A 56,722-nucleotide genomic window follows, 5' to 3' on the forward strand; every position below is an offset into this window, starting at 1 on the left:
CTAATTAGGGGGCTTAATAGCAATACCGAAAAATTCGGTATTCAGAGCCCGAAGATGCGCCGCGAGTCGTCCCAATACCGAAAAATTCGGTATTCAGAGCCCGAAGACGCGCCGCGAGTCGTCCCAATACCGAAAAATTCGGCATTCAGAGCCCGAAGACGCGCCGCGAGTCGTCCCAATACCGAAAAATTCGGTATTCAGAGCCCCAAGACGCGCCGCGAGTCATCCCAATACCGAAAAATTCGGTATTCAGAGCCTGAAGACTCGCCGCGAGTCCTCCCAATACCGAAAAATTCGGCATTCAGAGCCCGAAGACGCGCCGCGACGCACCCCAATGGCGAAAAATTCGCCATTCAGAGCCCGAAGACGCGCCGCGACGCCCCCAATAGCGAAAATTCGCCATTCGCCAAACCGGCGGGCAGCCATGCCCGCGCTTTTTTTTATATTTCTCTTACATTTTTCTACCATTCTCGTAAAAGTCCGGTGATAGACTGAAGAGGAAGTCGCAGCATTCATGAAATTAAAGGAGGAACATGATGAAGACTGCTAGATTCCCGAAAGTCAGAGACGTCTCGTTGAAGCTGGCGCTCGCGCTCTCCATCCTGATTCCGGCTCAGGTCGGAATCGGAGGGCTCGGAGGGCTCGCGCCGGCGGCGAGGGCGGAAGGGCCGACCGACCCGGCTCCGTTCATCGAAGCCAAGGTGACGAACGAGAACGCCGGCAAGAAGGTGCTGTTCGACAACACGCACGCGCAGACGGCGGGAGCGGCCGACTGGGTCATCGACGGCGGCTTCTCCGACTTCGGCAACGCGCTGGCCAACGACGGCTACTACGTGAAGGAGCTGCGCAAGACGACGCCGTTCACGTTCGCCGATCTGGAGCCGTACGACGTCTTCGTCGTCGCGGAGCCGAACATTCCGTTTAAGCAGAGCGAGCAAGCCGCGATGGAGCAATACGTAGAAGAAGGCGGCAGCATCTTCTTCATCGGTGACCACTACAACGCGGACCGCAACAAGAACCGTTGGGACGGCTCCGAGAGCATCAACGGCTTCCGCCGCGGCGCGTGGGACAACCCGGCGAAGGGGATGGACGCCGAAGAAGCGGCTTCCGCCGCCATGCAGGACGTGGCCAGCTCCGACTGGCTCGCGACGAACTTCGGCATCCGCTTCCGCTACAACGCGCTCGGCGACATTACGGCGAACAACATCGTCGAGCCGAGCCAAGCGTTCGGCATCACGGAAGGCGTGGACGGCGTCGCGATGCACGCGGGCTCGACGCTGGCGATCGTCGATCCGACGAAGGCCAAGGGCATCGTCTACTTGCCGCAGACGAGCGATGCGTGGGCGAACGCGGTGGATCAGGGCGTCTACAACGGCGGGGGCGTCGCGGAAGGGCCGTACGTCGCCGTCTCCAAGCTGGGCCTCGGCAAGGCGGCGTTCATCGGGGATTCTTCCCCCGTCGAGGACGCCAGCCCCAAGTATCTTCGCGAAGACACGGGCGCCAAGAAGACGACCTACGACGGCTTCAAGGAACAGGACGACGGCGTTCTGCTCGTGAACCTCATCGAATGGCTGTCGACTCCCGAGAGCTATACGAGCTTCGACCAAGTGCCGGGACTTGCGCTCGACCAGCCGACGGCGCTGCATGCGTTCGAACAGCCGGCGGCTTCGACCGAGCCGAAGCCGGAGCCTTGGGCTCCGCCGAACGCCGGCTACAAGTGGTACGACCGCTCGACGTTCCGGGCCGGCTCCTTCGGCGGCCCCACGATCGAGTACGATCCCGAGTACGGGTTCGTCCACCAGAGCCAGCTGCCGAACGCCGCCGAGTTCCAGATTCGCGTCGAAGCGCGCAACCTGCAGCCGAATTCGACCTTGTCCGGCTTCAGCACGGGCATCTACCTGACGGGCGGCACGCAGGTCGCCAAGTTCCGGAACGCCGACGGAACCTGGCCGGCCTCGTACGGCTACAGCACGGCGTACAGCCTGACCGCGGACGCCAACGGCTACGCGTACAAGGACCTCACCGTGCAGATCAAGCCGGGAACGAGCGGAAGCGCCAACCTGCGGCTTCGCCAGAACGGCAGCAACCTGCTGACGCAGACGGTTACCCTCGCGAACGTGCCCGCGGAGCCGCTTCCGGAGCCGGGAGATCCGAAGCCGGCGCTCGTCCCGATCGCGGAAGCCCGCGCCAAGGCGGAAGGAACGAAGGTAACGGTCGAAGGCGTCGTCACGACGGAGCCGGGGATCTTCGGAGGACAGTCGTTTTATCTCCAGGACGACAGCGGCGGCATTTACGTTTTTCAGAGCCAATCCGGCTTCCATCAAGGGGATAAGGTGAAGATCACCGCGTCCCTGGCCGTCTATAACGCCGAGCTGGAATTGGCCGAAGTCGCCTCCATCGAGAAAACGGGAACGTCCCCGCTCCCGGCCGCCGAGCCGGTCGCCGCCGTGGACGACTCGAATCAAGGACGCCTCGTCGGCATCTCGGGTGCCAAGATCGCGAACATCGTGACGGCGAGCCCGAGCGGCTCGTTCGAATTCGACGCGATCTCGGGATCCGTCTCGAACCATATCCGCGTCGACGGCCGCACCGGAGTGACTCTGTCGAACTTCCCGTACGAGGAAGGGGACGTCGTCGATATCCAAGGCGTGGCGGCGATTTTCAAGGGCGTCTACCAATTGAAGCCGAGAGGGCTCGGCGACTTCCAGCTCGTCTCCGGCGGCGAAGTGCTGTCGGAAGCTTCCCTGTCCGCCGATTCGACGACGCTGAAGGTCGGCGGCGAGACGAAGCTGCGCGTCGAGGCGAAGCTGAGCGACGGAACGCCGGCCGATCTGAGCGGGGCGGCCGTGCAGTTCGCGAGCTCCGATCCGGCCGTAGCGGAGATCGGCGCCGACGGGACGCTGCGCGCTCTGAAGGAAGGCGGCGCTCAAGCGACCGCGACCGTGACGCTGAACGGAACGACGGTCACCTCCGCTCCGCTCGCGATCGAGGTCGTTCGTCCGCTGGCTGCCGGAGCGCCGGGCAAGCCGGTCCTGTCGGACGATAACGGTTGGGACACGGGGCTGCGCGACGGGAGCTATACCGTCACGATGAACCTGTGGTGGGGGAACAACGGAACGGAGGTCAAGCTGTACGAGAACGGCGTCCTGGTCGGAACGAAGCCGCTGAAGGACGCTTCTCCGGCCGCCCAGAAGGCTTCCTTCGAGATTGCGGGCAAGGCTAACGGAACGTACGTCTACACGTGCGAGCTGTCCAACGTATACGGTACGACGGCGTGCAGCCCGCTTACGGTTACCGTCGCCGACGCCAACCCCGGCAAGCCGGTCCTGGCGCACGACAATTGGGACGGAGACGGCAGCTACAAGGTGTCGATGAACCTGTGGTGGGGAACGAACGCCACGGAATACCGCCTGTACGAGAACGACAAGCTGATCGACACGCAGACGCTCACCGCCGCCACGCCGGCGGCCCAACGCGCCGAGACGGCGATCTCGGGCCGGGCTCCGGGCGAATACCGGTATCGGTGCGAGCTGGTCAACGAAGCGGGCGCAACGGCCAGCGAGACGATCGCGGTTCAAGTTCGGGCGTAGGAAAAGGTACCGATACGAGACAACCCGGCATTGGCCATGGCCAATGCCGGGTTGTTCGCCGTTCCAGCCTCGTCCGCCGTTCAACTCTCGACTGCCGTTACCGGCCCAGAGCCTTCGCCGCAATCGGATCGAGAGTCGCCTCCGCGAACCAGTTCGGATACAGCGGCGCCGGTCTCGTCAAGGCGTCCAACCGGGCCAGATCCTCCGCGTCCAGCTTCAGCTCCGCCGCCGCCAGGTTGTCATCCAACTGCGACAGACGGCTGGAGCCGATCAGAACGCTGGAGACGACGGGCTTCGCGAGCAGCCAGGCGAGCGACACTTGCGCGGGGGAGGCGCCGTATCGGCCCGCGATATCCCGAACGGTCTCGAGCGCCGAGAATCCCCATTCCTTGTCGTGCGGCAGGAAGTCGAAGCCGCTGAGCCGATTGTTCGGGTCGCTTAGATTGTCGCGGGTGTACTTCCCGCTCAGGAAGCCGCCGGCGAGAGGACTCCAGACCGTCAGCCCCACTCCGTTCGCTTCCATGAACGGAATCGTCTCGTGCTCCAGGTCCCGGCCGATAAGCGAGTAGTACATCTGCCCGTTGACGAAGGCCGCCCATCCGCGTTCGCGCTGCAGCTGGACCGCCTGGGCGGCCATCCACGCCGGCCAGTTGGAATAGCCGATGTAGCGGACTTTGCCCGAGCGGACGAGATCGTTCAGCGCTTCGAGCGTCTCCTCGAGCGGAGTGAACGGATCCGTCTTGTGCACGATGTAGAGATCGATGTAATCGGTGTTCAGCCGGGCCAGGCTGGCTTCGCACGCGTCGAACAGATGCTTGCGGGACAGACCCGCCTGCGTGACGCCGGGCCCCATCCGGTTGCCGGCTTTGGTCGCGACGATCGTCTCCTTCCGGCGGGCGCCGAGCAGCCGTCCGAGCATCTCCTCGCTCTGCCCGTCGGCGTAAGCGTCCGCCGTGTCGAAGAAGTTGACCCCGGCGTCGAGGGCCCGGTCGACCAGCTGCTGCGCTTCGTCCCGGCCGACCTTGTAGACGGTCGGGAAGTTGCCCGAGCCGAAGGTCATGGCTCCGAAAGCCAGCTTCGATACGATTAATCCGGAATGGCCCAATCGGGAATAGATCATGTTTTGCTCATCCTCCTTCTCTCTTATGGTTCAAGTATAGACGCGGTGGGCGCGGGCAATCTTGTACGATCGAATCGCGAATTTGGACGTTCCGATCATTCGGGAACCCGTGGAATTGGTCCGATGCGCCGGAGTGAGATACAATAGGGGAATATGGATAGAGCGAAAAACGAGCCGAGGAGGGAGAAGGGATGCCGGATACTCCGATCGCGACCAGCGAGTCGATGGGATGGACGGACTTGAAGCTGTCCGGTTGGGAAGGCGTATCTCCGCAGGAGGCGTTCGAGCCGGAGCTGAACCGCCATCTGCTTGTCCTTCACCGGACGCCGGGGCCGGTCCGCGTCTTCGAGCGGGCGGACGGCTACCGGGGGGACGGAGTGGCGCGGCCGGGCGACATCAACCTGTTCTCGGCGGGGGATCTGTCGTTCTGCCGCTGGGAAGAGAACCTCAGCTTCATCCGCCTGGACCTGTCTCCCGCCTTGACGGACCGGGTCGCCGCCGAGCTGGAGCTTCCGCAGGCCGGAGGCGGGGCCGTCGACTTAAGCCGGCGCATCCGGCTGCGCGACGACCGCGTCTCCCAGATCGTGCAGTGGCTGTACGAGGATCTGAATCAAGGCGGCCTAGGCGGGAAGCTGTATGCCGATTCGCTCGCGAGAATGCTCGCCGTCCACCTGCTGCACCGATACGGCGTCGCCTCCGAGCGTCCCGAGCGCCGGAAGGCGGGCCCGTCCCGACTCGCGCGCCGTCAGCTGGACGGAGCCCTTCAATACGTGCACGCGCATCTCGGCCAGGATATCTCCCTGGAGAAGCTGGCGGCGGCCGCGCACGTCAGCGCCTCTCACCTCGTTCGCTTGTTCCGGGAGGCGACGGGGCTCGCCCCTCATCAATACGTGATCCGCGAGCGGATTCGCCGGGCGCAAGCGCATCTGGAGGCGGGGCTGCCTATTCAGGAAGTCGCGGCGGCTCTCGGCTTCAGCGACCAGAGTCATCTGCATCGCCACTTCAAGCGGATCGTCGGCGTCACCCCGCGCGAATACGCCCGCGGCCTTCGCTAACCGGAGAAGCTAGATTCGAAGCCGGATTCGCGGTATGCTAGAAGCATGAAGACTCTTCTCGTGACGGGCTACCGCGCCCATGAACTCGGCATTTTTGACCGGAAGCACAAGGGCATCGAATATATCAAGAGAGCGATCGCGGCCAAGCTGGTCCCCTTGATCGAGGAAGGACTCGAATGGGTGATCACCCCCGGCCAGTTCGGGGTCGATCTGTGGGCGTGCGAGACGGCGATCGAGCTCAAGACGACGTACCCCCATCTGAAGCTCTCGATCCTGACCGCTTACAGCAATCCGGAGGAGAAGTGGAAGGACGACCGGAAGGAATACTACCACGACCTGTTGAAAAAAGTGGATTACTACGGAGCCGTCAGCAAGCAGCCCTACAGCGGGCCTTGGCAGTTCAAGGCCCGCGACGAGCTGCTCTTCCGCAAGACCGACGGCATCCTGCTCGTCTACGACGAGGATTCCGGAGAAGGAAGCCCGAAGTTCTTCAAGGAGACCGCCCTTCGCAAGAACGCGTCCGAAGGGTATCGGTACATCTCCATCGGGCAAGACGACATCCAGAGCATCGCGGAAGAGAGCAGCTATCGCTACGAATGAGCTGGCCTAAGCAATGAGCTGACCTAACCAATGAGCTGGTCTAACGAATGAGCCGGCCTTACGAAGTCCTAACGCCTTCCGCGGTCAGCATGTACATCGTCATGGACCGGGCATCGCGCCGGATCCATTCCCGGTACTCGTTCTCGGCCTGCTCGCATCGCGCCTTCGAGATATAGCCGTCCTGCGCCATCCGGGCTCCCCGGCTGGAAGCCGTGTCCGCCCACAGCGCGATTCGCGCCTCGAAGCCGGGTTCGCTGCGTACGGCCGTCTCGTGCCGGGGCGTCGTCCGGACGCGCTCGAGGCCGGCTTGGCGAAGCAGCTCCGGCAGGCGATCCGCGATCGCGTTGTCGAAGCCCGCGTCGGCGCGCCAGGCGAGGTAGGCGGAATAAAATTCCCGCATGCTGGCGGGCGGCTCCGGCTCCCAGCGGATCTTCTCGTGATTGTAGTCCGTTACGACGACGAGGCCCCCGACACGCACGGCCGCTCTCATGCGCAGAAGCGCCCGCAGCGGATCGGCCAGCCAGACGAACAGTCGCGAGCCGGCCGCGATATCGAACCTCTCCTCGTAAGGCAACGAATAGACGTCCCCGACCTCGAACGCCAAGCCGGGAACGCCGTCGTGCGCCGAACGGGCTCGCGCGATCAAGGCGGGATCGTTGTCGAAGCCGACCGCGCTTCCTTGCGTTCCGACCGCCTCCGCGATGCCTCTGGTGATCGCTCCCGTTCCGCAGCCGACGTCCAGCACCGCCATTCCGGCCCGCACGACCTCCGCAAGGCCCGGATTCGAAGACGCCAGCGTCCTCGCGTCGAGAGCATTCGTTAATTTGCCCGACAGCTTCGCCCTGCTCGCCGCCTGATGGTTTTCCATGCCGCAGTCCCCCTTTGAGCTCATTATAGAGCGGAAGTTTTTATAGCTGAAATACATAGACTAAATAAATGATATAGTTTCGGTCTATAAGTCGAGTTCTGGACAGACCCTCTCTAAGACAACCTCAAGCTGGAAAAAAATAGACCGGCTTCCCCATCCCTCCTCCTTTTCCGAAGGGTGATAGAAGTCCCGATTCCGCGAGAGTACAAAGTCCTAATAAAATCAAAAAATATCGGCGTTTCTCTTAAAATAGTGGTGATAATTACCTGGACTCGTGATATTATCGGTTCATAGGAACTATGGATCGGGGGAGTTCATATGTCGTTAGGACTAAGGGTGGCTCAATGCCCGGGCTGCGGAAGCTTGTATCAGGAGAATAGCCGGAAGCAGTGCCCCGATTGCTCGGCCGTCGAGGACGCGCAGATCGAAGCGATCGAGCGGCAATTGCGGCGCAACCGGTTCCTGAACAACGAGCAGGTCGCCGAGATCACGTCCATTCCGGCCGAGAGGATTCGCGGCTGGATCCGGAAGGGCAAGATCAAGCTGTACGATTATCCGAATCTCGCGGATTCGTGCGATCTGTGCGGAGAGCCGACCCGCTCGGGCAAGCTGTGCGTGAAGTGCTCCTCCAGAATTCAATCCGATATCGTCCGCGTGTTCGAGCAAGAGAGATTGATGAAGGAACGGAATCGGGCCACTCACAGTTATATTTCCAAAAGATAGAGACACGGACGCCGGCGCGCGACAGCGCCGGCGTTGTTCGTTCCTCCGGTACCGCGACCTTATCGCCTTCTTGAACGTATTCAGAGCAGGCGCGTCAGAGGCGGGAAGGAATGCGGCCCGCGGATCTCGCGGGAACGAAGGGGGAGCTACCGACGATGACTATGCTTCAACAAGAGACGAATGCCGGCGCTTCACTGGAGCTGGAAGAAACGATCGAGAGGCTCGCGAAGCCTTATCTGGAACCGAGGCGGCATGCCGTCGTCGCCATCGGAATCCTGCGCGGCGACGAGAAGCGGGTGTTCGGCTTCGGCGACTTGTCCCCTTACGGCGGAGCCGGTTACGGGGAGCTGATCTACGAGATCGGCTCGATCACGAAGGTGTTCACGACGACGCTGCTCGCCGGTCTGCTGGCGGAGGGGAAGGTTCGGCTGGACGACCCGGTCGGCCGATACGAGTCCGCCCTGCCGGCCGATCATCCCGTCAAACTCCGGCATCTGGCGACGCACACGTCGGGATTGCCGACCGCGAGCTTGGCGAAGAGGCTGCTCAACCGCTTCGACCGGAAGACGTACCGCGATCCGTTCTGCCTGTTCAGCGTGGAGGAGGCGCTGGCCTATCTCCGCCGGAAGGGACCGGAGCGGGCGGGGAAGAAGTTCCGCTATTCGAACGCGGGGATGGGATTGCTGGGGCGAATAGCGGCGCGTCAGCTCGGGACGGATTACGAGGGCGCCGTCCGGGAACGGATCGCCGGGCCGTACGGAATGAAGGACACGGGGATCGCTCTCGCTTCGGAGCAGCGCGGAAGGGCGGTGCCCGGCTATTCGGGGCTGTTGGGCAACGAGACGCGGCAGCCGGACCTCGTCATGAAGGACTTCGAAGGGGCGGGGGCGCTGCGTTCGACCGTGAACGACTTGTTCCGCTTCCTCTCGGTCCATATGGCCGCTAGCCGAGATCCCGCCGATCCCCTCGCGCTCTGCCACCGGGTCCATCACGAGATGAACGACAGGGCCGGCGTCGGGCTCGGCTGGATCGTCCACCGGACCGGGAAGTTCGTCTGGCATAACGGAGGAACGCACGGCTTCAGCAGCTTCATGGGCTTCCGTCAGGACCGGCCGCACGGCGTCGTCGTTCTCTCGAATTACCGTCCGGGAGTGGGCAGGGTAACGACGGACCTTATCGGAGCCGAACTGCTGAAGTTGCCGTAACTGGACGGTTTGGGTACAATAGGCTCTATTAAAGTCGACCGGTACCCCGGCAGAGGAGAACGAGCGCAGATGGCATTGGAGATCGAACGGAAGTTTCTATTAAGCGAACCGCTGGATTCGGTGATCGGCTCGGGCAAGCTGAAGATCCGGTCGGAGCAGCGAATCGAGCAGACGTACTTGGCGATGGACGACACGCAGGAACTGCGCATACGGAGGATCACGGACTTGGCCGATGGCGGGGTGGAGTACACCCATACCTTCAAGCGGGGCTCCGGCATGGCCCGCGAGGAGGTCGAGTATTCGATCTCGGAGAGCCTCTACGAGCAGGTGTTCCGGGCGTTCGACGCGATCCCGCTGACGAAGAACCGGATTACCGCCGAGTGGGAAGGGCTCGTCGTGGAGATCGATATTTACGACCAGCTGGAGCTGACGGTCGTCGAGGTCGAATTCGGCTCGGAAGAGGAAGCGAATTCGTTCGTGCCGCCCTCCTGGTTCGGAAGGGATATCGGGGCGGAGAAGCAGTACGGGAACAAGACCGTATGGAAGTCGCTTCAGAAGAAGCGGCCGCAGGAACAATAATCGGGCGCGGCAGCCAGACGGCTTGGCGAGGGACGGGAGCACTCCGGAAGGGGGCTCCCGTTTTTTGCTGCTTAAGACCGCTCCGTTAACAGACTTCTCGGAATGCGGGGGTTCGGAAGGAAGTCAAGTTCAGGGTTGCAATCCGCGTTGCAGGGCTACGGTTCAGGGACCCCGTTGTGCAACGAACTCAGGAGTCGCTATTTAGCCGTCAGAAGCCCATTTCGGAATTCTAACGAACTCCAGCGATCTTATTTAAGGCAACTCGGGGGAAAAACGGGCTTGCAGCACGAAATAGCGTTTATACGATTCGTTAGAACCGAAAATCCACGATTTTCAGCGAAATAGCGTCTCCTCGATTCGTTAGCGCCCCCGGCTCCTTCTCGACACCGTATCCGGTCCCCTATAAAGATCCGCAAGCAGGATCCGCCTCATCCCCGTACGGAAGAACCACACGATCCGCCCCATCCCCGTACCGAAGATCCGCGCGCAGGATCCGCCCCTTCCCCGTACCGGCGCAACGGACAACCTTGGATTCACCCCTCCGAAGCGAGCCGGCCCGTTCCCGCCAGGAGAACGGCCATGACCTCATCGGCCATCCGTTCGGCGGACAGCCGGCGATTGCCCCGGCTCCAGTCGACGGCCGCTCCGTAGATCGCCCAGCTCGCCATGAGCGCCAGCGTCTCGGACGAATACGGAGGCGCGTCCGCAACCGCGTTCGCCCGGCTTCTCTCGATCCAATCCAGCAGCAGCGCGTACAGATCCTCCTGCACGGCGCGCTCGAGCATCGGGCCGACGACGTCCGTCGGATGGCACCGGCCGCTCATCTCCCGGTAATGCTCCAGCACGGTCTGGACGAGAATCCGCAGGGGGCCGCGCTCCCACCCCGCGTCCTCGGGAAGCGTAGCCGCCAGCCGATGGCGGAATTTATCCCGCAGGGCTTCCTCGAGAAGCGCGTATTTATCCGGAAAATGCGCATAGAACGTCCCCCGGTTCACGTCCGCCCGGTCGGCGATGTCCTGGATCGTGATGGCCGGGAAGCCCTTCTCCCGCATCAATTCGAGGAACGATTGCTTGAGCAGCCGGTACGACCGGCGCGCCCGCCTGTCCTGGCTCTTGTCGCTCTTGCCGTTCTTGCCGCACGCTGCCGCTTCCATACCCGAAGGCCTCCTTCTTCCCGACAATCCGGCCGGAATGTCGGATACCCGATGCGGACGGCCGATTGCCGATTGAGCGGGCTCGGGCCGTTGTCTACCATTATATTCGGGGGCGGGAGATCGCTCAACAGAAGGCAAGAGAGAGGGAGAGAACTACAGTGAAGATAGAACGAAGAGAGGTCGATCGTACCGCCGCTCATATTGTTGAACATACCGCCGATCCTATCGCCGACCCGGCCGCCAATCCGATGATGGCGATCCGCTACCATGAACGCGGAGGACCCGAGGTGCTCCGATACGAGCGGGTTCCCCGCCCGTCGCCCGCGGCGGGCGAGCTGCTCGTCCGCGTTCGCGCGTCGAGCGTCAACCCGGGCGACTGGCAGATCCGTTCCGGCCTGGCGGGAGACCGGTTCGCCCTTCCCTATGTGCCGGGATGGGACATCTCGGGCGTCGTGGAGCAGGCCGGCGAAGGGGCGGCCGGATTCCGGGAAGGGGAAGAGGTGTACGGCATGACGGCGAGCGGAGGCGGCCACGCGGAATACGCCGTCATCCCGGCGGCTCAGGCGGCCTGCAAGCCGAAGTCGCTCAGCCATGCCGAAGCCGCCGCCGTGCCGATGTCGGCCTTCACCGCATGGCGGGCGCTGCTCGAGCAGGGAGCTCTTCGCCCGGGAGAGACGGTGCTCGTCAACGGGGCGGCCGGGGGCGTCGGCCACTTCGCCGTGCAGATCGCCAAGCGGGCGGGAGCGAAGGTGGTCGCCGTCGCGTCGGGAAGGAATGAAGCTTGGCTCCGGGAGCTCGGCGCCGTCGAGTTTCTCGACTACACGGAGGTCCCGGTCGACCGGTCGCCGTGGCGGGCCGATCTGGCGCTGGACGCCGTGGGCGGGCCGGACGGAGACCGGCTGCTCGCGGCCGTGAAGCCCGGCGGAAGGCTCGTCCCGGTCGCGTTCGGCGTCTATTCGCCGGACAAGGCGGCGGCGCGATCCGTCGCGGTCGGGGAAGTTCTCATGCCGCCGATCTCGACGGACGCTCTCGCTCGGCTGGCGGCCGAGTTCGACGCCGGCCGGCTGCGGGTCGTCCTCGATTCGGTCTATCCGCTGCGGGACGCCTATCTCGCCCACGAGAGAAGCGAAGGGCGCCGGCTGCGCGGCAAGATCGTCATCGAGATGGAGACGCTCGCATGACCCGATTGCGCGCGGCGCGCAGGAAGCCGCCGCCACTTGGCTATAATAGCGTCCGCTTCCGCATCATAGATATGGAGGGACGGGGTCCGCGGCAGGGGAAGCCTTAACGGGTAAACGATGTCAGAAGGAGGTTGAGCCTGAAATGACGATTGTCCGATTCGCGGAGAATCCGCTGATCCGCATCGACGACGTGCCGCCGAGCCGGCCGGACTTCAAGGTGGTCGGAGCGTTCAACGCGGGGGTGGCGCAGCTCGGGGAGGAGACGATCCTTCTCCTGAGGGTGGCCGAGATGCCGATCGAGTCGCCGGACGATCAGTTGGCCGTTCCCGTGCTGAACGAACGGGACGGCAGCCTCGAGATCCGGCATCTGCCGCTGTCCGACGCCGAATACGATTATACCGATCCCCGGGTCGTGAAGAAGCTGGGCAGCTTCGTATACCTGACCTCCATCTCGCACTTGCGGGTAGCCAGGAGCCGGGACGGCGTCCGCTTCCGGGTGGAGGACCGCCCGGCGATGTTCCCCGCGGACGCCGCCGAAGCGTGGGGGATCGAGGATCCCCGCGTCACTCCGATCGGGGACCGCTATTATATTACGTACAGCGCCGTCTCCTCGAAGGGAGTCGCGGTCCGGCTCGCCGTTACCGAGGACTTCGCCGCGTTCGAGAGGCTCCCGGTCGTGCTGCCTCCCGAGAACAAGGACGCCGCGATCTTCCCGGGCACGATCGGCGGCAAGTATTACATGCTTCACCGGCCCGTCCCGAGGGCGATCGGCGCGCCGGAGATGTGGATCGCCGAATCGCCGGACCTGATCCACTGGGGCAACCATCGCCACCTGATGGGCTTGCGCCCGGGCAGCTGGGACGGGGTCCGCATGGGGGGCGGAGCGGTGCCGATCGAGACCGGCGAGGGCTGGCTCGAATTGTACCACGGCGCGGATTCGACGGACCGCTACTGCATGGGAGCGGTGCTGCTCGACAAGCGCGACCCCGGCAAGGTGCTGGCCCGCTCGCGGGTTCCGATTCTGGAGCCGGAGGCGGAGTACGAAGCGAACGGCTTCTTCGGCGGAGTCGTCTTCTCGTGCGGAGCGCTGCTTCGGGGCCGGACGGTCCGCATGTATTACGGGGCGGCGGACGAGACGACGGCCTGCGCGGAGCTGCCGCTGGAGGACATCTACCGGACGTTCTGAACGGCGGCGCCAAGCCCTTCCTAACGACAAGAGAGAGCCGCGTTCCCGCGCGCTCTCTCGTTCGTCAAGCGAGTCTCGGATCCGAATACCGGTCCCGAATCTCGAGAATGTCGTCCAGATGTTCGAAAAACAGGTCGACCAGCTTCGGATCGAAGTGCCGCCCGCTCTCCCGCCGGAAGTAGTCGAGAATGTCCTCGAGAGGCCAAGCCTTCTTGTACACCCGGTCGCTGCCGAGCGCGTCGAAGACGTCGGCCAGCGCGGCGATCCGTCCGTACAGATGGATCTCTTCCCCCGCCAGTCCGTTCGGGTAGCCTTGCCCGTCGTACTTCTCGTGATGCTGGTAAGCGATGATGGCCGCCGTCTTGATCAGGTCGCGGTTCGAATGGTTCAGCATCGCGTATCCGTGGTTCGTGTGCTGCTTGATGACGTCGAATTCTTCGGGCGTCAGCTTGCCGGGCTTGTTCAGAATCTCGTCGGGCACGGCGACCTTGCCGACGTCGTGCATCGAAGAGGCGAGCCGGATCATCTCCGCCTCCTCTTCCGGAAGCCCGACCTTCAGAGCGAGCAGCTTGGAGTATTCGGCGACCCGCTTGACGTGGTTGCCCGTCTCCTTGGAGCGGGTCTCGGCGATCTCGCCGAGCGTGAAGATAATGTCCTTCTGCGTCGTCTCGACTTCTTCGTTCAGGTACAGGTTCTCGAAGGCGATGGAGACGTTGGAGCAGTAGATGTCGATCAAGTACCGGTTCCATTCGCTCGGCTTGACCGCTCCTTCGAAGTAGATAACGTTCTCCCGTCCCGTCTTGCTCTGAAAATAACAGGTGAAGTGATCGGCGGCGAACTCGCCCCGCTTGTTCCGGAACGCCTCCTCGATACAGCGCAGCACGCGGGGAGGAGCGACGTCCTGGACTCGCGTATTCGGGACGGCCGAGTCCGAATAATCGCCGGTCGCCGCCAGGATGTAGATCTCTTCCTGTCCCTTGGAGACGGCGAAGCTGTTGCAATGAAGCGCGTTCCGGTTCAGGTTCAGGATCGCCGTCAGCTGGGTCAGCACGCCGCTGGCGAACTGGTTGAGCGACTTCAGCTCGAACAGGTCGGCGGAAGCGTGAATGATTTTCTCCAAGCCGAGCTTATTGTTCTCGATCACCTGGATGTCCCGGTACGAGCGGAGCGCCGCCATGACGGTCGTGAACAGCTTCTGCGCCGTCAGCTCGGTCTTCTCCTTATAATCGTTGATGTCGTAGTTCGTGATGACGACCTTCTCCGGCGCTTGTCCCGGCTGGCCCGTCCGCAGAATGATGCGGGTCGTGACGTACTTCAGCCGCTCGCGGATGTGCCTGACGATCCGCAGGCCGGAATCGTCCCGGTCCATGACGACGTCGAGCAGGACGACCGCGGCGTCCGGGTGATCCTCGAGAACCTTCATCGCCTCCGGCTCGGAATACGCGCTGACGAACTCAAGGCGCCTGCCGTCGAATTCGAAGTCGCTCAGCACCAGCCGGGTCAGATGATGAACCTCTTGCTCATCGTCCACGATGACGACCTTCCACCGGTTCTCGATCGAGCCCGATTCGGCAAGAGTAGGCTGTCGTTCGTCGTCGGCGAAAATCAATAAATCGTCTTGCCCCAAATCGCTGCTCATAAATTCACCCTTCTCTGATGGGAATGTCGATCCAGAATGTCGTTCCTCTTCCCGGCTCGCTCTCGCACCGGATCGCGCCGCCGAGGGACTGGGTCGCGAGATTGTACACGATGTTCATGCCGAGCCCCGTTCCTCCTCCGCTTCGGTTCGTCGTGAAGAACGGGTTGAAGATTTGTTCCGCCACGTCCGCGCTCATTCCCTTGCCGTCGTCGGAGTAGCGCAGCGTCAGACGGCCGTCGCCCTGCGTCAGCTCGATCGCGATCGTCCCTGCGTCTTCCGGGCCGTACGCGTGAATGAGCGAGTTCATGATCAGGTTGGTCACGATCTGGGAGAGCGCGCCGGGATCGCCGTAGAGCTCGACGCCTTCGGGGCCGGAGACCTCTACGCGATGCCGCGTCTTCTTCAGCTTCGGCTGCAGGCTGACGAGGACGTCCTGAACGTACTCCTTGACCTTGAACCGCCGGTCGGATTGGGAGGAGCGGTCCACGGCGACTTGCTTGAAGCTGCGGATCAGCTCCGAAGCGCGAAGCAGGTTGGTCTGGATCATGCCCGACGTCTCGCGGACCGTCCGGAGATAGTCCTCCAGATCCGACCTCTTCATCTTGTTGTCCTGGTACAGGGCGGCGAATTCCTTCGACTTCTCGTCCAGGTACGAAGACGCGGTGACGCCGATGCCGACCGGCGTGTTGATCTCGTGCGAGACTCCGGCGACGAGGCTGCCCAGGGCGACCATCTTCTCCGATTCCACAAGCTGCTTCTGGGCCCGCTGCAGCTCGGCGTAGCGCTTCTCCAGATTGCCTACCATATCGTTGAAGGCGGCCGCGACCTCGTTGATCTCCTGGCTCGAATCGAGCGGAAGCTCCTTGTACGGGGAGCCTTCGCGGACGGAGACGGCGGCGGCCCGAATCTTGAGCAGCGGCCGTATGAGAAGCTTGCGGATGATAAAGGATAAGGCCAGCAACAGCACGACCGTCGCGGTTAAGCCGACGGCGACGATGAACAGAACGCGGTCGCGGATCAAGGCGACGTTGTCCGACGTGTCGAGCAGAAGCTCGATCGCCCCGATCGTAACGCCGTCTTCCTTGAGAGGAGCTTCGAGCCGGACCTTCGGAATGCCGTCCTTGTCCCTGCGAAGGTGCGTAATGAGCGATTCGCCCTGCTTCAGCCGGGAGACGAGGTTCGGCGGCGAGGGACGGCCGACGAGGCCTCGGTCCGTGGATGCGAGAACCTCCTGCTCCCCGTACAGCGTCAGCCGCAGCACGTTCGGCGTCTTGTACTGGATGTAATCGAAGATCTGCTGAACGTCTTCGATCGAATGCGATTCCTCGTAGCGTCCGTTGATCGCCGTCGTCATTCCGTCCAATTGGCCGACGTACGTCTCTTCGACGGACCTCTGCAGGTTGTACGAATCGAACCCGACGATGGCCGCCATCGCCAGAAGGGTCGAGATGGAGACAAGAATGAGGATCTTGCTCTGCAGGCTTAATTTTCGAGGCATCGTCGCGCTTCTCCTAAGATGAATTGGGGTTTTACTCGATCTCGAATTCGAGCGTTCGGGTCACGTCGTATGGCGTGTGGTCGTTGTTGTGCAGGGACACCTTCAAGGTGTGCTTGCCCGGCGCGAGATCCGGGAACGCCGTCGTGCGTTCCTTGACCGCGATCTTCTCCCCGTCGTCCAGGTACATATGGATATGGCCTTCCCCGTCATGGCGGGCCTGTCCGTAATGCTCCGGCGAGATCGCCATGTCGGTGTTGACCGTGACCGTCGCCTTGCGTCCCTCGACGTCGAGCTTGACGTCAAGCTTCGGCTTGTAGGCGGTCTTCGCGCCGACCTTGCCGGGACCCGCTTCTTGTCCGGCGCCGCATGCCGTCAGCGCGATCAGCAGCAGACCGCAGGCGACCAGCGGCAAGAAGGACAATCGTCTCATTTTCCCACCTCATTCCGGTATGAAGAATTCGCGTATGCTCCCTAAATTCGACAAAGACGTTGGGTAATCCTTCCTAGCCGGCCCGCGTTCCGGTTCAAATAAGCTGGCGTCCTTCCGGGATTCGGCGTACAATAGACGAGTCCAAGTTCATAGGTGCGAGGGTGAAGGCATTGAGCGAAGAGAAGGGATCGGCCGAAGATCGCGGCGGAGAGCCGAAGAAGGTCAGCCTGGGCGACGCGATGAAGCGGATGCTGGAGAAGAAGAAGCAGGCGCAGCGGGAGGCGAAGGGCGGTCAAGGCCATTATTCGACCGACACGAAGAAGCTGACGAGCCAGATCAATAAGAAGCCGAACAACCAGAAGAAGCGGACGGGCGTATAAGACCCGATCGTCGGCGGAGGCAGATGCGAATCCGCTCCGGCGGTGCTAGAATATGGAATATCGGAATCGCAGGATGAGGGAGAAGATCGATGATACAAGCGAAGAGCACTCCGAACCACGCGGGAGTGATCCTGAACGGAGAATACGAAGAATTGACGCGGCTGTGCGAGGCGCTGGAGCTCGTGGCCGGTCCGGAAGGCGAACGCCCGGCCTACGAGTCGATCCGGGTCCGGGTGATGGATCTGTGCGTCCGGCTGCGGGAGATCCTGGCGAACGGCGGCCACGGCGAGTCGGGGCCCGGCGTCAAGATTTACTGGCCGGAGGCGATGTTCGTGTCCGTGGCCTTGAACCGGTTCGTGAAGCTGTCGTACAAGAACAACCGCCAGGCCGGCTGGGAGCAGACGGTGGCGCGAATCCGCAAGTTCCAGGAGAGTCTCGTCGACTGCCTCCGCCGGATTCTGCCGGATTCGGCGTTCAAGCCGACCGCCAACGCCCTCGGTTCGTCGGTCTTCCTGGAAGAGAACTACGTGACGCAATACCTGGACGAGCTGAACGCGCAGTTCCTCGCTCTCGATTCCGAGAAGCGCCTGCAGCAGCTTCCGCTCGCGGCGAAGCGGATCGTGGAGCAGGGCGAGGAATACCGCAAGTGCAAGCATTCGGTGCTCGAAGCCGCGAAGCGGTACAAGTGCCCGGTGGAGGAGATCCGGCTGCGCGAGGAGTATCCGGATCCCGCCAAGGTGGTCTGGTAAGCGCGCGGTGCGCTTGGCGGCAGGTTGCTTCCGTTGAAGAAGGAGAAGTCTTGCAAGCCCTTTGCGGCTTGGAAGGCTTTTTTTATTGCTAGTTGGCGGAGAAAAAGGGTTTGACGGCTGCGAGACTATTTTCCTAGAATGGGAATGGCAGGAACAAGGCGGGCTGCCGTCAGGAGGGAATGAATGCGGAACATTGTCGCAAAAGGTTGGATCCAGCTGGCCGTTTTAGGCGCGGCGCTTTATTTCGCCATCGACGGAATCCAGATTCTGATCGATTATTCGATGGGCTTCATTACGTACGAAGCTTCCTTCGTGCGCGCGAGCCGGATCGCTCTCGTTCTCGCGGGCGCAATCGCGTTCCTCCTCAAGAAGAAGATTCTCGCGCTGACTTCCTTCGGCCGCAACGTCGTCAAGGCGATCATGATCGCGGCCGCTTTCTCGTTCGCCGCCTTCCTATTCTGCTACACCGCGACGGATTCCGACGGCGTCGTTCGGCACCGGGCATGGAGCTGGGAGCGCCACGGCTGGGACGAGGCGGTCAAGGCGACGACCGCGGCCTACATCGAGGAATTCTATTCTTCCACGAGAAGAAATCGCTTGCGGGCGGTTCTGGAATACCGGATCCACTTCAAGGACGGTTCGTCCGTCAACGTGTGGGACGACGCGTCCTCTCTCTCGAAGCTGGACAAGTACGTTCGCTCCAAGGGGATTCCGGTCGAGCACGGGGAAGCCGATCCGATTATTCTGAATCATCTTCGCAAGTACGCCGACGGCGACCCGGAAGAGATCCGGAGGCTGTTGACGCGATAGAACGGCGGGAGAACGGCCCCGGTCCTGAGTCGAAAGATTCGGGACCGGGGTCTTTCTTTAGGGAATTTTTAGGGAACGCAAAGGAGGTATTTGGGATAATTGTGCGAATTTATAGGATTTTGTATGGGACATATTTCCTATTCACTTTGACACAATTGTCGGAAGGATGAGAAGAACTCATGTCGAAACGCACGACCCGATGGCTATCATGCTTCATTCTTTTGCTGTTATTATTCGGTCAATTGCCGATGCTGCGCGCAGCGGCGGCCGAGGCGCCCGCGAGCGATCTCGACGGCAATTGGGCGCGATCCACGATAGAGGACTGGATGGACCGCGGACTCGTCAAGGGGATGCCCGACGGCAAGTTCCGGCCCGACAACCCGATTAGCCGGGCCGAATTCGTCGCTCTCGTCAACCGGTACTTCCAGATCGCCGATGCGGACTCGGCCCCGTCGTTCCGGGACGTGAAGGCGGACCATTGGTTCGCGGAGGATGTCGTCGCGGCCGTCCGAGCCGGCTACGTATCCGGCTACCCGAACAACGAATTCAAGCCGCTGCAGAGCATTACGCGCGAAGAGGCGGCGAGCATCATCGCCAAGCTGGCGCCGGAAGAGAAGGGTGCTCCCGCGGCTTCATCGTTTAAAGACGAGGCTCAGATCGGCCGATGGTCTCTCGATTCCGTGAGGAAGGTCGCGTCGCTTGGAATCATGAAGGGCTACCCGGACCAGACGTTCCGCCCTCGGAATCCGATTACGCGAGCGGAAGCGATCGTCGCCTTGAACAACGTTCCCGCGAAGAGAGAGACCGCTCCGGTTCAAGCCGTCGTCGAAGGGAAGGTATCAAGGGACGGGGCCCCGGTTCAAGGGACGACCGTTCGTCTGTTCGCGAAGGACGGCTTGCAGCCGATCCGGAGCGCGCAGAGCGACGAGGCCGGAAGCTTCCGCTTCGAAGTCGATCCGGGGACGTATGACCTGACGGCGGAGAGCGACGTCTACGTCGCATATGCCGCCGGCGTGACGGCGGAAGCCGGTTCGGCCCCGGCAGGCGCAGCGAAGCTGGAGCTCGTCAAGGGAGTCAAGGTCGGTGGGAAGCTCTTGAAGTCGGAGAACGAACCGCTGAGCGACGCGAACCTGTACTGGAAGGCGGCGTCCGCCTTCGTCGCGAAGACGGGCGCGGACGGGACGTTCAGCATCGTCGTCGCGCCGGACCGGACGTACTCTCTGGCCTATTCGACGGGCGCCGGACAGCCGCTTCCGATCGAGACGCCGGTCTCCGTTCAGAAGGATGACGTGAACGTCGGCAATCTCTACGTGACGGCCCCTGTCGTCGTCAGCGGCGGCGGTTCCGGTGGTGGCGGCGGGTCGAAGAACGTCGCGAAGATCACCGTCAGCGGGACAGCTTACACGGAAGGGAATCAACCGTTAGCCGGCAAGAAGATCCAGTTCTTGACCAAGAGCAAAAGCGTAGCGGCCGAGGTCACGACGGACGGGGAAGGCTACTTCGTCGTCAAGCTGGCGGAGAAGACGGAATTCACGGCATCGGCCGAAGGATTGACCGCGAAGCTGACGGCTCAGGCTGACAACGACATTCGGCTCGCGAACGAGACGGGGCGGATCGAGCTCGGCAAGAAGATCGCGAGCGGCGACAATTACGCGACGATGCAGCCGGGCACGATCGTTCTCGGAACGGAGCAAGCGAGCCGGGCGGAAGTGAACCCGGACACGCTCGAAGTCGCGTTCGGGAAATCCCCGGGCCTTGCCAAGGGAGATATTTTCTACTTGCCGCCGACGGAAGCGTATCCGGGCGGATTGGCACTGAAGGTGAAGAGCGTATCGGCCGGCAGCGGCGGGAAGACAGTCGTGCAAACCGAGAAGCCGACCCTCGAAGAGGTGTTCGCCGAGATCAAAGGTCAGACGAGCGAGCCCCTGCGAGCCGAAGATTTCATTCCGGAGCCCGGAGTGACGGTTCTCTCGGCGGAGCCGGAGACTCAAGCTTTCTCGGCGGGCAAGTCCGCCATGTCGGGTGAAGTGAGAGCGCTCGGAGCCGACGAGGTAACGAAGATCGGCTTCACGATCGAGAACAGCGACGAAGTGAATTTCAGCGGTACTCTGGAGCTGTCCGGCGACGTGAATGGTGATATCGATTGGGCGTGGGAGTTGGACCTGGTCGACTCGTTCGACTTCAGCTTCCAGGCGAAGCAGGTGCTGAAGGCTGAAGTGTTCGTCGAGCTCTCGCCGAAGGACCCGCTGAAGAAGAAGCTCGGCACGTTCCGCATTCCGACCTCCATTCCGGGAGCGACCGTCGACGTTCCGGTCGTGGCGGTGTTCACTCCGGAAGGAAAGTTCGGTCTGGAAGTCCAAGGCTCGCTGAACGAGCAGATGGGCATTCGCTATGACGACAAAGACGGCATACGCGTCTATCCCGAGGATAAATTCCAAGCCGATTTCGCGATTCCGCAAGTCGTGGCGTCCGGCAAGCTGTCGTTCGGCCTGGACATCGGCGAGTTCGTCGCCGCGGCGGGGATCGATCTGATCGGCATCTCCGAGGAAGCGGGCTGGTTCGGGGAAGCGACCGGATCGATCGGATCGTGCCTGGAATTGAAGCACGGGGCATACTTCAAGCTGGCTGCCGAATCGCCGCTCATCGACTGGAAGTCGGCCGAGTTCGCCAAGGAATTCGAATTCGGCAAAGTCCCGATTCTGGGATGCTCCGCAGACGTCCGGTTCAATCCGGAAGAACTGGAGATGGCCCCGGGAGACGTCAAGACGTTCGTCTTGGAGAAGAGAGAGGGCCAAGGTCTGTGGGAGCCCGTAAGCGGCGACGAGCTGGGTGAGGTGACCTTCTCCAGCTCGAGTCCGTACGTGACTTCGCTCGGCAATGGAGAATTCCGGGCGGAACCTAACGCCATGCAGGGGGACGTCGCGACGATAACGGCGAAGATGGGCTCCAAGACGGCCACAGCCCAGATTCGGATCGTCGATAACCGGCAGCAGGGCACGCTGGTCGGCAAGGTGACGGACGCCGTCACGGACGAGCCGATCGAAGGCGCTTCGATTATCGTGAAGCTGAACGGACGCTCATTGAAGACGGCCGCCACTCAGGCGAACGGTTCCTACGAATTGCAATTGCCTCCGGGCGCTTATCAAGTAACCTTCAGTTCTCCGGAATATATGGAGGAGACTTCGTTCATCACGATCCGCGCAGCTAACGTCGTGACCTACGATTCGAAGCTGCAATTGATCGGGGACGAATATTCGGGAACGGGAACCGTCAAGGGCGCGATCACGAACGCATTGACAGGCCAACCGGCGCCGAACATCGAGATGAAGATTCGCGCGGGCCGGAACAATACGACCGGAGATGTCGCGGCGACGGCGAAGACCGACGAGAACGGGCAATACTCGCTGGAGCTCCCGGCTGGTAATTACACGGCGGAATTGAGCGGGGAAGGCTACATTACGACTTCCTTCAACCTCATCTCCGTCGGCCGAATTGTCCGGGATAACCAGAACGCGACCATCTCGCCCGAAGGAGTGCTGGACAACAGCTTCCGCGTCGTCCTCAGTTGGGGGGAGACTCCTTACGACTTGGACTCCCACTTCACGGGGCCGACGGAGTCGTCCTCCGAACGATTCCACATCTTCTTCGTCAACAAGGATTATTCCGAAGGCGAACGCAGCGCTTCGCTGGATGTGGACGATATCGACTCCTACGGGCCGGAGACGGTGACGACGACGAACTTCAAGGCGGACGGTACGTACGTCTATGCCGTTCATAACTTCTCTGACCGCAACGCAACGAACGGCAATACGAACTTGTCCAATTCCAACGCTACGGTCCGGGTATACAGCGGCAACGGATTGGTCGCGGAATTCAACGTTCCTCTGGATAAGGAAGGCAACGTCTGGAGAGTGTTCGAGATCCGCGGCGGGGCCATCGTTCCGATCAACCGGGTCGAATACGTATCCTCTTGGGGATCGGCGAGCGACTTCGCTCCCGAGCAGCAATCCGCCCCCGGGCCCCAAGGCCTGAGAGCGAACCGCGCGGCGGAGCCGCCTTCCCGTCCCGAGAAGGAATAAGCCGTTCGACCTATGTTGCTGCAAGGGCTGGACAAGTCCGATACCCTTGCGCAGAACCGTTCCTTGCCGTCATGACGGCGGGGAACGGTTTTTCCCGCTTGCGGAAGACGTCCCGCCCGTTCCGATGACCGAGAACGTGGCGACGGTCACTGGTCATATGACTTCGCCGAATCTTATGATTCTCGTGTGAACGCGAACCAAGGCGAATTCAATTGACCAAGGAGGATCATCGTTACATGACACGATTAAGCAAATGGATCTTATCGATATCGGCGCTGGGCTTGGCGCTGGGCGGCGGCTTCGCGGGGGGAACGGCTTCGGCCGCGGACGACGCGGCGGTGCAAGTGAAGGAGTTCCGCTATCTCGACAAGGAGCTGGACCGAATCTCCCTCGACACGGCGAGCGAGCCGGACGGCACGCGCGACGGGCATCTCAGCCTGCAGATCGACGCGGGAGCGGGAGCGGAGATCAAGAGCATCACGATGAAGACGGCGGACAAGGACGGCAAGGACGTCAATCATGGCATCTGGAAAACGTATAAGGAACAGGAAGGCGACAACGGCTATCTGCTCGTCGTCGTGAAGGACGGCAAAATCGTCAACCCGACGTTCCAAGCGACGCTGGGCCAGTTCGAAGGGATCAACCAGCTCGAGCTGTACGCTTCGGACAATAACGGGATGAAGCCGGGCGAGTATTACTATCTGGAGATCGTCACCGGCACGGGAACCGTGAAGTCTCCGGTTACCCCGTTCGTGGACGCCGAGTCGTCCTATGCGCCGGTCTCGATTCGCGAATTCAGCTCTCTGGACCTGAAGTCCGACCTGACGGGCAGCGCCTTCTTCGAACCCGACGAACGGGAAGACGGCCACTTCCGGTTGAAGCTGACCTTCGCGCAGCAGACGGAAGTGCTCGCCGTCATCCTGCGCCCGACCGATAAGGACGGCAAAGAAGCATACAAGGGCCTCTGGAGAACGAACCGGGCCGGGGTCGGCTGGCTGCTCGGCATTAAGCAAGGCGATACCGTTATTACGCCGGAGTTCAAGAAGGACGTGCAGGAGCCTGTCGGGAAGTTCCGCGGAACGGTCACCTGGGACCTGTACGCCAGCAACAATGGGGGAATCCAGAACGGCCAATACTTCACCGTCGAGATCGAGACGAAGTTCGGAACGATCGTCTCGAAGCCGATCGAATTCGGCAATCCGGCTTCGAACTTCGTGGACGATACGCCCATCGGCTTCAAGACGATCATGCTGACTCTGCAATCGACCAAGGCGTTCGTCAACGACGAGCCGATGGAGCTGCAAGTCGCGCCGTTCACGTACGAAGGACGCACGGTCGTTCCGATCCGCTTCGTCGCGGAAGCGCTCGGGGCGAAGGTCGATTGGAACAAGACGACCCGCAAAGTGACGCTGGAGAAGGACGGCACCAAGATCGAGATCGTCATCGACCAGAAGGAAGCGGTCGTGGACGGCCAGAAGGTGGCGCTCGACGCGCCGGCGATCGTCCGCAACGACGTCACGCTGCTGCCCATCCGGTTCGTCAGCGAGAGCCTGAAGATGAAGGTGTTCTTCGACGACGGCGAGATCGTCATTACCGACGCGCAAGAGCAAGCTTAATAGCCCAAGGCGAGAGGGACATTCCGAGCGCGGGAAGCGCGAGGGATGTTCTTTCTCTTTTTCACAGACCGGAATACTTGCATAAGGGAATCGAATCGGAGTACCTTAGAGGAGAACCGAATCGCATACGCGCAATCATAAGCCAAGGAGACGAGATCCGGATGAACAACTTCGAATTCCTGAATCCGACCAAGATTATTTTCGGCGAAGGCACGGTCGAGCAAGTCGGCAAGGAAGCGGCCGCGTTCGGCGACAAGGCGCTTCTCGTATACGGCGGAGGGAGCATCAAGAAGACGGGACTGTACGACAAGGTGACCCGGCAGCTGGCGGACAACGGCATCGAAGTCTTCGAGCTGGGCGGCATCGAGCCGAATCCGCGGCTCGCGACGGTCCGCAAGGGGATCGATATTTGCCGGGCTAACGGCATCGGGTTCATTCTCGCGGTCGGCGGGGGCAGCGTCATCGACGCGGCCAAGGGGATCGCGGCGGGCGTTCCGTACGAGGGAGACGTATGGGACTTCTACGTTCGCAAGGCGACGTGCAAGGCGGCTCTTCCGCTCGGCTCCGTGCTTACGCTCAGCGCGACGGGGAGCGAGATGAACGGCGGCTCCGTCGTCACCAACTGGGAAGAGAACCTGAAGCTGGCTCATCTAAGCATTCATACGTATCCGAAGTTCTCCATTCTCGATCCGACGCTGACCTACACGGTTCCGGCGGACCAGACGGCGTACGGCTCGGTCGACATGATGACGCACGTGTTCGAGCAGTACTTCAGCCATACCGCGGACACGCCGCTGCAAGAGAGGCTGTGCGAGTCGATTCTGAAGACCGTCATCGAGAACGCGCCGAAGGCGATCGCGAATCCCGAGGATTACGCGGCGCGCGCGAACCTGATGCTGTGCGGCACGTACGCGCTGAACGGCGGGATGATCAGCGTCGGCGTCGCGAACGACTGGGCGAGCCACGGCATCGAGCACGAGCTGAGCGCGATCTACGACATTCCGCATGGCGCCGGCTTGTCTATCGTTTATCCGAACTGGATGAAGTATGTATACAAGGAGCGGATCGAGCGGTTCGTGCAGTTCGCCGTGCGGGTATGGGACGTGGACCCGGCCGGGAAGTCGGACGAGGAGATCGCGCTCGAAGGCATTCAGGCGACCCGCGACTTCTTCACCCGCATCGGGGCTCCGGCGACTCTCGCCGAAGTCGGGATCGGCGACGACCGACTTGCCGAGATGGCGGCCAAGGCCGTCCAATTCGGCCCGCTGGGCCACTTCAAGCGGCTGAACCAAGAGGACGTGGAGCGGATTTACCGGCTCAGCCTCTAAGAAGCTGGCGGTTGGCAGCCGCGTCTGCGCGCGTCTTCAGATCAAGTTCCACAGCAGCGGGACGAGAAGCAGGCAAGCGGCGATTCTCTCCTCGGTAATCCGCCGATGAGGCGGGCTCTGAACGAACAGCACGACCGAGAAAATCAAACAAACGAGAAAAGAAGCGAAATAGGCGATGTAAACGAGCGGGTTGAGGAGATCGGAAGCGCGGGAGGTCGCCCATTCCAGCAGGCACCAGACCGCCAGACTGGAATAGCCGAGCCAGGCGGTCCCTCTTCTCCCGTTCGCGGCCATATGGAGCTCCATTCGTTCATTGCCCCTCTCTGTACGAAGTCGGCCCGCGAAGGACGCGTATCCTTCGCGGGCGGTTGTTTTTTACGCGTGATAAGCTTGCAGTCCGGCTTGGTTGAGCAGGTTCCAGGGCTTGTTGTAATGCGGCTGGAAGAAGAAGTCCACGAATCCGAGCTCATCCATCGTCATTCGGTTCTGGATGCATACCGACAGCGTATTGATCGACTGCGTCAGGTCCGCCTTCGACAGCACCTGGGCGCCGACGATTCGCCCTCCGTCCTCTTCGTAGACGACCTTCAGCAGCGCCTTCTCGTAGGTCGGCATGAATTCCGGGCGGTATGGCTCGTTTATTGTGATACTTTTCACATTCAAGCCCGCGTCAAGAGCAGCCTGCTCGGTCAACCCGGTCGACGCGATGTTGAAGTCGAACAGCTTGATCCCCGACGTCCCCTGCGTGCCCATGTACTTGATCGTCGGCTTCAGCAGGTTGCGGGCGACGAGCGTGCCCATGCGGACGGCGTTCGTGGCGAGCGGGATGTAGGCGTGGCGTCCCGTCGGATTGTAGCGGATCGCGCAGCTGTCTCCCGCCGCATAGACGTCCGGGCAGCTCGCGCGCATGTACTCGTCGACGATGACGGCTCCGTTCGGCAGCATCTCGACCTGATCTTTGAGCAGGTCGGTGTTCGGGCGGAAGCCGATGCAGAGGATGACGAGGTCTGCTTCGTATTCGCCTTCCGTAGTCGCTACTCGGGTGACGCGGCCGTCTTCGCCCTTGAACGCCGTAACTCCTTGGCCGAGCGCCAGCCGGATCCCTCTCGCCCGCATCTCTTCCTCGACGAGGTCCGTGTATTCGCGGTCCAAGTATTTGAACAGAACGCGCGGCGTCGCGTCGACGAGCGTCACTTCCTTGCCCAGATGCTCGAACGCTTCGACCAGCTCGATGCCGATGTACCCGGCTCCGACGACCGCGATGCGCTTGGCGTTCTCCGCCTTGCGGATGATCGTCTGCGCGTGCGCGTAGTTCTTGCAGAGGAGGACGTTCTCGAGCTCGATGCCCTCCATGCGGGGGATGATCGGCCACGAGCCGGTCGTCAGCACCAGCTTGTCGTACGCGTCTTCGCGTTCTTCCCCGGTCTCGAGATCGCGAACGCGCACGGTGCGCTTCGCCGTATCGACCGCGAGCACGTCATGGCGCATCTTCATCCGCACGCCGAGCTCGGCCAGCTTCTCCGGGCTCGAGTAGAACAGCTGCGCGGCATCCTGCACGACGCCGCCGACGTGGAGCGCGATCCCGCACGAGAGGAAGGACACGTTGTCGTTGCGCTCGTAGACGGTGATCTGCGCTTCCGGATAGAGCTTGGCCATCTGGGTAACGGCGGCGGTGCCGGCGTGGGTACAGCCGATGACGACGATCTTCATGGGGGTGTCCTCCTTGATATCGTGAAATATTTCACATGTCAGCGAGCGTTGTGATTTATTTCACAATCATTTGTTGAAACCATCATATGACGAAAATCAGGAAAAAGCAATAGGTATGTGAAAGAAATCACAAAATTATTGCGCCGATTGTTGCTTCCCTCTACCGAAGCCGCTGTAGGTTGGAGATGCGGAGTGTGGCGTGGAGGCTCAGCGGGCGGGCAAAATCTGCGGGGAAGCTGCGCGAGAGGGCCGAAATTGCTCAATGAGCGAGCCCTTTCTAGGTGCCTGGTTCCGGATTCAATGGAGGGGAAGGCGTCTAACGAATCGTATAAACGCTATTTCGTGCCGGAAGCCCGGTTTTAACTCGATTGGTCCTAAATAAGATCGCTGGGATTCGTTAAAGTTCCAAAATGGACTTTTAACGCTAAATAGCGATTCCTGAGTCCGTTAGACATCTCCCTATTCCGAGAAGTTCGTTTGAGTAGTAAAAAATCCGGGGCAACCGCCCCGGAACTCTCTACGCCGAGGCTCTCGTCTCGGGCGCAGCGATCGGCTTCATTCTGCGCTCGACCGCGAAGCTTACGAACATGCCGAGGAGGCCGATTAACGCGAGACTCGATGCGACCCACGGAAGGGACGACAAGCCGAGATGGGTAATGGCCAGGCCGCCGACGTACGCACCTCCGGCATTGCCCACGTTCAGGACGGAGTGCGTGGAGGTGGCGGAGAGCAGAGGCGCTTCGTGCGCGAAGTTCATGATGCGCACCTGAATGCCCGGGAAGATGCCGAATGCGGCGATCCCCCACAGGAACACGGTGATGACGGCCAGAATCGGCTGACTCAGCGTGACGGTCAGAAGCCCCAGCATCAGCGCCAGCACGGCGAAGCCGGCCATGACCGAAGGCAGCAGCTTCCAATCGGCGAGCTTGCCGCCGACGAGATTGCCGATGGTGACGCCGAACCCGAACAAGACGAGGATGTAGGTGACGTCGTGTTCGGCGAAGCCGCTTATTTTCTCCAGGATGGGCGTGATGTAGGTGAAGATGGAGAACAGGCTGGCGCAACCGAAAGCTCCCGTCGCCAGCATGAGCAGCACCTGAGGGTGCGCCAGGCTGCGCAGCTCCCGCGACAGCTTGGGCGGCTCGTCTTGCGTAATCGCGGGAATGAAGCGGGCGATGCCGAGCAGCGAGACGAGGCCGAGCACGGTGATGGCGACGAACGACGCGCGCCAGCCGAGCTGCTGGCCGATGAACGTGCCGAACGGCACGCCGACGATGTTGGCGATGGTGAGCCCGGCCATGACCATCGACACGGCGCCGGCCTTCTTCTCCGGACGGACGAGCCGCGAAGCCATCAGGGCGCCCACGCCGAGGAACGTTCCGTGCGCGAAGGCGGTCAGGATCCGCGCGCCCAGCAGCGTCAGGTACGTCGGAGCGACGACGGAGACGGCGTTGCCGAGGATGAAGATGCCCATGAGCAGGACGAGCAGTTTTTTCTGCGGGACCCTCAGCGTCAAGACGGTCAGCACGGGGGCGCCGACGGCGACTCCGAGAGCGTAACCGGTAATGAGCATGCCGGCTCGGGGAATGGAGACGTTCAGGTCGTGGGCGACGTTGGGCAGCAAGCCCATGATGATGAACTCGGTCATGCCGATGGCGAAGGCGCCGAGCGTAAGACAGAGCAGCGGGAACGGGAACCGTTCCTTGGCGGCTCCGGGAGACTGGAGCGGCGTTGCGGCAGTATTCGGTTTCATGATGGCGATCCTCTTCCTATCCCATGATATCTCTATATATTTTCGACTAGTATACCATCGATCGGGGCCGAACGGGCGATTATCGCTCGATTCGGCGCAAGCCCCGCATCCTAACCCGGACCGCCCGCGAATCGGAAAATGTTAGGAGGGGTAATATGACAAGGAGACTTCACGGAACAGGCGGGAGGGAGCGATCATCATGTCCGATCAGCACATCACGTTGCACGGCTTCAACAACTTGACGAAGACGCTGAGCTTCAATATGTACGATATTTGCTTCACGAAGACGGTCGAGGAGCGGGACGCGTATATCGCCTACATCGACGAGCAGTACAACTCGGACCGGCTCACCCAGATTCTGAATACGGTGGCCGACATCATCGGCGCGCACGTTCTGAACGTCGCCAAGCAGGATTACGTTCCGCAAGGGGCGAGCGTGACGTTCCTCGTCTCGGAAGGGCCGGTCGTCGAAGTGCCGACGGGCGCCGCTTCCGGAGAGACGCCGGGACCTCTCCCCGACAACGTGGTGCTGCAGCTCGACAAAAGCCACATCACCGTCCACACGTACCCGGAATACCATCCGACCGAGGGCTTCAGCACGTTCCGGGCCGACATCGACGTCTCCACCTGCGGGGAGATCTCGCCGCTCAAGGCGCTTAATTATCTCATTCATTCGTTCGAAGCGGACATTATGACGATCGACTACCGGGTTCGGGGGTTCACGCGGGACGTGAGCGGGCGCAAGCTGTTCATCGACCACGACATTAACTCGATTCAGAACTATATCCCGGAGGAGATCATCGAGGCGTACGACATGATCGACGTGAACGTGTATCAGGAGCATATTTTCCACACGAAGTGCAAGCTGCGCCGGTTCGATCTGAACAATTACTTGTTCGGCTACACGAAGGACAAGCTGGACCCGGCCGAGCAGGAGGACATCGCGAAGCGGCTTCAGAAGGAGATGGACGAGATTTTCTATGGGAAAAACAGGCCGGGATGAGGACGAGAAGGCGGCGGGGGAGAGGAACGGCAGCGCGGTCTCTCCACCCGTCTCTCTAGTCGGACAGCGGTACCCGGATCTCCAGATCGCCGAGATACTTCCTTGTCGCGACGGGCTTCGCCACGAACGTAAGCGGCTCGTCGGGCGTCAGCGGGGGGTATCTCATTATGAATTCGTAACGATAAGGATTAGTCGGGAAGGCGCTGTCCAGCCGATTGATCTGCTCGCCATGCTCGTTCTCCAGGGTAAAAGCGTAGGCCTGCTCCCAAGGAACCTCGCCCTCCACATAGAACCGTACGACAGTCTCATCCTCCCCGTATTCGATGCCGGTGACGTACACGCTTCCCGCTTCCCCTTGAGGAAGAACCAACGGATGGCTCGGAGTCGGCGCGCTCGTTACATTCACCCGATAGTCGGAGCCTTGCGCGTTGCGGTATTCATACGGACGGAAAATCAAGTAATCGGGCTTGTCGTAGGAGGGGCCGTACCGGAACGTCATCGTCCCCTTCTCGATCGGGCTGTTCCGGGGCGTCGGACCGAAGCCGGAATCGCTCCCTAGCGGTTGATAGATATATCCCGTATCGTCCGTCAACTCGTATCCGATGGGCAGATTGACGCCGGAAGGCCTCTCGACGTTCAGCCGAATCTCGGTATCGGTCGATGACAGGGTAACTTGCGTCAACGTAATCGACAAAGTCCCGTTCCGGCGATCGATCATGGGAGACAATGTGATCGTATCGGCCGGTCCCGCTTGGCGTTCCGAACCGACGGCGAGAACCCTTTTCCATATTGGAGACTCCTGCAACGCCCCGTTCGACACCGCGAACAGCGCTCCTCCCGCCACGATGATCGAAGCGGCGGCAACCCCCATGCCGCGCAAGGAGCGAGACGGATGACGACGGGCATCCCTCGCCGGCAAGCCGGCCAATGTCGATTCCATTCGCAGAGCCACCTTCTCCGGCATGACGCCATCCTCTTGCGATCCTACGGCCGAGCGCAAAACCCGATCCAACCGATCATAGCTCATTCCCCATTCTCCTTCCGTGCGTGGTGTCCAACCATTTCGCGAGCTGCTTGCGCGCGCGGTGCAATCGCGACTTCAGCGTTCCTTCGGATACTTCCATCAGCTCGGATACCCGGCTCAGCGGCAAATCCGCCAAGTAATGCAGCTTCACCGCCGTACGCAAGGGCTCGTCCAATTGTTCCAGCGCAGCGAGCAGATCCCAGTCCGGCGCGCCCATATCGACGGTGCCCTCCGCAGCGGGCCTCTCGAATCGATAAGCGTTCTTCTTCCGGATGCGACGGCATTCCCGTATGAGGATGCGAAATAGCCATGTCTTGAAATAAGCAGGCTCGCGCAGCTTCACGACTCCCTTGTACGCGGACAGGATTGTCTCTTGTATGGCGTCCGCGCAATCTTCGTCGTCCCGGAGCAGCGTCCGGGACATTCGGTACAATTCGCCGCCCATCCGGCGGACGAGTCTCTCGAAGGCCATCTTCTCGCCGGCGCAGGCGAGCTTGACGTCCGTCTCCCAAGCCAAGTCGGACAAGATGCACCGCCTCCTTTTCTCAGATTACCCGGTTGGGTATTGTCGGCTCTCGGGTTGCGGGGCCCCGTCATCCGATCGCTCTATACCGTTAGAGGGCGTATGGAGGAGAACGGTTCATGCTCGGGCGAAAATTCTTAGGATCGAACTCAGAACATGGCGAAAGCGGAGGGGTTAGCGGGCATCTTAGAGGGCATTCGAAAGGAAAATCGGAAAAAGACAAATAAAGGGCTGGGCCAGCTTGCCGCCTATTCTATTGTTTCTGCTTTTCCGAAAATACATCACTGCAGCGACCGTAATTGTTGGGGATGTAAGTCAAAAATAGCGATTTACAAGCGCTCGTCTTCCCGCCGCGTCCCCCGTAAGCTTCTCTTTAACCGGGGATATCCTGATCCGCCGCAGTCTCGGGGAGGGGTTCGGCCCCGTCCTGCCCGTATCGGGCAAGCGCCTTCGAGGAGGCTTCGGCCATGCGCCGCAGAAGGTAGCGCCCTTCCTTCACCCGTACCCGCAGGCCGAGAAAGCGGATCTTCGACAGCACGAACTCGCTCTCGTCCGCTTGGTAAGTCAGCCGAATCCGGTATACGTCCGCGGCCTCGTCGTAGGACACTTCCTTCTCGAAGCAGGAGAACGCGTACAGAATGCGCGACAGCTCCTCGTTGTAGGCCGGGACGACCTCGACGACGGCTTGCCGCTTGCGCGATTCGAGCAGGCCGGCTACCTTCTGCCGCAGCTTCTCCGCGACGGGGGCGGGCATCGCCTTCTCCTCGACCGACGAGATGTTCGCCAGCTTGGTCGCCATAAGGGCGTGCCGCCGGGTGTGATACCAGAGCAGGTACCATTCCCGTTTGACCATCGAATATTCAAGCTTGCAGGGGAAGCCTGATTGATCCTCGTTCACGGTCCCGTTCTTGAGCCGGTACGAGATCCGCAACCCTTGTCCGTTCATGAGCAGGCGCCGGAGCGGCCGGAGGAGAGGGTGGTAGACGTGCCGTTCGCGGCTGCGCGCCTTCTCGATCAGAATGTCCCGGAGGTCCGGACCGGATTCGGCCTCGAGCAACGCTTCGAGCTTCCGCCGCGTCCCGTCCTCGAACGCTTCCTTCGCCGTCACCGCGATCGTCCCCGATTCCTCGAGCCGGCTGATTACCTGATAGTTAAAAATCTTCTCGAACAGATTCATAGTACTCCGCCAGCTCCTTCCACTCCTCGATGAACTCCCTCCGCAGCCGGGCCGGCTCGAGGACCTCGCAGCTAGAGCCGAAGCTGCGCAGCCACGGCTTGATCTCCGACATGCCGGACACCGCGATCTCGTAGACGAACGACGAATCGTCCTCTTCGACGATCTCTCCCCATTGGCCCTGGAGCAGGACGCGTTCCTTCACGAAGTCGCGCGCCGCGCCCTCCGGCTTATAGAATCTCGCCCGAACCGTCGCCGTCCGGCCCGTATCGGTCACCCAGCTCCGCTCGAGCTTCTCTTCCGCGCTCTTCGCCATTCGAAGGAACGCTTCTTCGGGCACGGCTTCGCCTTCCTCGAGCTCGGTCAGTCCTTCCATCCGGAACTTCATCATTCCCATCCGCGAGTCGTGAGCGATCAGGTAGCAGCGTCCGTATTGATGGTCGAACACGACGCGCAGAGGCACGACGGTCTGGGCGACTCCGGCGGTCTCCTTCTCGAAGAGCGGATTCGTATTTTTGGACGCATAACGGGTCTTCTTCTTCGGCGACAGGTAGAGGAAGCTCAGCTTCCGGCGATGCGCGATGGCATGATGGACCGCGTGCAGATGCGCCTCGTCCAGGATGCGGGAGTAGTAATGATATTTGTATAGAAAAGGATCCGCAAAAGCCCGCGCCAGCCCACGACCGACGAGGGCCTTCTTGAGGTTGTCGCGGAGCAGATAGCCTTGGACGGAAGGGACTTGCGTGTTCGCCATCACGTCGACGAAGTCGTAGAGCTCGACCAGCTCCTCGTCCGTCAGCTCGCTCGCGAGCTCGTCCCGCACCGCATACCGGTAGGGACGGCCTCCCGGCCGTTTGCCGATAACGCCGACTTCCTCGAGGTATTTTAGGTCGCCGCGAATGGTTTTTTCGTCGGGGAGGGCGAGCTCGGGCGGCATCGCTTCGCAGCAGGCGTCGAGCAGCTCCGCCGCGGTCATCGGCTTCTCCTGCAGGGACGCCAGAAGCAGCGACAATCGCCGGCTCTCCGATTCCTTGAGCGACTTGGCGCGGAACAGGAACAGCAGCAGCGGGTCGGCGGACTCGTAGTAATCGAACCGGAGCATCTCGGTCAGCTCCTTGCCTTGAGGCTCGGGAAGCTTCTGGCCGACGGCTCCGACGACTTCCTTCAAGTATTTGATCGTCTTGTCGAACGTGTGGACCGAGATGCCCAGCCGTTCGGCGTATTGCTGGCGGTTATAGGCCCCGCTCGTGAGAACGAGCAGGCGCAGGAACTGAATCTCTTTGTCGAAGCTCTCTCGGGCCACCGGTCGATTCTCCTCCGTTCGCGTACGTTCTTCCATTGTAACAAGAAAGGGATGAATGGTGTCAGATGCCGATTGCACGTATAAAATGGCTATGCTATGCTTATGAATAGAAAATAGAAGCCGGTGCGCCAACACCGGCTTCCGCACAACTGCTTTGGTGGGATTACCTCCGAGTAAGCAGGGAAATAACCCGTCACCTTGGCGCGAAACCTGGGCGGGTTATTTTCGTTTTAAGTAAGTGAGCAACGCGACGAGGAACATCCCGAGCATCATCACTTCTTGAAACGTAAATGTCATAGGCATCACCTCCAAACGGAGGCGAGACTATCCCACCCAAGCGAGTTGCGCTGCCAACATAATACCATTTATACCTCCCATCTGGGAGGTTTTTTTGTTGAACAGACAGTCTCGCATGGTTGCAATCGGAATCACAGGGTTCCGATTCATAGGCCCCGTTCTGTAACGAACTCAGGAGACGCTATTTAGCGTCAAAAGCCCATTTTGAAACTCTAACGAACTCCAGCGATCTTATTTGGGCCGCCAAGGGGGAAAAAGGGGCTTCCAGCACGAAATAGCGTCTATACGATTCGTTAGAACCGAAAATCTACGATTTTGGGGCAAATAGCGTCTCCTCGATTCGTTAGCCGCCTCTCCCAATCGAAACGGGGACCAGGCGAAAAGATAGAAGCACGACGCGACGCGACACGATCTCCGCAAAGACAAGCGATTCTGAGCCCTGATAACAAATCTGTATGCGAATAGGGCAGTCGAAGAAACAAACGCCTCTTTCTCCGTTCGCCATAGTTTCGCCCTGTTCGCGGGGAGGCGGATGAGCGAAGATAAGAGCAACGAAGCGACCCTCGCCCGAGCGAGGAAGAGCCCCAATGTCCGACATCCATACCGTCATCGAGCGGCAGCTCCAAACAATCGAGCGGGAGGAGAACGTCCGCATCCTGTACGCCTGCGAATCGGGGAGCCGGGCATGGGGCTTCCCCCCGCGGGACAGCGACTACGACCTTCGTAATTGCGCCTCCGGGTTTTGGGCAGACGGCTTCGAGAGACGCTTTCGCGGACGTCAGAGCTTATCATCAATCCATAGATACCATTCGCGCTATTGAACGGGACCTATTAGAAAAGCTGCAATCGTTCGAAACCCTCTTCGGCAGGAACAAGCCGGAATCCGCTCGGCTGAAGCTCATACGGGATAACGACAAGTTCTACATCATCGAGCAATCGACGAACACGAAACTCTATAAGTTAACTTAAGGCGCCCTGAAACTGCATCCTAATTGGAAACTCCGCCCATTCGGTTGCCCGTCCGCGGAACATCCGGTATCATAGTAGGTACTAAATACGACCGGACGACAGAGACGGGATTGGAGAGACGGATGAACCGATTTACGACAGATCGAGAAGACGAAGCGATGCTCGAGGAATTGCGGGCCCAGAGAGCGGAGATCGAGAAGAAGAGAGCCAAGGAAGAAGCGAAGAGGTGGACGCCGATCGAGGCTCCCCTCTCGCTGTCCGATGCGCTGCAGCGGCTGACGAAGCAGGAGCTGACCGACATTCGGACGAACCTGAACGTCCCCGGAGCCAGCTCCCTGAACAAGGGGCAGCTGGCGGACAAGCTGGCGGACGAGATCCCGGAACGGCTCGGCGGGCTGCTGGATCTCTTCGACGAAGAGAGATACCGGGTCGTGAAAAGCGTATCGGACCGAGGCGGCGTCATGCCGGCCCCGGAGGATCCCTATCAAGTCGCGTATTTCATGCGGACCGGGATGCTGTTCCCGGGAGTGCTTGACGGCAAGAGAGTCGTCGTCATGCCCGGCGAAGTGCGGGACGTCTTCAAGGCGCTGGACAACGCGGCCTTGAAGCAGAAGGTCCGCAGCCGCTCGAAGCTGGCCCGGCTGGCGACGGGAGCGCTATTCTACTATGGGGTTCTCACTGCGCCCCAACTGAGAGAATTGCTCGAACCGCACTATGGCAGCGAGCTATCCGATGCCTGGCTGCACGAGTTCCTGTGGCAGCGCGCCGAGTACGCGGGCGGAATGCAAGCGGGCGCTTTCGGCTTCGCTGACGAAGCGGTGGTGGATGCCGAGAAGATTGTGGCGGAGCACGAATTCCGTTCCGCGCTGCCGTTCCGTCCGTTCACGACGGAAGAGCTGCTCGAAGCGGGCGTCCCGGACTACGTCGACCGCAATCTTAGCTACCGGACCTTCTCTAATTTTATCTCGAGCAACTACGACTTGGATAAAGGCGAGGCGGACGACGTTCTGACGGAGTTGACGTTCGAGATTCAGAACGGCGCGCAGCCTTCCGAGTTGATGGGGATTCTTCAGGACCGGTTCGAGATGGCGGACATGACCATAGCCCAATCGTTCGTCGACCATCTGACCCACTTCTACAACCACACGAGAATGTGGGCGATCAAGGGCTACTATCCCCGCGAGCTGTCCCAGCAGAGGGAGTCCGAGACCCCGAAGTCCGAGGGGGAAGGCGGCACCGTCATCGACTTCGCGACCAAGCGCAAGGTCGGAAGGAACGATCCGTGCCCGTGCGGCAGCGGGAAGAAGTTCAAGAAGTGCTGCGGCGGTTGACGACGGATTCCATATTCGGTTGAGACAAAGGCCGGTTCTTAAGGATTCGAATCCCTTAGGAACCGGCCTTCTTCGCAGGAACGGAGGAGAGAGGGTTGCGGATCAAGCTGGAAGTCATCGCGCTGTCGCTCGAGGACGCGCTTGCGGCCGAGGAAGGCGGGGCCGACCGGATCGAGCTGATCGCGGCGATGGAGCAGGGCGGGCTCACCCCGCCGATCGAACTGGCCGAGCGAGTCGCCGCTCGGACGAAGCTGGACGTGCAGGTCATGGTTCGACCGCACGGCCGGTCGTTCGTTTACGGCGAGCCCGAGCTCGAGAGGATGGCCGAGGATATCCGGGCGATCCGCCGGCTCGACAAGCCGGGCTTCGTGCTCGGCTGCCTGACTCCGGATAAGCGGGTGGACTCGCGGGCTCTGTCGCGGCTGCTTGCCGAGGCGGGGGAGTCGGGGGCGCGCGTCACGTTCCACCGGGCGATCGACGAGGCGACCGACCTAGAGCAAGCATACTGCGAGCTCGGGGCCTTCCCGGCTATCCGCCGCGTCCTCACGTCCGGCGGTGCGCCCGCTGCTCCCGCTGGAGCGGCGCTTATCCGGCGGCTGCGGCAGCTGGAAGCCGCCATGCCCGGCACCCCGGCCGTCATGGCCGGAAGCGGCCTGACGATCGAGACGCTGCCGGGGTTCCTGATCGAAACCGGGGTACGCGAGGTTCATCTCGGCACCGGCGTCCGCAGCTTGGACGGCGCCGGCCGCAGCCGCGTCGACCCGCGCAAGGTGGCGAAGGTTCGCGAGCTGTTGGATCGCATGCCTACTAGGTAGCGGCGCGATTATCCGAACGCCCTCAACCCAGTTCGGGAATCGCCGCCTTCAGCCACCCCAGGCGGATGCTCCCGGCTTCTCCGAGCTCCGGCACGTCCTCTCCTTCGAGCGGCAGGACGTTCTCGGGGGACGACGCCTTCAGCAGGTGGAGAAGCGCGGCTCCCCAGCTCTCCCGCTCGTCTTCCGCGATCGAGGGAATGTCCGGGTAATAGTGGCAGTACGCCTCGTACAGCCAGTCCTTGATCTTCTCCATCTGCGGAGAGGCATATACCACCTGCGTCTCGCCGTGAAGCTCCTTCGGGAACGGGAGCCCCCGCTCCGCGTAATCCTCGAACGCCTCCGGCCCGATGCTTCCCCTCGCGCGGAGGAACCAGACGGCCGCCCAGTCGTAAGCCTTCATCCACTCGGCCGGAATGTCGCTAACCAGCTCCGGATCGCCCAAGTCGACCGTATATTCCCGGCCGGGCTTGACCAGCTTGACGTTGCCGGTTATCCCGAGCCCGCGCATCGCGAGCAGCGCCCGGGTCTGAACGGCCGGGGCGACGTCCGGATTCCGGCAGATCCGCCGCAGCCACTTGCCGCTCGTCGCGTCGGGGAAGAAGGCCAGCTTCCGGACGGCCTCGGCCGCCGTCGCCGGGCTCTCCGCCAGCTTGGCGAGAGAAGCGGCCGCTTCTCCGAGGTCCATCGTCCGCAGCAGGTCCAGCGTCAGAGGGCGTTCCGCCCAGCTTCGCACGCCGCGCCCTTCGGCCGCGCTCTCCTTCCGCGCCAGCTCCTTCACGAAATCGCCGATCGTTTGCCGCGCGTCGCCGCTCACTCCCCGCTTGCGGACGACGAGCTTCAGCCATTCCAGCAGCGTGCCGGTCTCCGCCGTGAAGCCGAACGTCCCCATCGCGAAGATCTCCCTATTGTAAGGCGCTTCGGACAACGCATAACGCGCCAGCGCGGTCTTGAACTCGTCGTCCGCTGCCATAAGCGACAGCGAGAAACACAGGATCGCCCACGTAAAATCGTCTTTCTCGTTCTCCAGCAGCCCCGCGTAAGCCTGATAAGCGGTTTTGCCGTACGTTCTTTGTTCCATCGGATCGAACGAATCCGGTTCGGTATGCGATGTCAATCGTCTCATCCCTTCCTCGTCTTCGATCTCCCCATCGTACCGTTCCCGATCCCCTGGGTCAACCCAAGGGCCGATCCTCGCGCGCTTAGGGTCCCCTCTTGCAACTTTATCCGGCCCGCCATCGACTATTCCTATGACGAACGGCCGGCGACGGCCGAGTGGAGGCTAGGCATGGACAAGACCCGAATTCTCATTATCGAAGACGAATCGCCGATCGCGGACCTGCTCCGTTACGGCTTGGATAAGGAAGGCTTCGAGACGCTCGCCGTCCCGAGCGCGTCCGAAGGCCTGCTCGAGACGGAGCGCTTCCGGCCCGATCTGCTCCTGCTCGATTGGATGCTTCCCGACGGAAGCGGCATCGACGTGTGCAAGCAAGTGACGGCGACCCGCAACATTCCGATCATCATGATCACGGCCAAATCCGACATCGCGGACAAAATCATAGGGCTCGAGCTCGGGGCGGACGACTACGTCACGAAGCCGTTCGACCTGCGCGAGGTCGTCGCGCGGGTGCGGACGCTGCTGCGCCGGGCGGCGCTCGCGAGCCGGACGGAGCCGGGACGGGAGGAGCCGGAAGCCGTCCGCGCCGGACGGCTCGAGATCGCGGAGCGGGAGAGGCTCGTCCGCATGGACGGCGCCCCGGTCGATCTGACTCCGAAGGAGTTCGATCTTCTGCTCGCGTTGATCCGACGCAGGGGCCAAGTGTTCACGCGCACGGAGCTGCTGGATTCGGTCTGGGGCTACGACTATGCCGGCGACACGAGAACGGTGGATATCCATATCCAGCGGCTGCGCAAGAAGCTGGGCGCGAGCGATCTCATCGCGACCGTGTTCGGCGTCGGCTACAAATTCGAGAAGCGGGCGGATTAACGACATGATCCCTTCGATTCAGCATAAGTTCCTGATCGGATTTCTCGTCATTTTCGCCGCTGCATTCCTCGTTCTGAACCACTTCGTCGCTAGGATCGTCGAGAGCGGCAACGAGAAGATCATGACCCAAGACCTCCTCGCCCTCAAGAAGAACAGCAACGTCTACGTCAAGCAGGCCTTCCTCATCAACCACTTCGACCAAGACGAGACGTACTTCCGGGAGATCGCGCGGGACATGGTGGACGAGCTGCGCCGGGTCGCTTCGAACGAGGTCGCGGCCTACTCCGTGGACGGCCGGCTGCTGGCTTCCTCGGGCGACGCCGACTCCTTCGCGGCTTCCGGCGACGGCGATCTGAATAACGCCCTTAGCGGCAAGACGTCGTATACGGTTCGGCATTCGAACGGCGAGGCGACCGTCTCTTACTCCTATCCGGTCGTCATCGAAGGCAACAAGGTCGGAATCATGCGGTTCTCCAAGGATTACACCTATCTCTATGAGCGGAGCGAACGGATTCTCGCGTTCATTCGTTATACGACGATCGCGATTTTCGCGGCGGCGTTCCTCTTCTCGTACGTCCTGTCGCGCCATATTACGATTCCGATCGCGAGGCTGACCCGGGCGACGACGGAAGTGGCGGACGGCCATCTCGACGTTCGGCTCCGGTCGACCCGAAGGCGGGACGAAGTCGGGCAGCTGACCCGCAACTTCGGCCGGATGCTCGGGAAGATCAAGCTCCAGATCGGGAAAATCGAAAGCGACCGCGACCGGATGACGGAGCTGTACCGGCATCGCAAACGCTTCTACGACAACGTGACCCACGAGCTGAAGACGCCGCTCACTTCGATTCTCGGCTACGCCGAGCTCGTCCGCGACGTCGGCCCTCGCGACGGGGAGCTGTTCGCCAAGGGAATGAAGCATATCGCGGAAGAGAGCCAGCGGCTGCATTCGCTCGTCGTGGAGCTGCTCGAGCAGTCAAGGGAGGCGGACGACCGGCGGGACTTCGAGAGGACGGAGGTAAGTCCGATCGTCCGGGACGTCTGCGAAGGAATGCGGTTCAAGGCCGAGCGGTACGGCCTCCGAATCGATTGCGAAGCGGACGGCGGCGCGGCGGTCGACGGCAGCCCGGATCGGCTGAGGCAGCTGGCGATCAATCTCGTCGACAACGCCATCAAGTACGGGGAGGCTTCGTCCGACATCGTCGTGCGGGTGCGGGAGGAAGCTGGTTACGCGGTACTCTCCGTCTCGAACCGGCTGGATTCCGCGGACGGGGAAGGCATCGCGGAGGCGTCCGCCGCGAGAGAGCCGGGAAGCCTGGGCCTCGGGCTCGGCATCTGCAGGCGGATCGCCGCCGATCACGGAGGAAGCTTGGAGACTGGGAGCTCGAACGGCATCGCGACCGTCATCGCGAAGATTCCGCTGTGGAACGAGAACAAGAGCGAAGGGGAGGAGATGGGGAGATGACGGATCCAAGGCGCCGAGACCTTCGCCGGACGGCGGCTTCCGTCCTGCTGTTCGCGGCAGTCGCGCTGGCGGCGGGTTGTTCGGGCACGTTCGCTTCGAAGACGATCGTCATCCCGGACGAAGAAGAGAGGGCCTCTTCGCCGGACAAGCTCGGAGACTCGTTCGAGGCCGGCGCCATCTTCAAGCTCGCGGGCAAAGGCGTCGAGGCCGGCGATTGGCTCGGGTGGCTGGACGCCGACAGCCTTCTGGTCGCGTACCGCGGCCGGGACGGCATGATCCGCCTGTCGAGCGCGGATTACCGGTACGAGACGCTGCGGACGCTGCCCGTTCCCGAGAGCAAGGCAGGGCCGGAGAGCTTGTCGCCGGACGGGCGCCGGGTCGCGTGGGAAGCATGGGGGGACGATGGAGCGAAGCTCCTGCTTCGGGACGTCGGGAAGAACGGTTCCGAGGACGGAGGAGCCTCTGTGCAGGTGGACGAGAAGGCGGGCGATCGGTTGGGGGAGCCCTCCTGGTCCGGCGACGGGCGTTATTTGGCTTACGCCAAGAAGACGTCTGCCGCGGGACGAGCGAAGCCGGTTCTCGTCGTCTATGACGTAGAGCGGGCGGTCTCGAACGAATACGAGATAGCCGATTGGAGCGGGGAAGAGATCGGATCCGTCCGGGTGTCGGACGACGGAACGGCGGCGGCGTTCTTCTTCTCGTCGGACGGCTTCGCAGGCGTGAAGCTTGGGGAGCTGGCCGACGGCACCTTCCGCGAATGGGACGAATTCGCTTCCGCGAGGGACGGCCTGGGCGAGTTCGCCTCCGGCCATCGCTTCGTCTTCACGGTGGGGAAGGGATCGCTCGTTCTGTACGATCCGGAACACGCCAGCACGGTTACGCTTGCGGAGCGAGTCTCCGGCTTCCGGCTGTCCCCGGACCGCGAGCTCGTCGCCTATTCCGACTATGGAGAAGAAGCCATCATCGTCGCGAAGCTGCAGGGCAACAACCTGCTCGGCGCCCGGCCGATTTACCGGGGGCTCCGGTCTCCCGGCCTTCTCTGGAGCCCGGACGGCCGGAAGCTTCTCGTGAACGGGAGGAACGCGACTGTTCCTATGCCCTCCGAATCCACAGAAGGCGATTATCCCTTCGTGATCGAGCTGAAGTAACGGCGCGCCGCTTCGTTTACAACTTATTTACATTTTCGAGAAGTCCCGTCCATAACTCCCCGGTATAACGGTATCAAGACCTTAGGAGAGGAATGGATGCAAGATGAGAAAAACGGCTGCGCTGCTCGCGGCAACGGCCCTCGTCGCCGCGACGACGGCATGCTCGGGGGGCGCGGAAGAGGACGGGACCGTTCGCACGCTAAGGATCGGCACGACGACTTTTCTGGGCGGGAGCGATTCCTACTATAGGCAGCAATTCGCGGAGCTGTACGAGTTCGCGCACCCGAACGTCCGGATCGAATTCGTCTCGTCCGCCGAGCGGTCGGATATCGTCTTGGGCGACAAGGCGCCGGCCGATCCGGTCGCGGCCATGAAGGAGATGATGGCGGGCCCCAATCCGCCCGACCTGGTCATGGTCGACTTCGACCAGCTGCCCGGCCTGATCGAAGACAATCTGCTCGTATCGTTGGACGCGAAGATCAAGCAGGACAAGTTCGATCTGGAGGGCATCGTCCCGACCGTGAAGGACGGTATCCGCGAGCTTGGGGACGGCTCTCTGTACGCTCTCGCTCCGTACTTCGACGCTCCGGCGCTTTTCTATAACAAGCGAATCTTCCAGAAGGCCGGCGTGGAGGCGCCGACCGACGGCATGACGTGGGATCGGGTCGTCGAGCTGGCCCGGAAGGTCTCATCCGGCGATGGCAAAGAGCGGATCTACGGACTGGGCCTAAGTCCTTACGCGGAGACCGACGACTTCTACAACCTGATGAGCGTCTACGGCGCTCCGCTGCAGCTGCGCGCCTGGAACGAGAGCGAGGACAAGATGAACGTCGCGACTCCGGAATGGGAGCAAGCCTGGACTTGGCTGGCCGACCTGAAGAAGGAGAAGATCGTGCCGCCGGAGTCGGCTAACGAGGATTGGTTCGAGGCGGAGGTCGCCGCGAGCCCGGCGACGCCGAACGCGTTCTTCTCGGGACGACTGGCGATGACGGTGGGCGACAGCTACATGCTGGACGAGCTGGCGGGCCTCGGACGCGGAGGCGACGGGAACGCCGCTCCTATCGAATGGGACGTCGTCAGCATGCCGAGCCATCCGAAGTACCCGGGGGTCGCGGGCATGGTCCGCACGGAAGGGCTCATGGGCATCAACGTCCATGCGGGCAACCCGGACGATGCCTGGGAGTTCCTGAAGTTCGTCAACGACGACGAATGGGCGATGACGAAGTCGCGCGGCGGCGGCATGCTGGTCGCCCGCGGCGCGTACAACAAGGGCAGAGGAGGGCTCGACTACCGCGCGGAAGCGTTCGCGGACGTGCGGCCGGCTCCCCCGGATCCGAACCGCGCCGGCGGGAAATCTTATCTGAACGAGGTCCTTGAAGCGGGCCGAACGGAGCTGCAACCGGCGCTTCGGGGCGACAAGACGATCAAGGAAGCGCTCGAGGAGTGGGGGAAGCAAGGGCAGGCGATCCTCGATCTGAATAAGGCGAAGCAGCAAGACGGTAATTCTTGAAGACGGCGGACAAGCGAATAAACGAACAAACGGACAAACGAACAAAGACGGCGGACAAGCGAACGAATGAACGCCGAACAAACGACGGAACAACGAACGACGAATGAACGAACAAACGAGCAAACGAACCAAAAAACGATAACCGCCGGTCGTCCAATCTCTCCCTATTCTAAACCTTGCCTCTCTGTGCTATAGTACGTACGTACAACTAAAGAAGAAAATCCGGCGAGCGCCGGGCCCGCAAGGGCTTCGTCGCGCCGCCGGGAGAGGTTCGCGAACTCCCTCTATAAAAAACTATCCAAGAACGGCGTCCTTCCTCAAGGCGCCGTTATCTTGGCGTTCGGCGCGGAGCGGTGCACCCCATGTACCCGCTTCGCGCCGATTCTTTAGGGATGGATTCAAGGATCTCTCTCTTCCGAACCGAAGGAGAGAGGCGAGAATGACCAAGCAAGAGAGGGCCGTCGTCGTGTTCAGCGGCGGCCAAGACAGCACGACCTGCCTGTTCTGGGCGAAGGAACGGTTCGCCGGGGTGGAGGCCGTCACTTTCGACTACGGCCAGCGGCACAAGCGCGAGCTGGAGGTCGCGGCGGAGATCGCGAAGGAGCTCGGCGTCAAGCATCACGTGCTCGACATGTCGCTGCTCAATCAGTTGGCTCCGAATGCGTTGACCCGGACCGACATCGCCATCGAGCAGAAGGAGGGCGAGCTGCCGACGACGTTCGTCGACGGGCGGAACCTGCTGTTCCTGACCTTCGCGGCCGTGCTCGCGAAGCAGGCCGGGGCGAAGCATATCGTCACGGGCGTCTGCGAGACGGACTTCAGCGGCTATCCGGACTGCCGGGACGTCTTCATCAAGTCGCTTAACGTGACGTTAAACCTGGCGATGGACTACCCGTTCGCCATCGACACGCCTCTGATGTGGCTGAACAAGGAGCAGACGTGGGAGCTGGCCGATCGGCTCGGCGCGTTCGACTTCGTGCGCGAGCGGACGCTCACCTGCTACAACGGCGTCGTCGCCGACGGCTGCGGGGAGTGTCCGGCCTGCAAGCTTCGCAAGCGGGGGCTGGACGATTACTTGGCTTCTTCGGGAAGGGGGGCGCAAAGCTGATGTTGCAGCAGATGTATCCGGCGCCAGCCCATCCTTATCAATACGAGCTGAACAAGGATTTTCACTTCGCCGCCGCGCATTACGTTCCCGCCGAGGAGGCGGGCAAGTGCCGGCGGATGCACGGGCATACGTATTACGCCAACGTGACGGTGGCCGGGGATGCGCTCGATTCCGCCGGGTTCCTCGTCAACTTCGCCACGATCAAGAAGCTTGTGCACGAGCGCTTCGACCATTCCGTCCTGAACGAGGACCTGGAGAGCTTCAGCGACGAGGCGCCGGACCGGTATCCGACGACGGAGGTCGTCGCCCGGACGATCTGCGAGATCGTCCAGGCTTATCTGGACGGGACGGATAACAAGCCGCGGTGCGTGCAAGTATTTTTGCGGGAGACGCCGACGAGCTACTGCGTCTACCGGCCGAAGCCGCGGGTGGAGGAGCGGATCGGATGAGCGACCGTCGAATGGGCGAGGAAGATCGGGCAGTCGCGACTTGGGCGGAAGGGGAGTCGGATCGGGCCGAAGCGGGTCGGATGGAAGCAGGGTCGGAGTGGGCCGAAGAGGACCGAACGGAAGCGGAGCTGGCAGGCGAATCAGATCGGACGGAAGTGAATCGGACGGGCGCGAGGCGGATCCCCGTTCTTGAAATTTTCGGCCCGACGGTGCAGGGGGAAGGGATGGTCATCGGACGCAAGACGATGTTCGTCCGAACCGCCGGCTGCGACTATCGCTGCGCCTGGTGCGATTCCGCATTCACGTGGGACGGCACCGGCAAGGACGACATTCGCCTGCTGACGCCCCACGAGATCATCGCGGAACTAAGGGAGATCGGGGGCGACTCGTTCGCGCACGTCACCTTGTCGGGCGGCAATCCGGCGCTGCTTCCCCAACTGGAAGAGCTGATCGAGAGACTGCGCGCGCAGGGCATTCTCGTCGCTCTCGAGACGCAGGGCAGCCGTTGGCAGGACTGGTTCTACTTGATCGACGAGCTGACGCTGTCTCCGAAGCCGCCGAGCTCGGGCATGGCTACGGATTGGGAGACGCTGGACGTCATCGTCCGGAGGCTGGAGAGCCGGGAGAGAACCTTCAGCCTGAAGGTGGTCGTTTTCGACGAGACGGATTTGCGGTACGCGACGGACGTACACGAGCGTTACCCGACGGTCCCCTTCTATCTCCAGGCCGGCAACGGCAACCTTCGCGAGACCGACCGGAACCGGATGCTGCCTTACCTGGTGGAGAGGTACGAGTGGTTGATCGGCCAGGTGATGGCGGACGCGAGGCTGAAGAAGGTGCACGTGCTGCCTCAGCTGCATGCCTGGGTATGGGGCAACAAGAAGGGCGTATAGCCGGAGGAACCGGTCGATATAACAAGAGAGGAAAGGCGTGAACGCGATATGGCGGGAAGAAGCAAGGAAGAGCTCGGCGGAGTGACGCTGCTCGGCAATCAGGGAACGGAGTACCGGTTCCAGTATTCTCCGGACGTCCTCGAGACGTTCGACAACAAGCACCCCGGACGGGACTACTTCGTCAAGTTCAACTGCCCGGAATTCACGAGCCTGTGCCCGATGACGGGGCAGCCGGACTTCGCGACGATCTACATCTCCTACATTCCGGATATCAAAATGGTGGAGAGCAAGTCGCTCAAGCTGTACCTGTTCAGCTTTCGGAACCACGGGGATTTCCACGAGGACTGCATGAACATCATCATGAACGACCTCATCGCGCTGATGAAGCCTCGCTACATCGAAGTGTGGGGCAAGTTCACGCCGAGAGGCGGCATCTCCATCGACCCGTACTGCAACTGGGGCCGCCCCGGCACGAAGTACGAGCAGATGGCCGAGTACCGATTGATGAACCACGATTTGTACCCGGAAAAGGTAGAAAACCGCTGACGCAGAAGCTCATGTGCGTGTGCGTGCTGGTGACGCAAGCTTGCCGTTCCTCCTCGGGGAGGGACGGCAAGTTTTTTTGGGGGGGATGAGGCCGGGCCGCAATCCCCGAAATGGCGGTTGCAGAGCCTCGTCCGCGTGCCGCGGTCGCTGTAACCGCCAAAATGGCGGTTGCAGAGCCTCATCCGCGTGCCGCGGTCGCTGTAACCGCCAAAATGGCGGTTGCAGAGCCACTTCCGCGTGCCACGGTCGCTGTAACCGCCAAAATGGCGGTTGCAGAGCCACTTCCGCGTGCCATGGTCGCTGTAACCGCCAAAATAGCGGTTGCAGAGCCTTATCCGCGTGCCGCGGTCATCTGCGCAACGGAAGAAACGTTAGTTAGAGTGGGGCAAATACGAGGCAGGGGTGCTGTAACGGAAGAAATGTTAGTTAGAGTGGGTCATATACGAGGCATGGGCGCTGTAACGGAAGAAACGTTAGTTACGCCACAACTGTTCGTGAAGCCTTTTCCTCAGCCCCATAACCATCCTGAAGCCCCGGACATAAGATAAAATACAAGCTTTACCTGCAATAAGCGATTGTATAATGCAACCGACCAATTATATAATTGCATTATACAATTGATGGACGAAGGGGGCTGCGCAAATGCAAGCCTGCGACATCATGATTCGGCAAGTGCACAAAGTCAAAGAGGAAGACACGGTGCGGACCGTAATCGAGAAGTTTATCGAGCACGGCATCAGCGGCTTGCCGGTCGTCAACGACCGGAACGAAATCGTCGGGTACGTGAGCGACGGCGACATCATGCGCTTCATCGGCAAGCCCGACGACTTCGTCGTGGAAGCGGTTTATTTCTTCGCCGTCTACAAAGTCGACGAAGCGGAGTACGAAGAGCGGGCCAAGCGTTTGCTGGACCTGAACGTGATGAGGATCGCGAAGCGCAAGGTCGTGACGGTCCAGTGGGACGACACCGTGGAGACGATCGCGGCCATTCTCGGCAAGAAAAAAATCAAGAAAGTGCCGGTCGAGCGAAACGGCGTGCTGGTCGGCATCATCAGCCGCGGCAACGTCGTCCGCCAAACGTTCAAAAATCTGCTGTAGACCCTCAAGAGCGTCCAAAGCCAACAGCCTTCAACCCGGCTACCGTTAAGCCGGGCGAAGGCTGTTTCTAGTATCGTCCCCTAATCGCCGATAGACATTCCGTTCACATGAACGCGCGATTGAACTTGCGCAGCAATCGGCCGAAGGCATCCCGTTCCTCTTCGGTCCAATCCTGCAGCTTCTCCGAGATTCGTGCGGTCCGCAGCTTCTTGTATTCCTGCAGCGCGGCGCGCCCCTCCTCCGTAATCTCGAACAAGTAAGCCCTGCCGTCCGACGGATCGGACTTGCGCAGCACGAACCCCTTCTGCTCCAGAGCGGACACCTGTCGGCTCACGGTGGAGATGTCGAGCTGGAACTCGTCAGCCAGCGCGCGCACTCCGGCGGAGCCTCTGGCCGAGAACTGGCCGAGCAGCAAGTAGGCCGAGCGGTCGAGGCTGCCGGCGCTCTTGTCCGCGGACAAGGAAGTGGCGAGGCGGACGAGAAGGGCCAGCTCGGACTCTATCAATTCGATATCGCGGTTATCCATCGGATCCACCTCCGCTTTCTCGAATCTATCGTATCATTCAGGCCTCATCCTTGGCAAAAAATCCGTCCGCCCCCAGCCTGTCCGGTACGGGCCGTCTCTTCGCGGTTTGCATCCCGGAATGACGTTCCTCCGCGTTCATCATAAGATAATGACAGATATCTCTATCCGCGGCATACCCGGCAACGTGCTGCACCGGGGAACCGCGCTCGACGAGATCAAGACGGCCGGCGATTTACTCGCGGGAATGGAGGCGCGGATAGGCCGGGACGTCGAGGGCGGCTAGCCGGAAGCGGAGAGAGCGATCCGGGGAGAGCCGGCAACGCAGGACGACCCTTGCGACTCCGGCCGAACTGCCGTGCGGGAGTCCGGACAAGCCGACGAATCGTATCTCCGCCGTCCCGAGCCGTCCCCCCTAAATTCTTAATGGAGAGGGAGAGTTGTCATGAATAGAATGAAAAGCGTAACGAGTCTGCTTCTGGCGCTAGCGCTGCTTCTCGTCGCAGCGGGCTGCGGAGGGAACAACTCCGGCAACAACGAGCCTTCCGCGTCCCCGTCGCCTAGCGCGTCTCCGTCCGAATCGTCGGAGCCGTCCGCTTCCGCATCGCCCTCCGCGTCGGAGTCCCCCCAGCAACTGACGAAGGTCAAGTTTTCCGAGGTTATCCGTTCGATTTTCTACGCGCCGCACTACGTCGCCATGTCGCAGGGCTTCTTCGAGAAGCAGGGCCTCGAGGTCGACATGAACACGGCCCAAGGATCCGACAAAGGCGCGGCCGCCCTCATCGCCGGTACCGCGGACATCTCGATGGTCGGCCCCGAGACGGCGATTTACATCCATAACCAGAAGGGCGACAAAACGCTGAAAATCTTCTATCAGCTGACGCTGAAGGACGGCTCCTTCCTGCTGTCCCGCGAGAAGCTGGATTCGTTCAAGTGGACCGACCTGACAGGCAAGAAGATCATCGGCTGGAGGCCCGGAAGCGCGCCGCAGATGGTGATGAACTCGACTCTTATCAAGGAGAAGGCGGAAGGAGCCGACGTCGTCACGAACATCGCGGCTCCGGCGATGGCGGGCGCGTTCGCGAGCGGCCAGGGCGACTTCATCCAGCTGTTCGAGCCGGTCGCCTCCACGCTCATCAAGGAGGGCAAAGCGTACTACGTCGCCTCGCTCGGGGAAGCGTTCGGCAAGTTCCCGGAGACGTCGTACGTCGCGACCTCCGATTATATCGCGAAGAATCCGGACGTCATCCAGCGGTTCGCGAACGCCGTCTCCGAAGGCACCAAGTGGCTGAGCACCGCGTCGGACGAAGAGATCGCCAAGGCGCTTAAGCCCTTTTTCGACGGGACGCCTGACGACATCATCATTCAGTCGATCAAGCGGTACAAGGATCAGGATACGTGGCCGGCGAAGCCGGAGCTTACCGCCGAACAGTTCGAGACGCTGCAGAGCGTGCTGATCGAAAACGGCGTGCTGAAGCCGGAGGAGAAGCTGGGCGACATGTCGGCCGTCGTGGATATGAGCTTCGTGAACAAGATCGGCGCGGCGGGGTGATCGCATGACGGCCGCTCAGATCGAGATGCGGGAAGTAGGCCTTAGCTACTTCACGCCGAAGCAGGAGACGGAGGCTCTTCGCGACGTCCGGTTGACGGTCCGGGCGGGCGAATTCATCAGCATCGTGGGGCCGAGCGGCTGCGGGAAAAGCACGCTGCTCTCCCTCGTCTCCGGGATGCTGAAGCCGACGAAGGGGAAGGTGCTGATCGACGGCCAGGAGGTGACCGGCACATCCCCGAAGGTCGGCTACATGCTTCAGCAGGACCATCTGTTCGAGTGGCGGGATGTGTACGGCAATCTGCTGGTCGGGGCGGAGATTCGCCGCATGGACCGGGCGAAGGCGGAGCGCAAGGCGGCTGAGCTGATGGAGAGGTACGGGCTGGGCGGCTTCGCGCGCCACAGCCCCGCCCAGCTCTCCGGCGGCATGCGGCAGCGGGTCGCTCTCATCCGGACACTCGTCGCCGAGCCGGATATTCTGCTCTTAGACGAGCCGTTCTCGGCGCTCGACTTCCAGACGAGGCTGACGCTCGCGGACGAGGTGCACCGGATCATCCGCGAGCAGGGCAAGACGGCGATTCTCGTCACGCACGACATTCCGGAAGCGATCGCGATGGCGGACCGGGTGCTCGTCATGTCGAAGCGCCCGAGCACGATCTCGTCCGAATACGAGATCCGGCTGAAGCCGGAAGGGGAAGGAGGGGAAGGTGACGGCGGGACTTTGACGCCTTGGTGCAAGAGGGAGGCGGCAGGGTTCCAGGCGTATTTCAATGCGATATGGAAGGAGCTGGAGGCGCATGTCGTTACTTCCGGTTAAGGAACGAGCGGAAGCGCGCGACGGCGGGGCCGAACCGGCCGATTCCGCCGTCAAGCCCGCGGGATCGACCGAGCCGACCGATTCCGCCGTCAAGCCCGCGGGATCGACCGAGCCGACCGATTCCGCCGTCAAGCCCGCGGGATCGACCGAGCCGGCCGCTTCTCCGTCCGCTTCGGCGGGCAAGCCGACGCCTGCTTATCGCGAATACTTGCGCGGCGAGCGGCGCGGCCGCTGGCTCGTCATCGTCTCGCGGATCGCGCTTCTCGTCGCGCTGCTCGCGCTATGGGAGCTGGCGGCCCGGCAGAAGTGGGTCGATTCGATGCTGACGAGCAAGCCTTCGCAGCTGGCCGCTTCGTTCCGGGAGCTGGCGCTGCAGGGCGACCTGTGGAAGCACACCTGGACGACGGGGCTCGAGACGATCGTCGGCATCGCGGTATCCATGATCGCGGGCACGGCCATCGCGGTTTTGTTCTGGTGGTCGACCTACGCGTCCAAGGTACTCGAGCCGTACATCGTCGTGCTGAACGCCTTGCCCAAGGTCGCGCTCGGCCCGATCTTCTACATCTGGCTGGGCGACCGGTATTCCGTGTACGGCATGGCGGTGGCGATCTCGATCATCGTGACGATCATGATGATCGAGAACGGGTTCAAGGAGCTGGCGAAGACGAAGCTGAGGCTGATGGAATCGTTCGGAGCGACGAAGCTGCAGATGCTGCGGATGGTTATGCTCCCGGCCAGCGTGCCGAACTTCATCGCGACGCTGAAGGTGAACGTCGGGCTGACTCTTGTCGGCGTCGTCATGGGAGAGTTCCTATCCTCGAAGGCGGGGCTCGGGTACCTGATCATCTATGGGGGCCAGGTGTTCCAGATGAACCTCGTCATGGTCAGCGTCTGCATGCTCGCGCTTATGTCCGCCGTCCTATACGGGGTCGTCAACGGGATTGGCCGGCTGCTGATGCGGAAGTATCAAGATGGAAGGTAAACAAGGTGGCGAATGTGCCCCAGGCGGCACGGGGGGCGCAGGTAACGCTGGCGATGCAAGTGACAGAGGCGGTGGCGGTGCAATTAACGCATGTGAAGCAAGTTGCACGGTGGATGCAAGGAACGCAAGCACGCAAGAGGGCAGCCCGCCGGGCTGCCCTTCCTAATGTATTGCGATCGTGCTTGGAGCCGGACGGATATCCCCGAATGGGAGTCATCCAGATACTCCCTTGCGCCCGCGGTGCAGCGCCGGGTCAGCCCTTCAGCTTGTACACGACGACGCCGGCGATCATGATGGCCAGCCCGATCAGCTTGTTGAAGGTGAACGGCAGCTTCGGGGCGCCGAACAAGCCCAGGCTGTCGATGAGGATCGCCACGAGCAGCTGCGCGATCAGAATGACGGCGACTCCGAAGCCTGAGCCGAGCGACAGAATCGACTTCATGACGGTGAAGACGATCATAACGCCCATCGCGCCGCCGAGCAGGTACAGCTTGTTGACCGAGTGCAGCCTGGCGAGGCTCCCGTCCCGGACGAACCAGAAGATCAGAAGCGCCACGACGAAGCCGGAACCGTGCACGAGAGCGTTCGTGATCCAGAAGCCGACCTTCTCGCTGACCCGGGCGTTGAATACGCTTTGCACCGAGATGAACAGCCCCGCGAACACCGCGTAGAGTACTCCAGCCATTTTTTCTCCCCCTTAAATCCAAGTCCCCTCAGTTGTACAGCAAACCCTCCGCGAGCTTCTTCAACCGCTCGACATCCCGAATGCCGATCGCGCCGCGCCTTCTCTCGATCATGCCGTCGGCCGCGAACTGCGCGAGAATCCGGTTCAGATGCCGGTAGCTCGTGCCGATCAGCTCGGCGAGCTCCAGCAGCTTCGGCGTCCGAATCTCCCCGACCCTAACTCCCGGATTCTCACCGGAAGTGACCGACAGCAAGTAGCTGGCGACCCGGTTCTCGACCGGATACGTCAGGTTCAAGCTTAGCGTGTTGGAGTTGGTGTACAGCTTGTGGGCGATGTGCTTCATCATGTAACGGAGCCACGCGGGATCGTGAGACGAGGTCTCCGTCAACTGCTCGTAGGAGATGACGAGCATTAGGCAATCCGTGAGAGTCTCGACGGAACAACGGGGAGGGTAACCGGTCGCCCACTCCACGTCGCCGATAATGCCGAGAGGCTCGTAGAAGCGAAGGAGCACCGACTTGCCGTTGGGCAGCATCGAATACACCTTCAACTTGCCGCGAACGAGGATATACAGATGGCTCATGGAGCTGCCCGCGGAGCAGATCAACTCGCCTTTGTCGTAGGCGTACAAGCTCATCTTGGCGATCATGCGCTCCCCGCAGATGCCGTCCAACCCGAATTCGCGGACGTAACGGGCGGTCGCGTCGGGGTGAGTGATTTTCCTCATGGTCGTCTCTCCTCGTTCCTTGCCGCTTCATTGTAGGGGAGTCGGTTCCCGCGGCAAAAGGACATATGTCCCATTCATACCACGATTGTCGTCAAAAGGGTAGATCGAGACGGCGCATCCGAAAAATCGCCGCAGGGGGTGGAAATCCGTTTCCAAAAGTGATATCATATAAATATCAAAATTATATAAAGGGGCGCTTTCAGGATGACTACGACCAAAGCTTGGCACACGAACGGATTTCTCGCGTTGCTCGTCTCGCTTGCTTCCCTCGCTGGAGCTATCGCGCTGTTCATCGCCGGGGGCGATGAGGCCGAACCGAACGGGTTGATGATCGCGGCGGGCGTGCTTCTCGTCCTTCTGTTCTTCGTCCTCCTCACCTCGCTCACGATCGTGCAGCCGAATCAAGCGAAGGTCGTCACCTTCTTCGGACGGTACAAAGGAACGATCACCCAGAGCGGCCTATGGATGGTCATGCCGTTCACGAACAAGACGAAGGTGTCGCTCAAGGTGCGCAACTTCAATAGCCAGACGCTGAAGGTGAACGACGCGGAGGGCAATCCGATCGAGATCGGCGCCGTCGTCGTGTTCAAGGTGGTCGACACGGCGAGGGCGGTGTTCGAGGTCGACAACTACGAACGGTTCGTAGAGATTCAGAGCGAGACGGCCATTCGGCACATCGCCGCCCATTACGCCTACGACACGTTCGCGGACGATCAGGCGCCTTCCCTGCGCGGCAACGCCGACGAGGTGGCGGCGGAGCTGTCCAAGGAGCTGCAGGCGAGGCTGACCGTCGCAGGCGTCGAGGTGATCGAGACGCGGATTACCCATCTGGCGTACGCGCCGGAGATCGCGAGCGCCATGCTGCAGCGACAGCAAGCGATCGCCATTATCGCCGCCAGGCAGAAGATCGTGGAGGGCGCGGTGGCCATCGTGGATTCCGCCTTGCGGCAGCTCGTGGAGAACGGAGTCGAACTGGATGCGGAGCGGCGCGCGGCGATGATCAACAACCTGCTCGTCGCGATCGTCTCCGACAAGGCGGCGACTCCGTTCATCAACACGGGGACGCTGTACGGTTGACGGGTGCGGGACTATGGCTAGGGAGAAGAAGGCGTTCCCGCTCCGGCTGGACGCCGAACTGCACCGCGCGATCGAGAAGTGGGCGGAAGACGAGTTCCGCAGCGTGAACGGCCATATCGAATATTTGCTGCGAGAAGCGCTGCGCAAGGCGGGGCGGCTGCCCTCCCGGGCGCTGCCGGCGAAGGACGAAGCGGCGGAAGATTCGAACGGGGAGGCCCGATAACCCCGGCCGCTAATGCGGTGAATCGCAAGAAGAAGAGGCTCCTCCGACGCGCAAGGCGCGCGAGAGGGAGCCTCTTTCTCTCGATGCTCGGGACATTCGCCTTTTCACGCCGAAAGTGGCAAAATAAAGAGAAACGCATAGATCGTAATCAAGGGGGGAGAACCATGGCGAATACCTATGTCTACAGCCGCAGGGAAGAAGTGGCCAACGCCGTTACGCATGGGATCGGAGCGCTGCTCAGCGTCGCAGCCTTGGCGTTGCTCGTCGTCTACGCGAGCCTGAAGGGGACGGCCTGGCACGTGACGAGCTTCACGATTTACGGGGCGACGATGCTTATGCTCTATACGGCGTCGACGCTGGTGCATTCGTTCCGCGAAGGGAAGATCAAGGATCTGTTCGAGACGCTCGATCATTCGTGCATCTATCTGTTCATCGCCGGAACGTATACGCCGATCATGCTGACGGTGCTGCGGGGCCCGCTCGGCTGGAGTCTGTTCGGGATCGTCTGGGGCATCGCGGTCGCGGGCGTCGTGTTCAAGGCGTTCTTCACTAAGCGGTTCCTCTTCTTATCCACGCTGTTCTACGTCCTGATGGGCTGGATGGTCGTCTTCGCCTGGGGTCCCTTGCAGGAAGCGCTGCAGCCGGGAGGCCTTCGCCTGCTGGTGGCCGGCGGCATCTTGTATACGCTCGGTTCCGTATTCTACGTCTGGCGCGCGTTCCGGTATCACCATGCCGTATGGCACGTCTTCGTCGTCGCCGGTTCGGCGTGCCACTTCTTCGCCATTCTGCTGTACCTCCTGTAGGAGTCAGGGCCACCTCGCGAGAACGGCCGCCAGCTTGCTGGTGAGCACGGGGATCAAGTCGCCGAGCGTTCCGACGAACGGAGTCGGCTGGAGCTTGCCGCGGTGGTTCGCGACGCTGAGGAGGTAGCCGTTCTTCTTGAATTCGGTGAACAGCGCCCGGGTCACTTCTTCGTCCTTCTCTTTGGAATAGACGACCAGTTGGGACTGCTGCACCCTTACGAGCAGATGGGTGAATTGCATGGAGTGCAGGTTGTACTGCAGGAATGTGTGCGCAAGATGCAGAGACAAACTCATCGTTCGAACAGCCTCCCAAGAAATGTTGGAATTCGTCCGATTACTCCATCTAGGCGGGTTATGGAATTGTGCAACCGAGGAATCGGCGGATGGGGCCTTGCGATTGGGTCGTCATGCCGAGGGGCGTAATGAGGTCAATCCAATTATACAAATGAATGGGAATCCGTCAAAGGGATTTTTTTGGGCTGTCGTTATTGCGATAATCGGATTTGGTTGAATAGATGTTGAATAGATTGCAAGATTCCGCTAAGGCATCGAGTCTGATCATAAGGAGGCGATCCCGTTGATCGAAGTGGGACTGGCCGGCTGGGGCGACCACGACAGCCTGTATTCCGGCGGCGTCAAGGCGAAGGACAAGCTCTCGGAATACGGGCGGCACTTCCCGCTCGTCGAAGTGGACAGCTCGTTCTACGCGATCCAGCCTCCCGAGAGAATGGCGAAGTACGCGGAGGAGACGCCTCCAACGCTTGGCTTCGTCGTCAAAGCCTATCAGGAGATGACCGGTCACCAGCGGGGAAAACCGTACTACCCGGAGCCGGAGCCGATGTACGCGGCGTTCCGGGAATCGCTCGCGCCGATGATCCGCGCGGGCAAGCTGCGGGCCGCCCTGTTCCAATACCCGCCGTGGTTCGACTGCACCCGCGAGAACGTGAACCTGCTGCGGCTCACCCGGCAGCGCATGGACGGCATTCCCTGCGCGCTGGAATTCCGGCACCAGAGCTGGTTCCGGCCGGAGTACCGCGAGCGGACGCTCGAGTTCATGAGGGAGCAAGGCTGGATTCACAGCGTGTGCGACGAGCCGCAAGCGGGGGAAGGATCGGTTCCGACCGTGCTGGAGGCGACGGACCCGTCGTATACGATCGTCCGGATGCACGGCCGCAACGAGTCGGGCTGGAACCAGGGCGGCAAGCCGAACTGGCGCGAGGTCCGCTATCTGTACCGGTATAACCGGCGGGAGCTGGAGGAGTGGCGCGAGAGGCTGGCCGTGCTGGAAGGGCAGTCCGGGACGATCGGCGTCATCTTCAACAACAACTCCGGCGGGGACGCCGCCGACAATGCCAAAGAGATGATGAGCCTGCTCGGCCTTCGCACGCCGGAGGGACGGGATCCGCTGGAGCGGGACGAGCCGTCCGCTTCGACGGAGCCGGAGCC

At 61.5% G+C, this 56,722-nt stretch carries 53 protein-coding genes, 1 pseudogene and 1 riboswitch (1 of these 55 cut by a window edge); of the genes and pseudogenes, 36 read left to right on the forward strand and 18 right to left on the reverse strand.

Going from position 1 to position 56,722, the window contains the following annotated elements; all coding sequences use genetic code 11:
• Positions 1-495, forward strand: a 495-nt coding sequence (locus tag H7B90_RS32610; RefSeq protein WP_221482193.1) for a hypothetical protein, incomplete at its 5' end; no start/stop codon positions are given.
• Between the two features lie 41 nt (positions 496-536).
• Complete coding sequence (locus H7B90_RS27365; protein WP_185139082.1) at positions 537-3,590, forward strand: chitinase N-terminal domain-containing protein; 3,054 nt, start codon at positions 537-539, stop codon at positions 3,588-3,590.
• Positions 3,591-3,687: 97 nt separating this feature from the next.
• Here the strand turns inward: H7B90_RS27365 and H7B90_RS27370 are convergent, their stop codons facing one another.
• A complete protein-coding gene (locus H7B90_RS27370; RefSeq protein ID WP_185139083.1) occupies positions 3,688-4,710 on the reverse strand; it encodes an aldo/keto reductase in 1,023 nt (340 codons plus the stop codon).
• 191 nt (positions 4,711-4,901) lie between these two features.
• Between H7B90_RS27370 and H7B90_RS27375 the strand changes: the two genes are divergently transcribed.
• Together H7B90_RS27375 and H7B90_RS27380 are read left to right on the forward strand one after the other, a co-directional pair.
• Positions 4,902-5,765: a helix-turn-helix domain-containing protein gene (locus H7B90_RS27375; protein ID WP_185139084.1), complete on the forward strand. Its 864-nt coding sequence runs from the start codon at positions 4,902-4,904 to the stop codon at positions 5,763-5,765.
• A gap of 45 nt (positions 5,766-5,810) precedes the next feature.
• Positions 5,811-6,365, forward strand: coding sequence for an SLOG family protein (locus tag H7B90_RS27380; protein ID WP_185139085.1), 555 nt, complete (start codon positions 5,811-5,813; stop codon positions 6,363-6,365).
• Positions 6,366-6,423: 58 nt separating this feature from the next.
• On the opposite strand, the gene H7B90_RS27385 is transcribed toward H7B90_RS27380, so the two are convergent.
• Complete coding sequence (locus H7B90_RS27385) at positions 6,424-7,233, reverse strand: methyltransferase domain-containing protein (protein ID WP_185139086.1); 810 nt, start codon at positions 7,231-7,233, stop codon at positions 6,424-6,426.
• 318 nt (positions 7,234-7,551) lie between these two features.
• Here H7B90_RS27385 and H7B90_RS27390 point away from each other — a divergent pair, with 318 nt between their 5' ends.
• The 3 genes from H7B90_RS27390 (at position 7,552) to H7B90_RS27400 (ending at position 9,740) form a co-directional block, all read left to right on the forward strand.
• Positions 7,552-7,956, forward strand: coding sequence for a hypothetical protein (locus tag H7B90_RS27390; protein WP_185139087.1), 405 nt, complete (start codon positions 7,552-7,554; stop codon positions 7,954-7,956).
• Between the two features lie 155 nt (positions 7,957-8,111).
• Positions 8,112-9,161 (forward strand): serine hydrolase domain-containing protein, encoded by a 1,050-nt coding sequence (locus H7B90_RS27395; RefSeq protein WP_185139088.1) that lies wholly within the window; start codon positions 8,112-8,114, stop codon positions 9,159-9,161.
• A gap of 69 nt (positions 9,162-9,230) precedes the next feature.
• Entirely contained in the window at positions 9,231-9,740 is a 510-nt protein-coding gene (locus H7B90_RS27400) for a CYTH domain-containing protein (protein WP_185139089.1), read from the forward strand.
• Between the two features lie 533 nt (positions 9,741-10,273).
• Here H7B90_RS27400 and H7B90_RS27405 read toward each other — a convergent pair.
• Complete coding sequence (locus tag H7B90_RS27405; protein WP_185139090.1) at positions 10,274-10,894, reverse strand: TetR/AcrR family transcriptional regulator; 621 nt, start codon at positions 10,892-10,894, stop codon at positions 10,274-10,276.
• Between the two features lie 158 nt (positions 10,895-11,052).
• Here H7B90_RS27405 and H7B90_RS27410 point away from each other — a divergent pair, with 158 nt between their 5' ends.
• Positions 11,053-12,075: an NADP-dependent oxidoreductase gene (locus tag H7B90_RS27410; RefSeq protein ID WP_221482194.1), complete on the forward strand. Its 1,023-nt coding sequence runs from the start codon at positions 11,053-11,055 to the stop codon at positions 12,073-12,075.
• 142 nt (positions 12,076-12,217) lie between these two features.
• Positions 12,218-13,261, forward strand: a complete 1,044-nt coding sequence (locus tag H7B90_RS27415) for a glycoside hydrolase family 130 protein (protein ID WP_185139091.1) — start codon at positions 12,218-12,220, stop codon at positions 13,259-13,261.
• 64 nt (positions 13,262-13,325) lie between these two features.
• Here the strand turns inward: H7B90_RS27415 and H7B90_RS27420 are convergent, their stop codons facing one another.
• From H7B90_RS27420 to H7B90_RS27430, 3 genes are read right to left on the reverse strand one after another with little or no spacing between them, the layout of a single operon-like run.
• Positions 13,326-14,900 carry a DUF3369 domain-containing protein gene (locus tag H7B90_RS27420; RefSeq protein WP_185139092.1) on the reverse strand — a complete coding sequence of 525 codons (1,575 nt, stop codon included), beginning with the start codon at positions 14,898-14,900 and terminating at the stop codon, positions 13,326-13,328.
• 4 nt (positions 14,901-14,904) lie between these two features.
• Complete coding sequence (locus H7B90_RS27425) at positions 14,905-16,398, reverse strand: sensor histidine kinase (protein ID WP_185139093.1); 1,494 nt, start codon at positions 16,396-16,398, stop codon at positions 14,905-14,907.
• 31 nt (positions 16,399-16,429) lie between these two features.
• Positions 16,430-16,828 (reverse strand): hypothetical protein, encoded by a 399-nt coding sequence (locus H7B90_RS27430; protein WP_185139094.1) that lies wholly within the window; start codon positions 16,826-16,828, stop codon positions 16,430-16,432.
• A gap of 170 nt (positions 16,829-16,998) precedes the next feature.
• Between H7B90_RS27430 and H7B90_RS27435 the strand changes: the two genes are divergently transcribed.
• From H7B90_RS27435 to H7B90_RS27460, 6 genes are all read left to right on the forward strand, one after another.
• Entirely contained in the window at positions 16,999-17,208 is a 210-nt protein-coding gene (locus H7B90_RS27435; protein WP_185139095.1) for a hypothetical protein, read from the forward strand.
• Between the two features lie 89 nt (positions 17,209-17,297).
• Positions 17,298-17,957 carry a DUF6904 family protein gene (locus H7B90_RS27440; RefSeq protein ID WP_185139096.1) on the forward strand — a complete coding sequence of 220 codons (660 nt, stop codon included), beginning with the start codon at positions 17,298-17,300 and terminating at the stop codon, positions 17,955-17,957.
• A 183-nt stretch (positions 17,958-18,140) separates the two neighbouring features.
• Positions 18,141-18,767, forward strand: a complete 627-nt coding sequence (locus H7B90_RS27445; protein WP_185139097.1) for a hypothetical protein — start codon at positions 18,141-18,143, stop codon at positions 18,765-18,767.
• Positions 18,768-18,946: 179 nt separating this feature from the next.
• Entirely contained in the window at positions 18,947-22,846 is a 3,900-nt protein-coding gene (locus tag H7B90_RS27450) for a carboxypeptidase regulatory-like domain-containing protein (protein WP_185139098.1), read from the forward strand.
• A 236-nt stretch (positions 22,847-23,082) separates the two neighbouring features.
• Positions 23,083-24,462, forward strand: coding sequence for a copper amine oxidase N-terminal domain-containing protein (locus tag H7B90_RS27455; protein WP_185139099.1), 1,380 nt, complete (start codon positions 23,083-23,085; stop codon positions 24,460-24,462).
• 161 nt (positions 24,463-24,623) lie between these two features.
• The gene (locus H7B90_RS27460) at positions 24,624-25,790 is read left to right on the forward strand and encodes an iron-containing alcohol dehydrogenase (protein WP_185139100.1); all 1,167 of its coding nucleotides are present in this window, start codon (positions 24,624-24,626) and stop codon (positions 25,788-25,790) included.
• A 36-nt stretch (positions 25,791-25,826) separates the two neighbouring features.
• Here the strand turns inward: H7B90_RS27460 and H7B90_RS27465 are convergent, their stop codons facing one another.
• The 3 genes from H7B90_RS27465 to H7B90_RS27475 all read right to left on the reverse strand — a co-directional run bounded on the left by H7B90_RS27465 (position 25,827) and on the right by H7B90_RS27475 (position 29,253).
• Positions 25,827-26,096 carry a hypothetical protein gene (locus H7B90_RS27465; RefSeq protein ID WP_185139101.1) on the reverse strand — a complete coding sequence of 90 codons (270 nt, stop codon included), beginning with the start codon at positions 26,094-26,096 and terminating at the stop codon, positions 25,827-25,829.
• Positions 26,097-26,165: 69 nt separating this feature from the next.
• Positions 26,166-27,500, reverse strand: a complete 1,335-nt coding sequence (locus H7B90_RS27470) for an FAD-dependent oxidoreductase (protein ID WP_185139102.1) — start codon at positions 27,498-27,500, stop codon at positions 26,166-26,168.
• A gap of 517 nt (positions 27,501-28,017) precedes the next feature.
• Positions 28,018-29,253: an MFS transporter gene (locus H7B90_RS27475; RefSeq protein ID WP_185139103.1), complete on the reverse strand. Its 1,236-nt coding sequence runs from the start codon at positions 29,251-29,253 to the stop codon at positions 28,018-28,020.
• A gap of 199 nt (positions 29,254-29,452) precedes the next feature.
• Here H7B90_RS27475 and speD point away from each other — a divergent pair, with 199 nt between their 5' ends.
• Positions 29,453-30,256 (forward strand): adenosylmethionine decarboxylase, encoded by an 804-nt coding sequence (gene speD / locus H7B90_RS27480; protein ID WP_185139104.1) that lies wholly within the window; start codon positions 29,453-29,455, stop codon positions 30,254-30,256.
• 55 nt (positions 30,257-30,311) lie between these two features.
• On the opposite strand, the gene H7B90_RS27485 is transcribed toward speD, so the two are convergent.
• The 4 genes from H7B90_RS27485 to H7B90_RS27500 form a co-directional block, all read right to left on the reverse strand.
• On the reverse strand, positions 30,312-31,283 hold the full coding sequence (locus H7B90_RS27485) for a DUF5643 domain-containing protein (protein ID WP_185139105.1): 972 nt from the start codon (positions 31,281-31,283) through the stop codon (positions 30,312-30,314).
• Positions 31,273-31,806 (reverse strand): sigma-70 family RNA polymerase sigma factor, encoded by a 534-nt coding sequence (locus H7B90_RS27490; RefSeq protein ID WP_185139106.1) that lies wholly within the window; start codon positions 31,804-31,806, stop codon positions 31,273-31,275. Before H7B90_RS27490 ends, H7B90_RS27485 begins: the two co-directional genes overlap by 11 nt.
• A gap of 370 nt (positions 31,807-32,176) precedes the next feature.
• On the reverse strand, positions 32,177-32,980 hold the full coding sequence (locus H7B90_RS27495) for a WYL domain-containing protein (RefSeq protein WP_185139107.1): 804 nt from the start codon (positions 32,978-32,980) through the stop codon (positions 32,177-32,179).
• The gene (locus tag H7B90_RS27500; protein ID WP_185139108.1) at positions 32,955-34,280 is read right to left on the reverse strand and encodes a helix-turn-helix transcriptional regulator; all 1,326 of its coding nucleotides are present in this window, start codon (positions 34,278-34,280) and stop codon (positions 32,955-32,957) included. Before H7B90_RS27500 ends, H7B90_RS27495 begins: the two co-directional genes overlap by 26 nt.
• A gap of 884 nt (positions 34,281-35,164) precedes the next feature.
• Here H7B90_RS27500 and H7B90_RS33210 point away from each other — a divergent pair.
• The 3 genes and pseudogenes from H7B90_RS33210 to H7B90_RS27515 form a co-directional block, all read left to right on the forward strand.
• Positions 35,165-35,302, forward strand: a pseudogene (locus tag H7B90_RS33210) (DNA polymerase beta superfamily protein); the annotation flags it as partial.
• Between the two features lie 366 nt (positions 35,303-35,668).
• The gene (locus H7B90_RS27510; protein ID WP_185139110.1) at positions 35,669-36,877 is read left to right on the forward strand and encodes an SEC-C metal-binding domain-containing protein; all 1,209 of its coding nucleotides are present in this window, start codon (positions 35,669-35,671) and stop codon (positions 36,875-36,877) included.
• Positions 36,878-36,972: 95 nt separating this feature from the next.
• On the forward strand, positions 36,973-37,692 hold the full coding sequence (locus tag H7B90_RS27515; protein ID WP_221482196.1) for a copper homeostasis protein CutC: 720 nt from the start codon (positions 36,973-36,975) through the stop codon (positions 37,690-37,692).
• Between the two features lie 22 nt (positions 37,693-37,714).
• Here H7B90_RS27515 and H7B90_RS27520 read toward each other — a convergent pair whose 3' ends face one another.
• A complete protein-coding gene (locus H7B90_RS27520; RefSeq protein ID WP_185139111.1) occupies positions 37,715-38,815 on the reverse strand; it encodes a hypothetical protein in 1,101 nt (366 codons plus the stop codon).
• 162 nt (positions 38,816-38,977) lie between these two features.
• On the opposite strand from H7B90_RS27520, the gene H7B90_RS27525 reads away from it, so the two are divergent.
• The 9 genes from H7B90_RS27525 to H7B90_RS27565 all read left to right on the forward strand — a co-directional run bounded on the left by H7B90_RS27525 (position 38,978) and on the right by H7B90_RS27565 (position 47,890).
• A complete protein-coding gene (locus H7B90_RS27525; protein ID WP_185139112.1) occupies positions 38,978-39,676 on the forward strand; it encodes a winged helix-turn-helix domain-containing protein in 699 nt (232 codons plus the stop codon).
• Between the two features lie 4 nt (positions 39,677-39,680).
• Positions 39,681-41,138, forward strand: a complete 1,458-nt coding sequence (locus tag H7B90_RS27530; protein ID WP_185139113.1) for a sensor histidine kinase — start codon at positions 39,681-39,683, stop codon at positions 41,136-41,138.
• A complete protein-coding gene (locus H7B90_RS27535) occupies positions 41,135-42,286 on the forward strand; it encodes a TolB-like translocation protein (protein ID WP_185139114.1) in 1,152 nt (383 codons plus the stop codon). The genes H7B90_RS27530 and H7B90_RS27535 overlap by 4 nt, the downstream gene beginning before the upstream one ends.
• A gap of 103 nt (positions 42,287-42,389) precedes the next feature.
• Positions 42,390-43,796 carry an ABC transporter substrate-binding protein gene (locus H7B90_RS27540; RefSeq protein WP_185139115.1) on the forward strand — a complete coding sequence of 469 codons (1,407 nt, stop codon included), beginning with the start codon at positions 42,390-42,392 and terminating at the stop codon, positions 43,794-43,796.
• Positions 43,797-44,056: 260 nt separating this feature from the next.
• A riboswitch (PreQ1 riboswitch) is annotated at positions 44,057-44,100 on the forward strand.
• A gap of 135 nt (positions 44,101-44,235) precedes the next feature.
• The gene (queC, locus tag H7B90_RS27545; protein WP_185139116.1) at positions 44,236-44,904 is read left to right on the forward strand and encodes a 7-cyano-7-deazaguanine synthase QueC; all 669 of its coding nucleotides are present in this window, start codon (positions 44,236-44,238) and stop codon (positions 44,902-44,904) included.
• Entirely contained in the window at positions 44,904-45,353 is a 450-nt protein-coding gene (locus tag H7B90_RS27550) for a 6-pyruvoyl trahydropterin synthase family protein (RefSeq protein ID WP_185139117.1), read from the forward strand. The genes queC and H7B90_RS27550 overlap by 1 nt, the downstream gene beginning before the upstream one ends.
• Positions 45,350-46,246, forward strand: a complete 897-nt coding sequence (queE, locus tag H7B90_RS27555) for a 7-carboxy-7-deazaguanine synthase QueE (RefSeq protein ID WP_260411266.1) — start codon at positions 45,350-45,352, stop codon at positions 46,244-46,246. Before H7B90_RS27550 ends, queE begins: the two co-directional genes overlap by 4 nt.
• Positions 46,247-46,294: 48 nt before the next feature.
• The gene (gene queF, locus H7B90_RS27560) at positions 46,295-46,792 is read left to right on the forward strand and encodes a preQ(1) synthase (protein ID WP_185139118.1); all 498 of its coding nucleotides are present in this window, start codon (positions 46,295-46,297) and stop codon (positions 46,790-46,792) included.
• A gap of 642 nt (positions 46,793-47,434) precedes the next feature.
• Positions 47,435-47,890: a CBS domain-containing protein gene (locus H7B90_RS27565; RefSeq protein ID WP_185139119.1), complete on the forward strand. Its 456-nt coding sequence runs from the start codon at positions 47,435-47,437 to the stop codon at positions 47,888-47,890.
• Between the two features lie 103 nt (positions 47,891-47,993).
• Here H7B90_RS27565 and H7B90_RS27570 read toward each other — a convergent pair whose 3' ends face one another.
• Positions 47,994-48,416 carry a MarR family winged helix-turn-helix transcriptional regulator gene (locus H7B90_RS27570; RefSeq protein WP_185139120.1) on the reverse strand — a complete coding sequence of 141 codons (423 nt, stop codon included), beginning with the start codon at positions 48,414-48,416 and terminating at the stop codon, positions 47,994-47,996.
• A gap of 148 nt (positions 48,417-48,564) precedes the next feature.
• On the opposite strand from H7B90_RS27570, the gene H7B90_RS33215 reads away from it, so the two are divergent.
• From H7B90_RS33215 to H7B90_RS27585, 4 genes are all read left to right on the forward strand, one after another.
• Positions 48,565-48,699 (forward strand): hypothetical protein, encoded by a 135-nt coding sequence (locus H7B90_RS33215; protein WP_260411267.1) that lies wholly within the window; start codon positions 48,565-48,567, stop codon positions 48,697-48,699.
• A gap of 159 nt (positions 48,700-48,858) precedes the next feature.
• Complete coding sequence (locus tag H7B90_RS27575; protein WP_260411269.1) at positions 48,859-49,965, forward strand: ABC transporter substrate-binding protein; 1,107 nt, start codon at positions 48,859-48,861, stop codon at positions 49,963-49,965.
• 4 nt (positions 49,966-49,969) lie between these two features.
• Complete coding sequence (locus tag H7B90_RS27580) at positions 49,970-50,779, forward strand: ABC transporter ATP-binding protein (protein WP_185139121.1); 810 nt, start codon at positions 49,970-49,972, stop codon at positions 50,777-50,779.
• A complete protein-coding gene (locus H7B90_RS27585; RefSeq protein ID WP_221482197.1) occupies positions 50,760-51,761 on the forward strand; it encodes an ABC transporter permease in 1,002 nt (333 codons plus the stop codon). The genes H7B90_RS27580 and H7B90_RS27585 overlap by 20 nt, the downstream gene beginning before the upstream one ends.
• 253 nt (positions 51,762-52,014) lie before the next feature.
• Here H7B90_RS27585 and H7B90_RS27590 read toward each other — a convergent pair whose 3' ends face one another.
• Together H7B90_RS27590 and H7B90_RS27595 are read right to left on the reverse strand one after the other, a co-directional pair.
• Positions 52,015-52,446 carry a DMT family transporter gene (locus H7B90_RS27590; protein ID WP_185139122.1) on the reverse strand — a complete coding sequence of 144 codons (432 nt, stop codon included), beginning with the start codon at positions 52,444-52,446 and terminating at the stop codon, positions 52,015-52,017.
• 28 nt (positions 52,447-52,474) lie between these two features.
• A complete protein-coding gene (locus H7B90_RS27595; RefSeq protein ID WP_185139123.1) occupies positions 52,475-53,173 on the reverse strand; it encodes a Crp/Fnr family transcriptional regulator in 699 nt (232 codons plus the stop codon).
• 204 nt (positions 53,174-53,377) lie between these two features.
• On the opposite strand from H7B90_RS27595, the gene H7B90_RS27600 reads away from it, so the two are divergent.
• The 3 genes from H7B90_RS27600 to trhA all read left to right on the forward strand — a co-directional run bounded on the left by H7B90_RS27600 (position 53,378) and on the right by trhA (position 55,276).
• Positions 53,378-54,250, forward strand: a complete 873-nt coding sequence (locus H7B90_RS27600) for an SPFH domain-containing protein (RefSeq protein WP_185139124.1) — start codon at positions 53,378-53,380, stop codon at positions 54,248-54,250.
• Between the two features lie 13 nt (positions 54,251-54,263).
• A complete protein-coding gene (locus H7B90_RS27605; RefSeq protein ID WP_185139125.1) occupies positions 54,264-54,473 on the forward strand; it encodes a type II toxin-antitoxin system antitoxin in 210 nt (69 codons plus the stop codon).
• 164 nt (positions 54,474-54,637) lie between these two features.
• Entirely contained in the window at positions 54,638-55,276 is a 639-nt protein-coding gene (gene trhA, locus H7B90_RS27610; protein WP_185139126.1) for a PAQR family membrane homeostasis protein TrhA, read from the forward strand.
• Positions 55,277-55,279: 3 nt separating this feature from the next.
• Here the strand turns inward: trhA and H7B90_RS27615 are convergent, their stop codons facing one another.
• Positions 55,280-55,570, reverse strand: a complete 291-nt coding sequence (locus H7B90_RS27615) for a hypothetical protein (protein ID WP_185139127.1) — start codon at positions 55,568-55,570, stop codon at positions 55,280-55,282.
• A gap of 283 nt (positions 55,571-55,853) precedes the next feature.
• Here H7B90_RS27615 and H7B90_RS27620 point away from each other — a divergent pair, with 283 nt between their 5' ends.
• A protein-coding gene (locus H7B90_RS27620) for a DUF72 domain-containing protein (protein ID WP_185139128.1) crosses the window boundary here: on the forward strand, positions 55,854-56,722 show its 5' portion. The gene runs 28 nt beyond the window's last position; the window shows 869 of its 897 coding nt (coding positions 1-869); its start codon is at positions 55,854-55,856; its stop codon lies beyond the right edge, outside the window.

This window comes from Cohnella xylanilytica (assembly GCF_014212175.1).
Classification (GTDB): Bacteria; Bacillota; Bacilli; order Paenibacillales; family Paenibacillaceae; genus Cohnella; species Cohnella xylanilytica.

Bases quoted from the DNA above. Each gene is read 5' to 3' on its own strand.
- H7B90_RS33215 (WP_260411267.1), top strand. From the start codon at position 48,565: ATGACAGATATCTCTATCCGCGGCATACCCGGCAACGTGCTGCACCGG.
- H7B90_RS27470 (WP_185139102.1), bottom strand. From the start codon at position 27,500: ATGAAGATCGTCGTCATCGGCTGTACCCACGCCGGCACCGCCGCCGTT.
- H7B90_RS27525 (WP_185139112.1), top strand. From the start codon at position 38,978: ATGGACAAGACCCGAATTCTCATTATCGAAGACGAATCGCCGATCGCG.
- H7B90_RS27450 (WP_185139098.1), top strand. From the start codon at position 18,947: ATGTCGAAACGCACGACCCGATGGCTATCATGCTTCATTCTTTTGCTG.
- H7B90_RS27370 (WP_185139083.1), bottom strand. From the start codon at position 4,710: ATGATCTATTCCCGATTGGGCCATTCCGGATTAATCGTATCGAAGCTG.
- H7B90_RS27540 (WP_185139115.1), top strand. From the start codon at position 42,390: ATGAGAAAAACGGCTGCGCTGCTCGCGGCAACGGCCCTCGTCGCCGCG.
- H7B90_RS27535 (WP_185139114.1), top strand. From the start codon at position 41,135: ATGACGGATCCAAGGCGCCGAGACCTTCGCCGGACGGCGGCTTCCGTC.
- H7B90_RS27445 (WP_185139097.1), top strand. From the start codon at position 18,141: ATGCGGAACATTGTCGCAAAAGGTTGGATCCAGCTGGCCGTTTTAGGC.
- H7B90_RS27380 (WP_185139085.1), top strand. From the start codon at position 5,811: ATGAAGACTCTTCTCGTGACGGGCTACCGCGCCCATGAACTCGGCATT.
- H7B90_RS27595 (WP_185139123.1), bottom strand. From the start codon at position 53,173: ATGAGGAAAATCACTCACCCCGACGCGACCGCCCGTTACGTCCGCGAA.
- H7B90_RS27390 (WP_185139087.1), top strand. From the start codon at position 7,552: ATGTCGTTAGGACTAAGGGTGGCTCAATGCCCGGGCTGCGGAAGCTTG.
- H7B90_RS27590 (WP_185139122.1), bottom strand. From the start codon at position 52,446: ATGGCTGGAGTACTCTACGCGGTGTTCGCGGGGCTGTTCATCTCGGTG.
- queC (WP_185139116.1), top strand. From the start codon at position 44,236: ATGACCAAGCAAGAGAGGGCCGTCGTCGTGTTCAGCGGCGGCCAAGAC.
- queE (WP_260411266.1), top strand. From the start codon at position 45,350: ATGAGCGACCGTCGAATGGGCGAGGAAGATCGGGCAGTCGCGACTTGG.
- H7B90_RS27495 (WP_185139107.1), bottom strand. From the start codon at position 32,980: ATGAATCTGTTCGAGAAGATTTTTAACTATCAGGTAATCAGCCGGCTC.
- H7B90_RS27510 (WP_185139110.1), top strand. From the start codon at position 35,669: ATGAACCGATTTACGACAGATCGAGAAGACGAAGCGATGCTCGAGGAA.
- H7B90_RS27425 (WP_185139093.1), bottom strand. From the start codon at position 16,398: ATGCCTCGAAAATTAAGCCTGCAGAGCAAGATCCTCATTCTTGTCTCC.
- H7B90_RS27375 (WP_185139084.1), top strand. From the start codon at position 4,902: ATGCCGGATACTCCGATCGCGACCAGCGAGTCGATGGGATGGACGGAC.
- H7B90_RS27565 (WP_185139119.1), top strand. From the start codon at position 47,435: ATGCAAGCCTGCGACATCATGATTCGGCAAGTGCACAAAGTCAAAGAG.
- H7B90_RS27455 (WP_185139099.1), top strand. From the start codon at position 23,083: ATGACACGATTAAGCAAATGGATCTTATCGATATCGGCGCTGGGCTTG.
- H7B90_RS27420 (WP_185139092.1), bottom strand. From the start codon at position 14,900: ATGAGCAGCGATTTGGGGCAAGACGATTTATTGATTTTCGCCGACGAC.
- H7B90_RS27530 (WP_185139113.1), top strand. From the start codon at position 39,681: ATGATCCCTTCGATTCAGCATAAGTTCCTGATCGGATTTCTCGTCATT.
- H7B90_RS27550 (WP_185139117.1), top strand. From the start codon at position 44,904: ATGTTGCAGCAGATGTATCCGGCGCCAGCCCATCCTTATCAATACGAG.
- H7B90_RS27475 (WP_185139103.1), bottom strand. From the start codon at position 29,253: ATGAAACCGAATACTGCCGCAACGCCGCTCCAGTCTCCCGGAGCCGCC.
- H7B90_RS27570 (WP_185139120.1), bottom strand. From the start codon at position 48,416: ATGGATAACCGCGATATCGAATTGATAGAGTCCGAGCTGGCCCTTCTC.
- H7B90_RS27485 (WP_185139105.1), bottom strand. From the start codon at position 31,283: ATGAGCTATGATCGGTTGGATCGGGTTTTGCGCTCGGCCGTAGGATCG.
- queF (WP_185139118.1), top strand. From the start codon at position 46,295: ATGGCGGGAAGAAGCAAGGAAGAGCTCGGCGGAGTGACGCTGCTCGGC.
- H7B90_RS27520 (WP_185139111.1), bottom strand. From the start codon at position 38,815: ATGAGACGATTGACATCGCATACCGAACCGGATTCGTTCGATCCGATG.
- trhA (WP_185139126.1), top strand. From the start codon at position 54,638: ATGGCGAATACCTATGTCTACAGCCGCAGGGAAGAAGTGGCCAACGCC.
- H7B90_RS27575 (WP_260411269.1), top strand. From the start codon at position 48,859: ATGAATAGAATGAAAAGCGTAACGAGTCTGCTTCTGGCGCTAGCGCTG.
- H7B90_RS27430 (WP_185139094.1), bottom strand. From the start codon at position 16,828: ATGAGACGATTGTCCTTCTTGCCGCTGGTCGCCTGCGGTCTGCTGCTG.
- H7B90_RS27365 (WP_185139082.1), top strand. From the start codon at position 537: ATGAAGACTGCTAGATTCCCGAAAGTCAGAGACGTCTCGTTGAAGCTG.
- speD (WP_185139104.1), top strand. From the start codon at position 29,453: ATGTCCGATCAGCACATCACGTTGCACGGCTTCAACAACTTGACGAAG.
- H7B90_RS27585 (WP_221482197.1), top strand. From the start codon at position 50,760: ATGTCGTTACTTCCGGTTAAGGAACGAGCGGAAGCGCGCGACGGCGGG.
- H7B90_RS27605 (WP_185139125.1), top strand. From the start codon at position 54,264: ATGGCTAGGGAGAAGAAGGCGTTCCCGCTCCGGCTGGACGCCGAACTG.
- H7B90_RS27385 (WP_185139086.1), bottom strand. From the start codon at position 7,233: ATGGAAAACCATCAGGCGGCGAGCAGGGCGAAGCTGTCGGGCAAATTA.
- H7B90_RS27395 (WP_185139088.1), top strand. From the start codon at position 8,112: ATGACTATGCTTCAACAAGAGACGAATGCCGGCGCTTCACTGGAGCTG.
- H7B90_RS27415 (WP_185139091.1), top strand. From the start codon at position 12,218: ATGACGATTGTCCGATTCGCGGAGAATCCGCTGATCCGCATCGACGAC.
- H7B90_RS27580 (WP_185139121.1), top strand. From the start codon at position 49,970: ATGACGGCCGCTCAGATCGAGATGCGGGAAGTAGGCCTTAGCTACTTC.
- H7B90_RS27615 (WP_185139127.1), bottom strand. From the start codon at position 55,570: ATGAGTTTGTCTCTGCATCTTGCGCACACATTCCTGCAGTACAACCTG.
- H7B90_RS27400 (WP_185139089.1), top strand. From the start codon at position 9,231: ATGGCATTGGAGATCGAACGGAAGTTTCTATTAAGCGAACCGCTGGAT.
- H7B90_RS27465 (WP_185139101.1), bottom strand. From the start codon at position 26,096: ATGGAGCTCCATATGGCCGCGAACGGGAGAAGAGGGACCGCCTGGCTC.
- H7B90_RS27440 (WP_185139096.1), top strand. From the start codon at position 17,298: ATGATACAAGCGAAGAGCACTCCGAACCACGCGGGAGTGATCCTGAAC.
- H7B90_RS27405 (WP_185139090.1), bottom strand. From the start codon at position 10,894: ATGGAAGCGGCAGCGTGCGGCAAGAACGGCAAGAGCGACAAGAGCCAG.
- H7B90_RS27600 (WP_185139124.1), top strand. From the start codon at position 53,378: ATGACTACGACCAAAGCTTGGCACACGAACGGATTTCTCGCGTTGCTC.
- H7B90_RS27460 (WP_185139100.1), top strand. From the start codon at position 24,624: ATGAACAACTTCGAATTCCTGAATCCGACCAAGATTATTTTCGGCGAA.